At 40.9% G+C, this 45,266-nt stretch carries 37 protein-coding genes and 1 pseudogene (1 of these 38 cut by a window edge); 8 read left to right on the forward strand and 30 right to left on the reverse strand.

What is annotated here, in order from left to right; translation table 11 throughout:
* The 5 genes from BUA17_RS06690 to BUA17_RS06710 all read right to left on the reverse strand — a co-directional run.
* Positions 1-711, reverse strand: partial view of a BglG family transcription antiterminator LicT gene (locus BUA17_RS06690; protein ID WP_064640837.1) — the 5' portion only. 141 nt of this gene lie to the left of the window's left edge; the window shows 711 of its 852 coding nt (coding positions 1-711); the start codon lies at positions 709-711; the stop codon falls past the left edge of the window.
* A gap of 17 nt (positions 712-728) precedes the next feature.
* The gene (locus tag BUA17_RS06695) at positions 729-2,171 is read right to left on the reverse strand and encodes a glycoside hydrolase family 1 protein (protein ID WP_072733001.1); all 1,443 of its coding nucleotides are present in this window, start codon (positions 2,169-2,171) and stop codon (positions 729-731) included.
* 59 nt (positions 2,172-2,230) lie between these two features.
* Positions 2,231-4,189: a beta-glucoside-specific PTS transporter subunit IIABC gene (locus BUA17_RS06700; RefSeq protein WP_064637880.1), complete on the reverse strand. Its 1,959-nt coding sequence runs from the start codon at positions 4,187-4,189 to the stop codon at positions 2,231-2,233.
* Between the two features lie 297 nt (positions 4,190-4,486).
* Positions 4,487-5,095 carry a chloramphenicol phosphotransferase CPT family protein gene (locus BUA17_RS06705; RefSeq protein WP_072733003.1) on the reverse strand — a complete coding sequence of 203 codons (609 nt, stop codon included), beginning with the start codon at positions 5,093-5,095 and terminating at the stop codon, positions 4,487-4,489.
* Positions 5,096-5,571: 476 nt separating this feature from the next.
* Positions 5,572-6,294 (reverse strand): class I SAM-dependent methyltransferase, encoded by a 723-nt coding sequence (locus BUA17_RS06710; RefSeq protein ID WP_161490639.1) that lies wholly within the window; start codon positions 6,292-6,294, stop codon positions 5,572-5,574.
* A gap of 1,074 nt (positions 6,295-7,368) precedes the next feature.
* Between BUA17_RS06710 and BUA17_RS06715 the strand changes: the two genes are divergently transcribed.
* Positions 7,369-8,694, forward strand: coding sequence for a hypothetical protein (locus BUA17_RS06715; RefSeq protein ID WP_072733004.1), 1,326 nt, complete (start codon positions 7,369-7,371; stop codon positions 8,692-8,694).
* Between the two features lie 275 nt (positions 8,695-8,969).
* Here the strand turns inward: BUA17_RS06715 and BUA17_RS06720 are convergent, their stop codons facing one another.
* Positions 8,970-9,935 (reverse strand): DMT family transporter, encoded by a 966-nt coding sequence (locus tag BUA17_RS06720; protein WP_244552084.1) that lies wholly within the window; start codon positions 9,933-9,935, stop codon positions 8,970-8,972.
* Entirely contained in the window at positions 9,928-10,542 is a 615-nt protein-coding gene (locus BUA17_RS06725; RefSeq protein WP_072733005.1) for a non-canonical purine NTP pyrophosphatase, read from the reverse strand. The genes BUA17_RS06720 and BUA17_RS06725 overlap by 8 nt, the downstream gene beginning before the upstream one ends.
* 125 nt (positions 10,543-10,667) lie before the next feature.
* Between BUA17_RS06725 and BUA17_RS06730 the strand changes: the two genes are divergently transcribed.
* Positions 10,668-12,518 (forward strand): ABC transporter substrate-binding protein, encoded by a 1,851-nt coding sequence (locus BUA17_RS06730; protein ID WP_072733006.1) that lies wholly within the window; start codon positions 10,668-10,670, stop codon positions 12,516-12,518.
* 882 nt (positions 12,519-13,400) lie between these two features.
* On the opposite strand, the gene BUA17_RS06735 is transcribed toward BUA17_RS06730, so the two are convergent.
* The 7 genes from BUA17_RS06735 to BUA17_RS06765 all read right to left on the reverse strand — a co-directional run bounded on the left by BUA17_RS06735 (position 13,401) and on the right by BUA17_RS06765 (position 20,706).
* Positions 13,401-14,441 (reverse strand): NADH:flavin oxidoreductase, encoded by a 1,041-nt coding sequence (locus tag BUA17_RS06735; protein ID WP_170867796.1) that lies wholly within the window; start codon positions 14,439-14,441, stop codon positions 13,401-13,403.
* 203 nt (positions 14,442-14,644) lie between these two features.
* The gene (locus tag BUA17_RS06740; protein ID WP_063567466.1) at positions 14,645-15,220 is read right to left on the reverse strand and encodes a TetR/AcrR family transcriptional regulator; all 576 of its coding nucleotides are present in this window, start codon (positions 15,218-15,220) and stop codon (positions 14,645-14,647) included.
* A 96-nt stretch (positions 15,221-15,316) separates the two neighbouring features.
* Positions 15,317-15,880, reverse strand: coding sequence for a GNAT family N-acetyltransferase (locus BUA17_RS06745; protein WP_072733008.1), 564 nt, complete (start codon positions 15,878-15,880; stop codon positions 15,317-15,319).
* A gap of 160 nt (positions 15,881-16,040) precedes the next feature.
* A complete protein-coding gene (locus BUA17_RS06750; protein WP_072733009.1) occupies positions 16,041-18,014 on the reverse strand; it encodes an elongation factor G in 1,974 nt (657 codons plus the stop codon).
* A 216-nt stretch (positions 18,015-18,230) separates the two neighbouring features.
* Positions 18,231-19,313 carry a nucleotidyltransferase domain-containing protein gene (locus BUA17_RS06755; protein ID WP_072733010.1) on the reverse strand — a complete coding sequence of 361 codons (1,083 nt, stop codon included), beginning with the start codon at positions 19,311-19,313 and terminating at the stop codon, positions 18,231-18,233.
* 157 nt (positions 19,314-19,470) lie between these two features.
* Positions 19,471-19,737: a CD3324 family protein gene (locus BUA17_RS06760; RefSeq protein ID WP_064637866.1), complete on the reverse strand. Its 267-nt coding sequence runs from the start codon at positions 19,735-19,737 to the stop codon at positions 19,471-19,473.
* 303 nt (positions 19,738-20,040) lie between these two features.
* Positions 20,041-20,706 carry a GntR family transcriptional regulator gene (locus BUA17_RS06765; protein WP_063567471.1) on the reverse strand — a complete coding sequence of 222 codons (666 nt, stop codon included), beginning with the start codon at positions 20,704-20,706 and terminating at the stop codon, positions 20,041-20,043.
* Positions 20,707-20,885: 179 nt separating this feature from the next.
* Between BUA17_RS06765 and BUA17_RS06770 the strand changes: the two genes are divergently transcribed.
* Complete coding sequence (locus BUA17_RS06770; protein WP_063567472.1) at positions 20,886-21,419, forward strand: YbhB/YbcL family Raf kinase inhibitor-like protein; 534 nt, start codon at positions 20,886-20,888, stop codon at positions 21,417-21,419.
* Positions 21,420-21,870: 451 nt separating this feature from the next.
* Positions 21,871-23,274: an MFS transporter gene (locus tag BUA17_RS06775; protein WP_072733011.1), complete on the forward strand. Its 1,404-nt coding sequence runs from the start codon at positions 21,871-21,873 to the stop codon at positions 23,272-23,274.
* 270 nt (positions 23,275-23,544) lie between these two features.
* Here the strand turns inward: BUA17_RS06775 and BUA17_RS06780 are convergent, their stop codons facing one another.
* Together BUA17_RS06780 and BUA17_RS06785 are read right to left on the reverse strand one after the other, a co-directional pair.
* A complete protein-coding gene (locus tag BUA17_RS06780) occupies positions 23,545-24,519 on the reverse strand; it encodes a phosphotransferase enzyme family protein (protein ID WP_072733012.1) in 975 nt (324 codons plus the stop codon).
* Positions 24,520-24,836: 317 nt separating this feature from the next.
* Complete coding sequence (locus BUA17_RS06785) at positions 24,837-25,418, reverse strand: LOG family protein (protein WP_072733013.1); 582 nt, start codon at positions 25,416-25,418, stop codon at positions 24,837-24,839.
* A 111-nt stretch (positions 25,419-25,529) separates the two neighbouring features.
* On the opposite strand from BUA17_RS06785, the gene BUA17_RS06790 reads away from it, so the two are divergent.
* Positions 25,530-26,453, forward strand: coding sequence for a helix-turn-helix transcriptional regulator (locus BUA17_RS06790; RefSeq protein WP_072733015.1), 924 nt, complete (start codon positions 25,530-25,532; stop codon positions 26,451-26,453).
* 190 nt (positions 26,454-26,643) lie between these two features.
* Here the strand turns inward: BUA17_RS06790 and BUA17_RS06795 are convergent, their stop codons facing one another.
* The 6 genes from BUA17_RS06795 to BUA17_RS06815 form a co-directional block, all read right to left on the reverse strand.
* Entirely contained in the window at positions 26,644-28,575 is a 1,932-nt protein-coding gene (locus BUA17_RS06795) for a fructose-1,6-bisphosphatase (RefSeq protein ID WP_072733017.1), read from the reverse strand.
* A gap of 485 nt (positions 28,576-29,060) precedes the next feature.
* A complete protein-coding gene (locus BUA17_RS06800; RefSeq protein ID WP_072733018.1) occupies positions 29,061-29,798 on the reverse strand; it encodes a hypothetical protein in 738 nt (245 codons plus the stop codon).
* A gap of 371 nt (positions 29,799-30,169) precedes the next feature.
* Complete coding sequence (locus tag BUA17_RS31120; protein WP_162842462.1) at positions 30,170-30,316, reverse strand: hypothetical protein; 147 nt, start codon at positions 30,314-30,316, stop codon at positions 30,170-30,172.
* A 283-nt stretch (positions 30,317-30,599) separates the two neighbouring features.
* Complete coding sequence (locus tag BUA17_RS06805; protein WP_072733019.1) at positions 30,600-31,265, reverse strand: Type 1 glutamine amidotransferase-like domain-containing protein; 666 nt, start codon at positions 31,263-31,265, stop codon at positions 30,600-30,602.
* Between the two features lie 297 nt (positions 31,266-31,562).
* Entirely contained in the window at positions 31,563-31,967 is a 405-nt protein-coding gene (locus tag BUA17_RS06810) for a GNAT family N-acetyltransferase (protein WP_072733020.1), read from the reverse strand.
* A 263-nt stretch (positions 31,968-32,230) separates the two neighbouring features.
* Positions 32,231-33,139, reverse strand: coding sequence for a LysR family transcriptional regulator (locus tag BUA17_RS06815; protein WP_072733022.1), 909 nt, complete (start codon positions 33,137-33,139; stop codon positions 32,231-32,233).
* A 143-nt stretch (positions 33,140-33,282) separates the two neighbouring features.
* Here BUA17_RS06815 and BUA17_RS06820 point away from each other — a divergent pair, with 143 nt between their 5' ends.
* Positions 33,283-34,302, forward strand: coding sequence for an alpha/beta fold hydrolase (locus BUA17_RS06820; protein ID WP_072733023.1), 1,020 nt, complete (start codon positions 33,283-33,285; stop codon positions 34,300-34,302).
* Positions 34,303-34,859: 557 nt separating this feature from the next.
* On the opposite strand, the gene BUA17_RS06825 is transcribed toward BUA17_RS06820, so the two are convergent.
* Genes BUA17_RS06825 through BUA17_RS31435 form a run of 5 tightly spaced genes read right to left on the reverse strand, consistent with a single transcriptional unit; the run spans position 34,860 to position 38,822 of the window.
* Positions 34,860-35,825, reverse strand: a complete 966-nt coding sequence (locus BUA17_RS06825) for a zinc-binding alcohol dehydrogenase family protein (protein ID WP_072733024.1) — start codon at positions 35,823-35,825, stop codon at positions 34,860-34,862.
* Between the two features lie 6 nt (positions 35,826-35,831).
* Complete coding sequence (locus BUA17_RS06830) at positions 35,832-36,458, reverse strand: ABC transporter permease (RefSeq protein WP_064637842.1); 627 nt, start codon at positions 36,456-36,458, stop codon at positions 35,832-35,834.
* Positions 36,455-37,279 carry an ABC transporter ATP-binding protein gene (locus BUA17_RS06835; protein ID WP_244552085.1) on the reverse strand — a complete coding sequence of 275 codons (825 nt, stop codon included), beginning with the start codon at positions 37,277-37,279 and terminating at the stop codon, positions 36,455-36,457. The genes BUA17_RS06830 and BUA17_RS06835 overlap by 4 nt, the downstream gene beginning before the upstream one ends.
* Complete coding sequence (locus tag BUA17_RS31430) at positions 37,239-38,153, reverse strand: glycine betaine ABC transporter substrate-binding protein (protein ID WP_063567486.1); 915 nt, start codon at positions 38,151-38,153, stop codon at positions 37,239-37,241. The genes BUA17_RS06835 and BUA17_RS31430 overlap by 41 nt, the downstream gene beginning before the upstream one ends.
* Before the next feature lie 9 nt (positions 38,154-38,162).
* Positions 38,163-38,822 (reverse strand): ABC transporter permease, encoded by a 660-nt coding sequence (locus BUA17_RS31435; protein WP_139295620.1) that lies wholly within the window; start codon positions 38,820-38,822, stop codon positions 38,163-38,165.
* 128 nt (positions 38,823-38,950) lie between these two features.
* Between BUA17_RS31435 and BUA17_RS06845 the strand changes: the two genes are divergently transcribed.
* A complete protein-coding gene (locus BUA17_RS06845; RefSeq protein ID WP_072733025.1) occupies positions 38,951-39,301 on the forward strand; it encodes a winged helix-turn-helix transcriptional regulator in 351 nt (116 codons plus the stop codon).
* A 311-nt stretch (positions 39,302-39,612) separates the two neighbouring features.
* On the opposite strand, the gene BUA17_RS30575 is transcribed toward BUA17_RS06845, so the two are convergent.
* Both BUA17_RS30575 and BUA17_RS06850 read right to left on the reverse strand, forming a co-directional pair.
* Entirely contained in the window at positions 39,613-39,741 is a 129-nt protein-coding gene (locus BUA17_RS30575; RefSeq protein ID WP_082935059.1) for a sporulation protein YjcZ, read from the reverse strand.
* 577 nt (positions 39,742-40,318) lie between these two features.
* A complete protein-coding gene (locus BUA17_RS06850; protein ID WP_063567489.1) occupies positions 40,319-40,936 on the reverse strand; it encodes a TetR/AcrR family transcriptional regulator in 618 nt (205 codons plus the stop codon).
* A 525-nt stretch (positions 40,937-41,461) separates the two neighbouring features.
* Between BUA17_RS06850 and BUA17_RS06855 the strand changes: the two genes are divergently transcribed.
* Positions 41,462-43,219 carry a CocE/NonD family hydrolase gene (locus BUA17_RS06855; protein ID WP_072733026.1) on the forward strand — a complete coding sequence of 586 codons (1,758 nt, stop codon included), beginning with the start codon at positions 41,462-41,464 and terminating at the stop codon, positions 43,217-43,219.
* A 1,372-nt stretch (positions 43,220-44,591) separates the two neighbouring features.
* Here the strand turns inward: BUA17_RS06855 and BUA17_RS31440 are convergent.
* Positions 44,592-45,266 (reverse strand): annotated as a pseudogene (locus BUA17_RS31440) (hypothetical protein); the annotation flags it as partial.

The raw sequence follows: 45,266 nt of genomic DNA on the forward strand, positions 1-45,266 counted from the left end.
AAGCGGATGCTCCTTCGCCATGTGTTGAAATATAAAATCTTTCGCCGAATTGCCCAGACGCCCTTCTTGTAAACGCTGGATGAAGAATTGCAAATGTGTGACGAGTCTCACATAATGGATGGAATTTTTGTTCAATTGTATATCAAAGGTGTATTGAATCAGGTTAAAAATATCTTTTAACATCTTAACGGATTGCATCGTGCGCTCCATATTCTGCTCATGTGTTTGGGCATTCACGAAATGAAAAGCGATATTCCCTGCTTCTTCTTCCGGCAGTTCAATACCCAGTTCTAGATTCAGCATCTGAACGGATTCAACCCCCAGTTCGAATTCGACAGGATGAAACCTCTGGATCTCCCATAACATGCGATTCTGTAATGCTACCCCTTTTTTCCATCGCTCAATAGCAAACGACAAGTGATCCATAAGCGTAAAGAAGATTTGATCATCAAGAGACAGCTTTTCTTTGGCATTGGAAATCAGTTTGTTTATGACATTCACATGTTTTTCTGGCATGTTTTCGATGGTTCGTACGTAAGCCTGGGCAGACGGATTATTTTGCAGAATGAATCGTTTCTGGATGTGCTCCTCATCGAGTCGCTCGCCGACTTTGCCTTTGAATGCCAAGCCTTTTCCCATGACAATCATTTCTTGTCCCTGTTCATCTTTGGTCAGAAGCAAGCTGTTATTCAATATTTTGATTACTCTCATGCATTCATCACGATCCTTTATTCTTTCGTGACCGCCTGATCCGAGTTTCCGATACATCTGCCATTCTGTTTAATGACCTCCTGATACCACGAGAAGCTTTTCTTCTTCAAGCGCTTCAAGTCTTTCAGATCCTGTTCACCGCGGTTTACATAGATCATGCCGTAACGTTTCCCATAACCTTGATGAGTGCTTACCACGTCAATCACGGACCAAGGGCAATAACCAATCACATCTACCCCATCCGTCAGAGCCAGTCTGATCTGTTCCAGGTGTTTCTCAATAAAATCAATCCGGTACGTATCGTTAATGGTGTAATCTGCCTCCAGTACATCCGGAGCACCTATACCATTTTCCGTAATTAGAATCGGGAGACCATATCGTTCACATACCTTACGCAATGTTAGCCTCAGGCCAACCGGGTCAATGACCCAGCCATATTTTGTTTTTTCGGTATAAGGATTCTCCGCGGCCCGGTATACTCCCTGCTCGCCAAGCATGATTTGCTGATCACCCGCACGAGCTGTAACATCCGACGCATTGCCCGTACTGGCGGCAATGGTTGCCGTCGAATAATAATTGATTGCTACCAGATCGGGGCGGCCAGACCGGATATCATCCATGTCACCCTGCTCAATAACCGGCTCAATGCCACGTTCATGTAAATAACTCCAGAATAATGGGTTATACCGTCCCCATACTGATAAGTCGAGAAAACCCCATCCGCGAATCGTCTCCCAATTATGTGCAGCGATTGCATCTGCTGGTCTGGAGGTTGCCTGGTACATGGAAGTCATGTTCAATGCAGGACCGATCTTGCCTTGCGGGAGCATGTCATGAAATAGTCGCATCGTTCTGCCTTGAGCCACAAACATGTGATGATTTTGCTGATACAGTTCCTTACTGGAAGGCAAACGTCCGCCCTTCGGTGTGCCAATGGCACCCGGATGAAGAATCATCGTATTTTGCTCATTAATGGTCAACCAATATTTCACTTTATGCCCGTAATGCTCAAACAAGATACGCCCGTACTCGACAAAAGCATCGATCGTTTCCCGGTTGTTCCATCCTCCCGTTTTCTCAAGCTCATAAGGTAAGTCGAAATGGTACATGGTCACAATGGGTTCGATACCATGGAGCAGCAATTCGTCAATCAATTGGTGATAGTAATTGAGTCCTTTTTCATTAACAGCTCCTGTGCCTGAAGGCAAGATTCGAGTCCATGCAATCGAAAAACGATATGCTTTGAGGCCCAGCTCTGCAAAAAGCTTCACGTCTTCTCTGAATCGGTGATAGTGGTCGCTCGCTACTGTGAAATCGGCGGTTCCGGCCGGATGATCACACATATCAATGACGGACAGACCTTTGCCATCTTCGTTCCAGGCTCCCTCCACTTGATAAGCAGAGGTAGAGCCTCCCCACAGAAATTCATTGGGGAATGGTTTGATGTGTTGATATAACATCTCAAGCACTCCTTCATTTTAATATTGATCAAGATATATGACGGACCGTATTAAGCTTGTTATGAAAGGTGGATAATAGTCGCTCCAACCTCCACGGGACTCTGCTTCTCCAGCTTAATATCCGGGAAACGATCCGAATTTGCGATAATGATCGGGGTTATAACTTCATATCCTTCCGCCTTGATGGCATCGATATCGAAGCTGATCAACAAGTCACCCCGTTGTACCCGATCCCCCACTTTAATGGAAGAGTCGAAATGTCTCCCCTTCAGGTTGACGGTATCCACTCCAATATGAATGAGTACCTCTTCTCCATCATAACCATTTAATTTGACCGCATGTTTGGAGTCCATGAAAGCCGTAACTTCACCTGTGATTGGTGCATACAGTTCTCCTTTTGCAGGAATAATTGCAGCGCCCTTACCCAGTAATCCCAAAGAGAAGACATCGTCTGGTACACGGTCCAGATGGACTAATTCCCCTTGCATCGGGCTGGCGATCGTAAGTGGGCGTAATTCATTTTGGCTCGGTACATTTGCATTTGTTGTTGCAACAGACTGCGTGCCGGCCGTGTTGTCTTTAACAGGCTGCCCGGAAAGCATCTTGTCATCGTTAACATTGGAATTGCCTTCTTCTTCATCGTCTACTGGATCTTCAAAACCAATGATCCATGTCAGGGCAAAGGTAACGATAAAAGCAATCAGACAAGTCACAATGGCATGAACGATGTTCATCGGATTGCTTCCAATGAAGGCAGGCAACGCGGCAAGCCCAGGAGAAACGAAGGCATAACGCACTAATCCAGTCAGACCAGCGTATATCCCTGCTACGCCACCACCAATCATTGCGGCAATCAAGGGTTTTTTCAGTTTCAGTGTTACACCGTACAAGGATGGTTCCGTGATGCCCAGCACAGCGGTGAAACCGGAAGAAGCAGCGAGCTGTTTCAGTTTTTTGTTTTTGGTTTTTAATGCTACAGCAAGCGTAGCCCCACCTTGAGCAATATTGGACGCAAGCATTCCCGGACCGTTGATCATTTCATATCCATTTTTGGTCAGTTGGCTAGTTGCAATCGGCGTCATCGCCCATGCAGTGCCTGTCACGATCAGGAACGGTTGCAAAGTTCCCATTAACAAAGGAATCAGCCAACTGGCTCTGGCATTAATCGCTTCTGCACCCAGCGCAACCAGATCATTCAGGTACGTTCCGAAAGGCCCGATCGCCACCAATGCAAGAGGTGCTGTAATCAATAGCACAATCATCGGTTTCGTGAAAAATTTGATCATTGAGGGCGATACTCGATCCGCGAAACGTTCAATATAAGACATGAGCCAAACGACAATAATAATTGGCAGCACGGAACCTGCGTAATCGGTTAGTCGAACTGGAACACCGATGAAAAACACATCTTTTCCTTCCGCCATCAGGGCGCTCCATCCCGGGTGTAACAAAACACCGGCAACGGTCATCGCCAGAATTGGACTTGTTTCGAACTTAATGGAAGCTCCATAAGCCAGCAGAATAGGCATGAAATAAAATGCCGCATCCGCAATGGTGTTAAGGATGTAATAGTTTTGGCTTTCTGTAGTTACGAGGCCTGTCAGCACAAGTACGGCTAATATCGCTTTGATCATACCCGCGCCAATAATTGCCGGTATTACCGGAGTAAATGTCGTCGAGATTACGCTTATGAATCTGGAAATCCAGCTCTGTTTCTGCTTTGGTCCGTTATTTTTGCCGGAATCTGATTTGGACTCCGCACTTTGGGTTGCTGAACCCATCTGCTGAGTGATAACTCGGTAGACCTGCTGCACCTCATTGCCCACGACAACCTGGTATTGTCCACCATTGTTCACAACGGTAATGACACCTGGAAGAGCTTTGAGTTTTTCTGTCTCCGCTTTGGAGATATCGTGCAGTTCGAACCGAAGTCGGGTTGCGCAGTGCGTAAGCCGAGCGATATTATCCTTCTTTCCAACCAATTCCGTAATCTCTTGTCCCAACTTGCGATAATCCATACCTTTGCCTCATTTCTGAAATTGGATATAAAAAAGACCAAAACGATATGCCTCCCCCTTCTCACATAAGGAAAATGCAAAATCATTTTGGTCATGCCTGCTTTACCAGTAACAGCCAAACACTGCTAATATTCAATTCATTATTGATGTAAACGTTTACTGGATCATAATATCACACAACAATTTAGTTAGCAATCACTTTATTTCACATTTTTCTTTATACCTATTAACAGGAACGAGAGCCGAATGACCCGAAGCGTGAATATGATGTTAGCTGATGGATACGCCTTCTTTGAACTACTTACTTACACTTTCCCCCTTAATCAACTTCTTAAAAGCAGTGTATTCTTTATTAGATCTTATAAAATTTAATATCTCATTGGCACACTCACTCGATCTCATTATTTCAGTATTAAATTCAAGATCATATTCATTAAAGCAATACACGTTATCGTATTGTGAATTTGCTAAACCAATCTCCCTGTCTCCTCTAAGTTGTTCTCTTCTAGCAAGTTCTTCCTTTGAACATTTAACTTCTACGAATATGACTGAGTGATCTGATAATAATTCAATACAAGTATTGAACCATTTGTCATTACCTATAACAGAATCTACAACTACGTTGTTTCCCATCGCAGAAAATAGTTTTATTGTCGAGTAGTATAATGAAATCAACGGATCTGCAAGAATTTGATTTACTACTTGTCCATCCTCTGCACCATTTGCTTCCATACTCGGATATGTGCTATTAATGAAATCTTTATAACTATGAAATAGTCCATTAATAAAATTATCAAATGATAAATGTTGAAATGGGATATCACTTTGAGTTAATAATTCATTAGATATGCTTGTCTTTCCAGAACTTGAAGTACCATTAAGAAGAACTATAATCCCTGGCTTCAATAGAATCCACCTTTCATCATTTTATTTTTGCGTATCTTTCAGCTAATACTGAACTTCATGAATTATCCATTTTAAAGTATTCGCGAAGTTATTGAACAATCCTGCCCGTTAGTTTAATGAATTGACAGGCAAAATAATGATTAGATATAACCCTAATCAGCAATAGGACTAAGTTCTTGTCCCAAGTCAAGGACAATAACTTGTACCGATAAAACAAAAAAGCCGCTATAATAGCGACTTTAATGGGAATATATTCTTGTCCTTCGACACTTACCCTTTATGTATACAGCTCCAATTACGTGGAAAGTTGCCAGACTATTCCTCATTCCGCGCTAACGGAGAACGTTAGTCAAAACGACAACAGCGGCAGTCTAAGACTTTATTTATCAAGTCTTGGTCCGCCGCTGCTTCTTTTAATTGATCAGTCCAATTCTTTATTTCAACCGAACATTTAGTGTTATCTATATTGTACTGCTCTAGACAGTTTTGGACCCTATCCCATACTGAAAGTACTTAGGGGTGCAATGGACATGCAATTCAATTCCCGCACTAGCAGCAATTTGCTCAATCTCTTTATCGCCAAAGAAATTCTTCACTATAGTAGCATGATCACCATTATTAAGCTTCCGAACCATCGTTTGCCCAGATGTCCCCACTACATGAGACTCACGGGTTCCTGCTACTTCTCGATCATCAATAAAGAACATTTTCCCTCCGGGCTTCAAACAGCGTGATACCATGGTGAAGAAGCTCGCCAGTCTCTCTCTGGGTAAATGAGATATCCAAAAAGTAAAAGCAACTGAATCGTATAACTGATCCGGAGACCAACTGAAAAGATCTGCAATGATCGTTCTTACATTGGGTTCAGATACTACCGGATTATGCGAAAGCATTTCTTCGGAACCGTCTACAAGGGTCAATATAAGGGCTTCTTTTAAGAACAGACTACTCCAAGTGCCAGTCCCCGCCGCAAGTTCAAGAAAGTCACCATGAAAATGTTCAGCTTTAAAAGCATTCTTAATCGTACTGATCTCATCGAACCAGATTTGGTTAGCTTCGTCTCCTTGATTAAATGTGCCTCGACGGTACCACCAGTCATCATACTCTGGAGCTCGTTCTTTATAATATTTCAACTGATCTTGAAGCTGCTGATCTGTCACACTTTCGTACGAAGCACCGTTGGTTTCCTTGCTGTTCATGCAAACATCCTTCCCTTCTCCCATCCGGTCTTAAGTCAATGATTTTTCCATTAACAAAAGTTCTAATAAAATTAAATTTTCACATACTTTCGTTGAATATCTCCTCGCCAGAATTCAGCTTCCTACATAGTAAAACCGTTCAATTGGAAGCAAATCACTTCTGGTTCGCATTTGAGCCGTTCTCAAGTAACGGAAACGAATTATCCAGAACACTCTCTTGCTTCAATTCCCTGCATTAATACTATGTGTAGCATTGTTAATATTATAATCATAGATACAACAATTATATGATACATCAACTTTAAAACTTGAAATTTTTTATTCTAAAATCATTATGTAATTCGCATTCAATATAGATGATCTAACGTTGTTTCTTTAGGGAAGGATTTCGTGGCTACTTGTCGAAGTAATAGAGACAATGATTCAGACAGGCAGGGGAATTTAATGGACTATAAAGCATCCATTCAAGAGATCGAAACCGCACTCCTGTGCTTTTATCTCGCCAGATGATCTACATCATGATACTATTTATATAATTAACTAAACCGAAATGACACAATGTTCTTGTCCTCACCTTGGGACAAGAACTTGATTCCTTAAAACAAAAAAACTGCTATAATAGCGACTTTGAAAGGAATAATGTTTGTGCGCCGCGACAATAACCCTTAAAGACCGCTCACCCGAGTATCGGATGAGCGGTCTTTTTATTTTACTTCTTGTACTGATTGCCGTGTAAATCCCCACTTCTCGGTTTAAGGATCATCGATTGAATTTCTTATTTAGCATTTTCATGTTGATAAGGACATTTGCATTTATTAAAGAACGGTTCTTTTTATTTAAAAGTTAATACTCAATGCTGCTGGATGAACTGCGCTCATCAAAGTTGTATTTGAATGCAACATCGGAAGAAGACTGATCCTTCATCTGCTCAATTGGTTTTCATTTGGTAACTGACAACTTGATCAGAGAACTGGCTAGCGATTTTCATTGGTAATATTTACTTATTAAACTGTGTTCTTTTCTTTGTTAAAGTGGATAAGCATTATCAAGACAAAGATGGGAGTTTTAATAGACATGAACGTTCTCACTAAATCCATCATTGGTCTGCTTTGCGCGACGACACTAGCGGGCACGTATTTCAGTTATACGGAGCATCAGGATAATCGACAATGGGAGCAGCAACAACAGCGCAATACGCAATACTGGTCGCATATGCAATCGATCTACTTGGGCAATTTCGACTATGCGCTTGCGGAGTCCCTTGCGGCACCTACGTTTGCAGATCGGCAAGCAGCACTTCAATCTGCGATTGAAAATGCCAATCTTATATTGCAATTAATAAGGAGTGCATCCGCTACAACGAACATTCAATCTTGGCCAGCGTATGAATCGTTTATCACGAACGGCAGTCGCTACTTGGCCTATCCCGCCAGCGAGAAGAAAATTTCGCTCAACCAGAATCAATTAGAACAAATTCATCGTCTGAGAAAGTTCGCGAGGACCGCCCTACCGTATCTTGATCTGATGAGAGAGAAAGGTGACGGCACCTCTTTATCGGATATAGAACGGATCTCGACCGAAATGGAAGAGGCCTTGTCTCAACTCGACTCGGTGTCCACGTACGGCAATAAAGCCTTTAACGAGTTCCTGTACAATCAGAATCCTTACGCACCTCCGAAGCCAGGAACCGTTTTCGCCGGTGAAACCACTTATAAGGCTACGGAGCTTGCGGCCAAAGCGAAAATCTTCATGGGCGAAGCTTGGAATACAGGAGCAGGTAAGCAAATCGTCAACATGGTCTCAGGCGGGAGCAGCCCCCAATTAGGAGAAGTCATGGATTTCAAGTTATCAGACACCGCTGGAAAACCAACCAGCACCTATATTGCAACACTGAGTAAAAGCGGACACGTGCTCCAAGTGACACGCGACGGCTCGACCTCCGAAGAAGAAGCTGTGGAGCAATCGATGGACTTAAAGCAGGCTATCTCGGTAGCAGACACCTGGATGGCGCGTTGGTCTGACGAACGTCTGACAATAGTAGCAAAAGAAATAAAAAACACCTCAATTCATATCACTTATATTCCGGTTCGGGAGCAAGTTTCCATTCCGCAGATGCAAGTTTTATGGGAGTTTGATCGCCGTACTGGTGCGTTAAAGAGCTTTGATGCGTATAATTATTTTTACAATTACAATAAAACCTTTCCACTTCACCCGAAACTGACAGCGAAGCAAGCCTTTGAGAAGCTCGGACCAAAAGTAAACGTCTCGGGTAAGCCAAAGCTGGAGATCCACAACAGCAAGCTTGTATACGCATTTTCTGTCACTGGAATCGAAGGCGTTTCTCACGTATACATAAACGCCCTCACAGGCGCTTACGAAGACATCGATTACAGCTTATGACCACAACAAAACTAGGCAACCCCACGAACACCTCGCTGCGGGCAGCCTAGATTTTTGCGTGCCGATGTGGGGCCACCACAATTCAACTATTCTATCCGTTAGTTGAATAAAAAGCAGCCGATCACATTGGTCAGCTGCTTTCTTGGTTTTATTAAGCTAACGTTTTCCCGTTGTTTCAGGTGCTAACAAACCTAGTTTATTGAACGGTGTTGATCTTAGGTTGTGTTATGTCTTATTAATTGAAACACTTTTAATAGTTGAGTTAGTACTATCAGTTACTGAGTAAGCCGTTTTAAATGCGAGTATATTTGCACAAATACTATAGCCAACCCTGCCATCAGTAATCCCAGCACCTCAACAAATGATAAATTACGATGTAAGAAGAGAACATCTAATACAGTGACCTCCAATAGCATCAAATTGTTGATCAGACTATTTTCATAGGCTCTTAAGTGCTTTTGACTCCAAGTCCATAAGGAGAATGCAAATGAACCATTTATGATCCCCAGCCAAAGTAGAATACCGATAAGTGGCCAAGAGAAGCTCGGTAACCCTTCAAATAATAGTCCTATTATTAACATACCAAAGGCACCAATCGACATAGGAATGAGAACAAGATCTCCCGGCTTTGCTCTGCCGTTTTTTAGTAAGTGCCTCGTAAAGGCCAAATGGATAGCATATCCAGCACAAGAAGCAAGTATTAATACAATTCCACTAAAATGGCTTTTCCCAAAATCCCAAGGGAAATAGAAAACAACAATTCCAGCAAGTGCAGCCATTATACCTATAAATGATGAGCGACCACGTAACTCTCTAAGCCAAAAAACGTCGAGTATAAGTAAAGCTGCAGTATTACCAACGGAGAGTATCATACTCGTTTGTGTTGGTGTTATAAACATTTGGCCAGCGTACTGTAGTCCCTGTGCCATTAGATATCCGGTTACTCCAAGAATAACCAAATAATAGGGTCGTAATTTGATACGTGCATTTCCCTTTTGAGTATCCGGTTTTGGCATGATCATAGTTCGATTCACCAGAATCAACCGAATTAGCAGCAATGTAATTGCAGAAACAGTGTATCGTAATCCAGCTAATGTAAAAGGTCCAATATTATGCTGAAACGCAAACTTATTTAAGATATAAGAAGTCGACCAGAGCAAAGTGACCAATACGGCTGCACCAATGGCGAGAAAATAACGATCTTTGACTGTACCTACACGACTTGAGTCTTCCTTAGTCAATAGAGACACCTCTTGCTTCGTGAGCAATGAGCCATTCTTTGATACACTCCGTTGCCTTTGCTAAAGCCTGCCGATGATGATCATTAATTTCAATAGTGGGTGATCCTTTTTCAGCAATGGTTAAACCGCTAGACAACTCAAAAATGCGAGAATAACCACTCGCTAGCTCACCACGTGGACTGAACGCAATTCTTCCTTCTAACTTTCCATATGTAACTGAACTACTACCATCCGGGAAACGGATTACAATTACACTCATAAATCGTGCGTTACGAAGTGGAGGGTTATATACATGTTTTAATTTTTTAAGCAATTTTAAACTACGATCATCATCTGTACCTGGAGCCCACCGGGCAGTACGAACACCAGGCTCTCCATCCAAAACACTTACACATAACCCTGAGTCTTCCGCAACTACTATCCTATTCGATGTTAGCTGCACTGCATTGGCCTTCAAAAGCGCGTTTTCTTCAAAAGTTAATCCATTCTCGTCAACTTCGTCCACTTCACCTGAAAATAACGCCCTGGTTTGGATCGGTAATTCCATTAGTCCTTCCTTAAGCCATTTTATTTTCCTCGTGTTCCAAGTGGCTAAGACAATTTCCATAACGTTCTCCTCCTATTTAGCTACACTTATAGTTCGTATGTTATGATTGTAGTTAAAAAAAGGGAAATAAAAAGAGTATAATTTTCAATTGAAAACTTCCCCTTTTTATTGTGGAGGTGAATCTTTTGCAGTTATCGGAACATTTCTTCAATCTCAAGAACTTATTTGGCAAGCTCGAAGCTCAAATTTCACAGAAGACTACATTAGAGGAGCTCGGCACATTGTGGAACTGTACACCACGAAATGTAAAGTGGATCATCCGTCGTTTGTGTGCGGCTGGGTGGATCGCATGGTCCCCAGGTCGCGGACGAGGTAATCGCTCAACGTTGACTATATTAACTTCGGAAGCCGAGGTAGCACTTGCACTTGCCCAGGAAGCAACGAATAAAGGAAGATTTCATGATGGAATAAGATTTCTTGAAGAGCATGACGTAGACGATGCAATACGTGGTCGTTTTGTACAATGGCTGGAAGGACAGTATGGTTACCGAGTAGATAAGAATGAGAATTATCAACTTGATACGCTGCGTCTACCCTTTTACCGTAGTATGCCTGATTTAGATCCGATTTTCACACTTCGGCGCACGGAGTGGCATATGGCTCGCCAACTCTTTGATACGCTTCTTACCGAGGATGACAACAGCGGAGTCCTCCCTCATTTGGCTTATTACTGGGAGACTGACGAAACTGGATGTATATGGACTTTTTACATACGTAAAGGGGTACTTTTTCACGATAATACTGAACTGCATGCTAAGGATATTGTCTATACAATTAAACGTTTAACGTCTACAGATTTTGGACGAACGGAATGGACTGAGCTTCCATTGGATAAAATCCGGGCACAGGGCCCTTACTGTGTTGAGATTAGTCTTAAACGACCTTATCATCTTTTATTACAACTGCTCGCTTCTCCGCGGGCTTCGATCCTCCCCCTTTCTTCCGCAGAACGTTTGCCTAGGGATTTTGCACGTCTACCTATTGGAAGTGGACCGTTCCGAGTGATTGAGAATGATAACTCCCAAATTGTTCTCGAGGCCTTTCCTTCTTATTTCTCGGGACGAGCTCAACTCGACCGGATTGAACTGTGGATCATAGCAGAGACACGTTATCGTCCATTGCCGCTAAAGGAAATAGCAGGAGAAACCCTCCCTTATATTCACCCTTTTCAACTTCACACACGGAACAATCATCCGCCTGATATTAAACAAGTAGAAACGGGATGCACATATATGACATTTCAACTGAACAAGCCGGGACCTTTGGAATCTAACGATTTTCGACATTGGCTTTGTCGTGCGGCCAACCCACACCGCATGAATGTTGGTCTCAATAATCATACCTATTCCCCTGCGTACAGTTTTTTTCCCAATTGGAGCATAATAACCGAACAAATGTTAAAGCGTGAATATATGAATGATGGCCCCAGCTATTTTAATACTGAACCAGATCCTCTTAATGCACCTCCCTTTCATCCAGAGCAACCACTATCAATTCTGACTTATCATATACTGGGTGATTCCTTGGAGCGAAATGCTCGCTGGTTTAGCGAACAATGCGCTGAATATGGAATAAAGATTAACGTGGAGGTTCGAGATTATGAAGATTTTATTCGTCCGGAGATTATCGATGCCGCGGATCTTGTATTAGCTAACGCTGTTGTTGATGATAATTCGGTAATTTCTTTCTTACGTCTTATGTTTGACGATCGTCACGTCATACGTAGGCATCTATCCCCGGAGATTTATGAACATCTCATCATAAGATTGCGCAAGATCGAAAATGAGCTTGAAGCAAACAAACGGATCCGAATGACTCAGGAAACAGAACAATGGCTTAAAGATAAATTGGCTATATCCTTTTTGTACCATCTAGATCAGTTTACTTACTATGACAATCGTTTAATAGGAATGCAAACAAACGCTTATGGTTGGGCAGATTTTTATAGACTTGCGTTACGACCGTCCAAGCACTAATGATTTTTCCATATCCAGGAGTAGTAAACTTGGGAGGTTTTGATTTAGGTACCTTCAATCGTTAATCTGAATAAGTTCCCATCCTCGTTTCGAGACAGGAACTTATTCAGATAAATAAAATGGTGACTTTATATCAAATATCAAACACAGTCCCCTTTCTATACGGACAAGCATATCAACAACCTTCGAGTTATCATCTGATTTAATGATGAAAGACTTAAGCAATTGATTTTCTATCGCAAAGTAAATTTTCTACTAAACTAAAATATCACAAAAAATTTAAGCAAGATCAAGAACACCCTAGAAACTTCCTTTTATTCAACTAACCTACCCGTTAGCTTAATGAAACAGATGAAGAATCTTATTAACATTAATACCATGTTCTTAACCTTTTCAACAATGAACTAGTTCTTTGGCTTTGGTCGAAAAAACCTAGTTCCTTAAATGAAAAAATCGTTATTCAAGCGAAGTCTGATAATCGTATGCTTTTATCTAGTCACATGATCTCCATCGAGTTCTATTTAGATAATAACCTAATCCGAAATGATACATTGTTCTTGTCCTCAGCTTGGGACAAGAACTTGATTTCTTAAAACAAAAAAGCCGCTATAATAGCGACTTTGTATGGAACAATGTTTTTGTCCCGCAACATCTCTGTTTGCCAATTCATTTCTATGGCTTTCATCTTTAATTCCACCGGATAACTCACTCTGAGGTTTTCATTAAAAAACACCTCCAAGATGATCTCCCTATCTTACGACAAGGTTTCATTCTCTTGAAGGTGTTTTATTTGTCTCACGTTATGTGATCAGTCCATCCGCTTCGTTGGTCTGTCACTGCTTTTCTTTATAACATACATATTCCTAATGAATATAATTGCAATTAAGTAAGTACGGTCATCGCCTCTCTTGTAAATGGAAGCAGATCATCGGTACGTCCTTCTTGAATTTTCTTAGCCCATTCAGGGTCGACCAGAAGAGCACGCCCTACAGCAACCAAATCAAACTCATCATTCTGAAGTCGTTGTACCAATCCATCGATACCGACGTTACTTGCACCTTTACCTTCTGTGAACAGACTTGTAAAGTCACCATCAAGACCAATCGAACCAACGGTGATTGTCGGTTTTCCAGTCAGTTTTTTGGTCCATCCAGCAAAATTCAGATCAGAACCTTCGAACTCCGGCTCCCAGAAACGTCGTGTGGAACAGTGGAAGATATCGACTCCAGCTTGAACCAACGGTGCGAGAAGCTGCTCCAGTAATGCCGGTGTTTCAGCCAATTTAGCCTGATAATCATCTGTCTTCCACTGAGATAAACGCAGTACAATCGGGAAGTCCGGTCCAACTACTTCACGGCAAGCCTCAATCACTTCAACTGCAAAACGTGTGCGAGCCATCATATCTCCACCGTAACGATCCGTACGAGAGTTGGTTTTCTCATACAGGAATTGGTCGATCAGATAGCCGTGTGCTCCATGGATTTCAACACCATCGAACCCAACGCGTTTCGCTTCTGAGGCTGCTTTTGCGAATTCCTGAACGATTGTAGCAATCTCAGCTTCCGAATAATCATTAACATGACCCTTGGCTCCCATATGCCAGATCTGTGGAATAATTCGACCGCCAGCTTCATGTACTTCAGATACAACATGTGCCCACCCATTCATTGCAGCTTCCCCATAAAAATGCGGCACATTGGCTTGATTGGATGCATCCGGGTGATTAATTATCGTCCCTTCCGTCACAATAAGCCCCACTGCGTTCTCTGCTCTGCGGCGGTAATAGCCCGCAACATTCGAACCCGGGATACCGTCCGGAGAAAACTGACGCGTCATCGGCGCCATCACGATCCGATTGGATAACTTCAAGTGACCTAACTCTATAGGTTGGAACAATGCTTCTACGGATTGAGAAAAATTCATAATAACCTCCACATATTTAGTTTTATATAGTTGACCTAGGAGATGTTAAACAGCAACCAGCCTGGTTAACAGCTAGACGTTACTTCCAAATGAATCAATACACGATTTTTATCGAAAAGCCCCACCTCCTTCAAGGTTTCGTGGTGTATTAATCCGCCTTAATTTTTTTTGACTTCGCAGTCAAGAATTTCACAAAAAAAAGATCAAGACATGATCATGCCAAATGAAGTACGCAGAACCATCTCGATCTGTTCACGGGATGAACCTGATTTCTCCATAACTCTCACACCCAGGATGGTGTTATTTAGATAAGATGCAAGCTCTATACTCGTATACCGGTTGGAAATTAACTGTTGTTTCTGGCCACTACTTATGATCTTCTCTAATACCAGTTGAATCTCTTCTACCATGAGTTCAGCTTCGCGTGTGACCTGCTCGTCATCTGTTCCGAATTCGAGTGATGCATTCACAATTAGACACCCTTGGCAGTTAGTTTTATCGTCTAAAAGGGAATATCGTAAGGCATCCAGTTTATCACCGGGAGACGAATCCAGGGCTTCAATCTCCTTCAGTTTCGCTATAACCTGTTCACGGTAAAGTGCCAGTGCCTTCAGGAACAACGATCGCTTGTCTTTAAAAACACAGTACAAACTTTGCTTTTTGACTCCTGTGGTACGCGTAAGGTCCTCATAAGAAGTTGCTTTGAAGCCTTGATTCCAGAACACTTCCATAGACTGGTGTAATACACGATCGACATCAAATTCTCTTGGTCTGCTCATGGGATTAATATATCAGTTATTGACCATACAGTCAATAACTGATCATCTTCCATCCTAATCTCTACGGAAATTTCCTGCAGGTCCCTTGAATGCAGTCTAACTCTTCCGGTAAGCAACCTTGTGAAAAGCATTGATATAACGGAATAGTGCTTCACCATCATCAGGCACATGCGTGCTTTTATCCAGCGGAAACATCATTGCCTGATACGGCTCTGGCACCATTCTATATTGATGGACATAGGAGGTCAGGATGAACCCGTTGCGTTGCCAGAACTGAATGCGTTCCTGATGAGCCTCCGTTGTCCCGGACTCCGCCTCGATAATCATACCTTTGATCTCGTGTTCCCTTAACGCCCAGGCTCTGAGCTGCTCTAGCATCCAGGTCCCTATGCCCAACCCGCGCAGCTTCTGATCAACCGCGAGGTAATCGATGATCAGTATGCGGTCCGCAGCCTTCCCCTCCAGTCCAGTAACAGCCATCGCAACCACTTCTCCATGATGCACGCCCGTGTGTAAATAACCAATCCCCCGGTCAAGCATACTGCGCAGAATCGCTTTTGTCTTAGCACCGCTTTGAAAAGCCTCGTGATAGATTCGCTCCATCCGCGCCCACAATGCTTCATCCCACTCCTCTATAGTAGTAAACTCTAATTCCAGCATCTCATTCGCCTCCAGATTTCTATCATAACAATTTCCGCCTCTGCTAATAACACTGTTAAACGTTTGTAGAAGGTACTCTACTGGCTAGTTCTTTTATAAATGAATCAAAGAAAAAGCAGAGTACACCACTTGTACGCTGCTTTTTACTCGCTTTATCAGCTTACACCGAATTCAAGACATGTAAGAGATATTCCTTCCGATTTAATGGATTATGATCGTATCTTGTACATGATGGCACTTCACCATCGAAGGACTGATAGCCATAAAATTCGGATAGCAATACACCTTCACCTTGGGTCCAACCCGGAAGTTGGTTCTTGAATGACTGAATATTCTTAATCGGGATCATGCCATATATCATAAATACCTGGTCATTCTGAATCGGATCCTGATAGGTTGAAGAGGCTTGAGTTAGTTTAAATAAAATCCTACTTAGATAATTAGCAGGAACCTCTAATTCGAACCGATGAATGGGTTCATAAATTTGAGTAGTTGCTTCAGCTAGTGCTCTCATTAGCACAAGAGGCGTTAATTTTCGAAAATCACTAGCTGTACTAACTGCACTTGCATAGGCGGTATCCGTAAGTGTCACGATTAGATCGCGAACTTCCCAACCATATAGTCCTTGCTTAAGCGTCTCATAGACGGTTTCTTCAATTGCCTTATGAAACGATAAAGGTAGGGAGCCAAGCTCTACTTCTAGATGATATTCAATACCGGTTGAACGAGGATTCGGATCAATACGAAAGCCTATAGTACTATAAAATGGGTTTCCCTTGTCTCCCATTCTCTCAACTGCCTCCCCTGTAAAGATAGGCTTTTCAATATAAATAGGCTGTGTCACAAGAAATTCGATATCGATTTGAGCGTCTTTTTTCAGTTGATCCCGAATCACTTCTTTTTGAATTTCACCATAAAGATGAATAGATAGCTCCCTTTGAAGAGAATTCTGTTTGATATGAATAAATGGATCCTGTTCGGCTAATTTTTTCAATGCTCTGAATAAATGAATGGTCTCGTTTTCGTCAGAGGCTTTGATCGTTGTTACTAAACTAGGCGGCGAGAACAGAGTTTCAGTCGTTTCATTGGAAGGAACACCGATATCATCGCCAACCTGACAGTCTGTTAACCCCATAATCTTTACGATATCTCCACTTGCAGCAATTGTTCCATCTGTTGTTTTTCCAGAAAAGAAGTGTTTCAACCCCTTGACCTTGTTGGTAAATTTAATAATTTCTCCTGTTTGATTCATCCGATAATAGGAAAGACTCTCACGTATCTTGATTTCACCAGAGAAAACTCGTACGTAAGCGATCTTTTCGTCGTTTTTTCCACGTTCAATTTTAAAAATTCTCCCTCTTGTAAAAGGAGTATTTTCATGATGAACGGAAGAATGGCAATTCTGTATGGCTGTAATCAAATGGGGAATGCCCTCACCAGTAATTGCCGAACCAAATAGCACCGGATAAAGCTGTGCTTGCTTGAACTGTTCTAGAAACTCCAATTCAAAGTCAACGGGGGCTAAGTCTTTAGCGCTGTAAAGATATCGTTCGAGAAAGCGTTCATTATTATCAGCTAAACGATTTGTTAGGCCCTCCATAAATTTCTGATTGTTTTCCGTGAACAATTCCATATGCGCGGCTGATGTACCGATATTATTAACAAAGCCCATTGCTAAAGCATGGGGTGTCAATTTATCATGGATCTCAGTTAGTAACGATTCGTACCTTGCACCCATACGATCTATTTTATTGATAAAAAAGATTGTAGGGATTTTCAATTTAGCAAGTGTCTTCATCAAAACTCGTGTCTGAGTTTGAATACCTTCGACAGATGAAATGACAAGGATGACTCCATCTAATACTCGTAAAGCCCTCTCAACTTCAGAGATGAACTCGGGGTGACCGGGTGTATCAATCAAATTCACTTTCACATTATTAACCGTAAAGGAAACGACAGCAGATTGAATGGTAATTCCTCGTTGTCGTTCCATTTCCATAGAATCTGTTTGCGTATTTCCTTTATCAACACTGCCGATTTCAGATATGATACCCGTTTCAAAAAGTAATCTTTCAGTTAAACTCGTCTTTCCTGCGTCTACATGCGCAAGAATCCCTATATTTATATTTTTCAAACGTTATCATCCTTTTTATTTTCATATTATTCTCCTTTTGTATAGTCATAGTATTTTTTCGCATACTATTCACGCTCCTTATATGTAATACTCTTATTATACTTTTTATGAATTTTATTACAAACCTTCAACATCAGATTCGTTATCCATCTAGATAAACTCAAAATGAAAAAGACCGTAAAGAAACTAATTCTTCACGGCCCTTTATAAGGTAGGTCAATGATTTAAATAATAGTTATATAGTTGCTCGAAGGTTGTAAAGCGTTTGACTTCTCTGCCCACCTTATCATACTCGTCTAGATATTCATCCATCACTTCAAGGAACTTCTCTTTCATTACTGGTAAATCACTTGCATCAAAGTACTGCATAAGATCAAATTTCTTGATCCCCTTCTCCACAGCCATTTCATCAAGATACCCTTGTGCTCCAAAGGCCGAAAGAAAGACGTAGGAAGCATCATTCGTTGTAACACTGTTCAAGATTTTATTGTAGTAGTTGCACCACAATTCTTCGTATGTTCCCCACAGATTATCAAAGTTAGGAGCAGGTTTAACAATGAAGTTATCGCACATCGTACTATGTAACCTTGTAACGCTATTCAACATATAAAATGATGCTATTCGGATATCTTCAATGGTATGAGCTTCGATGACTGACATGTATAAGGATTCGAGATCATCAGGAACATAGCGAAACGAGCATATCTCTTCCAAATATCGCTTGATTCCTCGTTTGATACACGTGTTATTCATACTGACCAAGGCATTGACTAGATTGTAAAGAACGTCGGCAGATGCATGTCGCACTGAACCGATATCTTCACTCAGCATCGTATCGCTGTATGCTTGCTTAGCCAGATCAATCCATTTTTTTGCTCGATTAAGACACGCTTCTCCTATCGGGCTTGCAAGTGCATCAAGAGCTTTTTGCCTGAAGTCATTCAATTTCTCCAAATCCTCAGGCTTTGCATAGTAGAGTATTTTGAGCTCGGTTAGGCTTGATACGTTGGGACTCTCTAGTGTGGATTGCTCTTGTATTCTTGAATCCCATGGCGTGCAATAGATGTCATATCCAACGTCATCCAAGATGAAGCAATCGGATATTTCCCATCCCCTTTCTGTATTGTTGATAATAATCAAATCAAGATCGCTCTTCTCGTGAAAGTCCCCGGTGCTAAATGAACCCGTAAGCCCAATAATGGCGATATCGTCTAGAAAATCTTTTTTTGCGCGTTCGATAACCATGTTAATTAGCAGTTCATTTTTGTCCAGCAGCTTCTTCTTCATGATTTCGTTCATTCGTTACACCCCTTCGTATAAGCAGGCCGTTCTTCATCCTAAACAACCTTAACTTGAGTCTATCGATGTAGAGGTGCGGTTTCTATGTATAAGTTGATTTAATCCAACTTTGCACAAAACCCGCTAAACCGTCGATACGACCATTTAGCGGGTTTCATTAGTTCTTACTATAAACAATTTTCTTTATGCTTTCGTAGGACAAGAAATACTGAGCCGCCAAATCCTCTATGCTGACTCCATTGCGAAACAAGGATTTGATCTCAGCGTTTCGAGCAGAGACCCTACTTTTGCTTTGTGTTTTCTCGCCCCATTTTAGGTGTGCCTCTTTGGGTTTGGGGATATAAATCAATTCGCCTTGAACGTATTCTTGAATGATACGTAGCAGTTCTTCGGGAAAAACAAACTCGGCATTTGAATATTTCATGAGCCTCACTCCTTATTTAATAAATCAATAAGGTGCAAAGCCAGTTAGTAGAAATTACGATTTGTCGTTGGCAATGTGATTGTCCCTAAGCTCTATGCAAAGCATTGCCATATCCTTTACTGGCTTTGCATAGAGCCATGCATATAAGAACCCTACCCCGATTGTTTTCAATAGCCTCACCTCCATAGAAAATAGTTAGATTAACCAAGAAATCGCTAATGCGAATATTAAGTATCTCCGTCTCTATCCAATTCCCCAGGTACCGATAAGTTTTGATTTAAACTTTTGAATCTTATAAACAACTTATTGGTTGTCGAATAAGACCTCTGCGGTTAGTTGGATGTGTGCTCTAAAGATCTGTGTAGCACGTTCACCATCGCGGCTAAGAACTGCATCTGCTAATGCCTTATGTTCAGCGAGCCCATCGCGGACTTGCTGTTGCGGGGGGGAACAATGTCGATAAAATTCGCTCAAATCCCAAAGGTTACTGCAGATATCCAAGAGAACTGGATTCGGACATGCGGCAATAAGCTCGTAATGAAATTGACGATGAATCTCGGACCATTCTTCGCGGACAACAAGCTTTTCATTCACTTCCTTGTACTCAGCCGTTTGCGATAGCTTGTGATGCACGGCAATTACATTGGATTCCCATGTGAGATCACCATGGGCGATGGATAGGCGTAAAGCTTCGGATTCATTGATTAACCTCGCTTGTATGATGTTGTTCAGTTCTTCTTCCGACGCCGTCTTTACTGAAAATCCGTGGTTAGGATTTTGCTGTACCAGACCCTGAGTCGCCAATCGCGTCAACGCTTCGCGAACAACAGCAACTGAGACTTCGAAACCTTTAGCTAATTCCGCAACTTTTAATGGAGAACCCGGTTCATATTGTCCAGTCAAAATATCGGATTGTAGTTTCTTCCTGACATTCTCGCTTAAGGTGGACGAACCATTCCTTTTGGCCATGAAGCAGCACCTTCCTTCATACACATTATAATTCTACGTAATTGTATGTAGATAGTTTACACCGTTATCAATAAAAAACAAACATTAAATACGATAGTGAATTATAAAAACGATTATTATTTACAGAATCGATTATTTAATGTATTATCGAAAATGAAAATAAAAGGAGGTAATTTACAATGAACAACAATCCATTTTCCAAATTGCCAGAAGTAGCAATCTTTCAATTGGAGAGTAATGACATTATGGAGGGACATCCTCTACCGACCCAGCATTATTCGGAGATGTCAACACTTGAGGGAAGTAAAGATCTCTCGCCCCATTTGAAGTGGTCGGGTGCACCCGACGGGACAAAGAGTTTTGTCGTAACTGCATATGATCCAGACGCACCAACTGGATCGGGGTTGTGGCACTGGGCCGTTATCAACATCCCTGCCAGCGTAACCGAGCTACCTACAGGCGCAGGTGACGAGTATTCCAGCGGTTTGCCGCAAGGCTCCTTGCAACTACCGAATGATTTGAGACTTGAACGCTTTATCGGTGCAGCGCCTCCAGCGGGACACGGTCCGCATCGATATTATTTTGTCGTTCATGCGCTGGACGTCGAAAATATTAGTGTCGCCCCTAATTCCACGCCAGCTCTCCTTGGATTCACCATGCTGAGTCATACGCTGGGGAGAGCAGTTCTCATGGCAACAGGGGAAATCAAGTAAACCAAGATGTTGAAGCATAGGAAAGAATGATATGAAAAATTCCGAGTATCTTATGCGTGTTTACGATTTTTTTTTGCACACAACAGGGTTTGAAAAATAAGTACTCCATGCAATGCGGAGTCAAGTACGGAGGAAGTGGTGAAGCTGAACGATCACCCACATCATCATGTATGCCCCAATTGCCAGCAGCCAATTATAATTTTGAAGCATACCGTCATTTGCGGCTGTGGGAGCAAGATTAAAAACAAAGTGAAATTTAGAATATATCCAGAAAAACTGAAAAGTCCTCATCATTGAGGACTTTTCAGTAAATTAGCGTTGACCATCTCTGCCAGCGAAGTATTTAAAACATTACATTGTCGGTTTATTCAGATGAAACTTTTATCATCAAAGGAATACAGGTTCGTTATTTCATCAATACAGTTTTATCCTATAGAAATGAGGCATTCCAATGCAAACCAATCATAGCGTTCAAAAAAATAAAGGAGAGTTATTACTTGGTTTAATTGTCTTTACACTCATCATATCCGTCATGAATGCAACCATGTTTAATATTGTACTCCCTAATATCAGTAAACAATTTCAAATTTCTTCATCGCAAGCGAGTTGGATCATCACAGGCTATATGATTGTGTACGCAATTGGCTCGGTAACTTACGGTAAATTGACAGACAGATACAGCTTGAAGAATTTATTGACGTTTGGCCTACTACTTTTTGCAATTGGGTCTGTCATCGGCTTAGTGGCTAGTGAATATTGGATGGTCATTGTGGGGCGAATTGTACAGGCAGCTGGTGCATCAGTCATTCCGGCGATTTCTATGATTGTACCCGTTCGTTACTTTACATCTGAAAGGCGCGGTCGTGCATTAGGTACCGTTGCAATCGGATTTTCATTGGGTTTGGCCATTGGTCCGATCATTGCCGGCGTGGTAAGCAGTACATGGAACTGGCGGGTACTATTTGTAATCTCGCTTTTATCATTACTTACTTTGCCGATGTATCGGAAATATTTAGATGATGAAAAAGGAGTTTCCAGAAAAATGGATTATATTGGCGGAATACTTCTGGCCGGTACTGTAGCCATTTTGTTACTGGCTTTAACAAACGGAAGTGTTTGGCTTGCCTTAGGCGGGATTCTTATTTTCATTTTTTTCGTACTACGTATACGCTATACTCCAAACCCATTCATAAACCCGGCCATATTTCGAAACAAACCGTTTTCATTCGGTCTAATTATTACTTTCGTCATGATCGGGATTGGCTTTGCCTTTCCATTCATTACACCTCAGCTACTTTCTTCTGTAAACCACTTGTCACCGGTTTTCATCGGAATAGTTATGCTGCCGTCGTCTTTAATGGCAGCGCTTTTGGGTCGACAAGGCGGTAAATTAGCAGATGATAAGGGAAATCGTTTCCTTGTGTTTACTGCAGCTGCACTTCTTATTATCGGTTTTCTCTCTTTGTCTTCAGTCGTTGGTATGTCGCCAGTATTTATAGCGATCTTTCTTATTTTTGGTGTTCTTGGTCAATCGTTCATGCAAATTGCAATGTCAAACACGGTTTCACATACACTCTCACAAGAGAATATCGGCGTAGGGATGGGCTTATTCTCGATGGTCACTTTTATTGCTACGGCCACATCAACAGCTGTTATCGGCAAGACACTAGACCTGGGCACATCGACCATTCGCTTAAATCCGATACCACAAAACAGTGCAACTTTTGTATATAGCAATATTTTCCTGACACTTGCCATTCTTATCGTTGCCGTAGCTGCATTATATTATCTCCAATTCAGGCGAACAGGTAAAATGGCTAAGGACGAAAAAATGAATAGTGAACCAGTTACTTAGTAACAGTAATATATAATTGCTAGGTCAGATTGGGTTAGCTAACATCAAAAAATTAAATCTAGCCTGCTTAATCAAAAAAATCTGCATGCCAGTTTATTCAAAGTTAATAAGAGACATTCTTCTTGCTGAGAATCTATAACTCTTAGGTTCTATGCTGTTGATTAGATCACACTTATTACGGTTCTCCGCGCTGTCTGTAACGGCAAGTTTAAAGGCCATCCTTTGTGGGATGGCCCTTCCTTTTCTAGCTTTTTTAAAGTATCGTACACGTTAACACAAAAAGTCCATATCAATATAGGGAGTGTTATTTAACAAATTTTCATAGTAGAAGCGTCGGGCTTGCTCATCCCATTCGCTCCAATCAGGAGCGTTAAAATCTCTGCTTCTATAGAACGCGGCTAATACTCTAGCTTGCCTTAAATTAATAAATAATGGGATTTTGTTTAACCAACTTTGACTCACAGTATTTTCCTTACAATAGCCGTTTAAAAAGTTGCAATAGTAACGCTTTGCAATCTCCCTCCTTACATCTCCAGACACAACCCACGGAATAGGAATTTCATAAAGTAATGGTGTAGCAATATCAGAAACAAACCAGCTATATTCCGCATCGTCATAGTCAATAATAATAGCTTTGTCCCCATCATTAAGATAATTTCCAGGGCTGATATCCCCATGAATAAGACCGTACGTATCTTTTTCCTTGGGTAGAGCGCTAACTTCAGTAATTAAACGATCAAAGTTATCGTGTAATTCTAACGGACAGTACTTCTTGAATGAGGCTAATAGGGCATTATCATTCCATTCAAAGCGTGAATGTTGGGACGAATAATGAAGTGAAAACTTATGTATTTTCCCGACCATTTGACCGATATTCTCATAAAACGTATTGCTCTCCTCGGCTATTACTGCATTTCTGCCGGGTGCTTTCTCAAAAGCTGTCACAACAAAGGAATCGTCAATGATATGAATAAGATCCCCCGATAAAGACTGAATGGGCCTCGCTACTTTCATTCCGCGATCAGCCAGGAACATGATAAAATCTAGTTCCGCTCTTGTTAATAATTCATTTCGATGTGTGACATGGGCAATTCTTAAAATAACTTCTCGATCTCCAATTACCCCGGAATAAACGAAATTTTGAAACCCATTTAATTCGAAAATGGAGTCTTCACGTATTCCAAAACATTGCGCGGACTGTCTCAATATATCTTGTGTGTATAGTCGTTTAATCTTTTTATCCATATTAACCTCACCCCTTTACTTTTATGGTAACAAAAGGTGCTGATAGGAAATATACTGAATTTGATTCAGAATCAAACTCTACACAAAAAGCCACATCGGAAAGCTCGAAGTGACTTACAAGTGAATCTATTTTTTAGAATAAATGATTTTCTTAATGCTTTCGTAGGAAAGGCCGATTTTTGTGCAATTTTTCAGGGGGTCGGGACATACCATACAAACAACCGCCGTTGTTTATAGAAAAGACTTTGCATGGAGCAGATTGTGGATTTTCTCACCAGTTGAAACCCTCGATCCCTCACACACATAGCGTCATTTAATCAAGTACGTTTTTCCGTGAGATACGTTCTGACAGGAGGAGCAGTATACATTGAAAATTGATTAAGTATCCCTTCCGGAGTTTGATCTATTAAGACCATATCCCGAACGTTCGGTTGCATGAAACGTTCTCGGTCCATAACATTAAACATGGATACAATGGGATCGAAGTACTGATTAACATTCAATAAACCACAAGGCTTTTGATGCAGGCCAAGCTGGCCCCAAGTAAATATCTCAAAATATTCTTCCAACGTCCCTGGCCCCCCCGGGAGTGAAATAAATCCATCTGCTAATTCAGCCATTTTGGCTTTACGTTCATGCATAGAATCGACCATAATAAGTTCAGTCAAACCTTTATGCGCAATCTCACGAGTCTGTAAAAAATGAGGAAGCACTCCAATTACACGGCCCCCTTTTTCCAACACTGCATCAGCAACTTCTCCCATGAGCCCAGTAATAGCTCCTCCGTAAATCAGAATGATTTCTCGTCTGGCTAGTTCATGACCCAGTTCTATTGCAGCTTCTTTGTAAATTGCAGACTTTCCTTCTTTGGAACCACAGAATACAGCGATTGATTTCATAGATACATTTTCTCCATTTCTTTTGTTAACTGCTTCATACTTTCTATATATTACAGGTGAAACTATGACATCTTTATGTCATAATTAGATTAAAAATTTTGGGGGATCTCCATGAAAATTGAAAGGATTCTATCGATAGTGTTACTTTTGTTAGAACGTAAAAAAGTGAGTTCCTCTGAATTAGCGAAAATGTTTGAGGTCACTCCTCGTACTATCTTTCGAGATATCGAAACTATTACCAAAGCCGGAATTCCAATCACCTCTTCCCCTGGTGTGAATGGGGGCTTCAGTATTATGGAACGTTACAAATTTGAGAAGAAGATCTTTACTCAAGCGGAGATACTAGTTTTAATACTTGGATTAAACAGTATCCATTCGACTGTTTCTAGCGACGAAGTATTGAATGCCATTGCTAAAGTGAAATCTTTGATCTCGGAAGATGAAAATCGACTGGTAGATAAACTAATAGCAATAGATCCTTCACCTTGGTTCGGAAGTACTCATGTCAAACCACCTGAATTGGGGCAAATTCGAACCGCAATTGAAGAGGACCGCTTAATTACATTTGAATATCTAGATCCTTTTGAAGGTATGACTCCTTTGGAACTCACCATTGAGCCTTGCCGATTAGTATTGAAGAATTCAGTGTGGTATATGCAAGGATTTTGTACAGATAAAGGGGGATTCCGAATGTTTAAGGTTTCCCGTATTTCTTCTCTTGTTACTCACCATGATACATTTAGGAAAAGACAAATCGAAGACGAGGTTTTAGATATTACGGAGAAAGAAATCATTCATTTAACTCTGCTTTTTGACCAATCACTTATTCCTTATATGAGCGAGTACTGTGGAGAGAACAACATTCGCTTATATGAAGGTGCTAAGTGGATAGCAAAGTTCCCCTTCATTCCAAATGACCATGGATATACTCATTTACTTAGCTTTGGGGACAAATGCGAATGTATCGATCCTGAACATGTAAGAAGCGAGTTAACCAAACGAATTGAGGGTATTCACAAAATCTATTCCACTTAAAAAAACGCATCGATTTCTTCCATAGGCACCTTTATTACGCCTTTCAATATCCCCTGCCTCGTGTTAAATCGCTCTGTAAAAAAAGAAAGGCTCGCACAGGCAGGGTATTATTACTTCCCTGCCCAATACGAGCGTCTACGTCAAATTGCACTCAAACGGTTGATCCGGGTGTGTACTTTTAGCAATCGTTTCATTTCATGTAGCGATATTCTAGTAGATCCTTCAAATTTGAGATTCTCTGCAGAAGCTTCTCCCCGACATTGGTTTCCCTCACCAGCTTCCGCTCCAGTTCTTTGTCCACTAATCTTTTTACAGATAACACGTCTATTCCGTTACATAACACATCTTCTTTTGAATTAAATTTCTTATGGGCGACGAGCTGCATGCCAAAGGAATTGTACAACAAGGTGTATCCGGCAATGCCCGTTGTGGATTGATAGGCTTTGGAAAAACCGCCGTCAATCACGATCATTTTTCCGTTTGCTTTAACAGGGTTCTCTCCACGAATTTCTTTGACTGGCGTGTGGCCGTTAATGACATGTCCATGGTCCGGATTCAAATCAAACTCCAGCAAGATTTTTCGACAGGTCTCTTCATTTTCACGTAAATGGTAGTAAGGATTCTTTCTCTCCTTATGTGCTTCTTTATCTTGGATAAAATACCGTTCAAAAGTGGTCATTTCTCTCTTTCCAAAGAGCGAGGAACATTCCCCTGTCCAGATGTACCATACCATATCCGTCGCCAGATCTTCTGTCTCTTCCGGGTGCGCATAGGCGTAACGCAAATAATCTTCAAAAACATCAAGCAATTGACGGCCTGCATATGTCTTGTCTTCAATCTGCATTTCTTCCATATTTCCTTCTTCATCCAAAGGAATACAGCCGTGGATTAACAAATTCCCGTTGTATTTTAAATAAAGGCTTCCCTTTTTCATGAGAAAATTCATATGTCTGGCCAGCTTTTCGGAATGCTGAACGGAGAACAGAAGCTTTTCCATCACCTGGCGTTCTTCCTCCAGCAATTGTTCAGGATTCTGCCGATTTACTGTTGCGAAACAGGTGTTTTCCAGCAGGTACGTTTTACCACAGATATTAATTTCATTTTTCTCGTAATCAATCTGCTCCAGCAAAAGTCTTTCAGACATATTAAAGTATGGACGTCTCTTGATAATCGGGATTTCAAGTTTAAACTGGATCATGGCAATGGCTTGGTGAATTTTGGTGATCTGCAGAATTTCCTGCTCCGATACGGTATGGCCAGCCTGTAGCTTCGGTCTGAAGGGCGAATTGTCTTCATAGTATTTCTCCGCCAAGTTTAGCAGTGGGCGTAGATTGATTCCGTATACATCTTCAATAATGTCCAGATTGTCGTATCTGGCGCAGATCCGGATAATATTCGCAAGGCAGACCAGAGAACCCGCGTAGGCACCGATCCAGAGGACATCATGGTTCCCCCACTGAATGTCTACAGAATGGTAGTTGATTAACGTATCCATAATTTTATCGGGGTCCGGCCCCCGGTCATAGATATCTCCAACCACATGAAGATGGTCAACCACCAGGTGCTGGGTTGTATAAGCAAGGCCGATAATGAGCTTGTCCGCCTGGCCCAAGGATATAATTTGCCGATATATTTCCTCATAATAAGGATCCTTATTGTTGGTCGAATCCGTCTTGTATAGAAGCTCTTCTACAATATATACATACTGCTCCGGCAGAGCTTTACGCAATTTCGAGCGCGTATACTTGGAAGAGGCATAAGAAATAAGCTTAAGCATTTGTTCAATCGTTTGTCTATACCACTGGTTCAAAGCCTGTTTATTGCACAGTTCCCCTATAACCAGCTGTATTTTTTCTTCCGGATAATAAACCAACGCCGCAAAATCATTGATTTCTTGATCCGTCCAAACCTCCCGGAATATTTCTTTGATTTTCTCTTTGACGGTACCCGAACCGTTTCTTAGTACATGCTGAAAAGCCTGGAACTCCCCATGCAAATCACTGACAAAATGCTCGGTTCCCTTCGGGAGATTGGAGATCGCTTCAAGATTGATGATCTCTGTTATAATTTTTTCTTCCGTATCATATTTCTGGGCCAATAAATCTAGAAACTGCTCATCCAAAACAGATGTCCCCCTTCAAGGAAGTTATGTGGCATTAATTTTACAGGAAATTTCAAAGGACAACCCTTTTGAACCATAGCTAAAAAGAAAAACATTGGGTTTTTGCTAACTCGTTACCTGTATGGTTAACAATAAATATAAAATTATTTATATGGTGATTATCAGAATTGCCTTCCCACATCATACTCCAGTTTCTCATATATGAACAAATTTCATTAAAGGGATGTATTTTGGAGTTGCTCATTTAAGTCCACTGACTCACGTGTTATCCCGTTGCTTAAAACTTTTGAAAACAGGATTAGGAAGGAAGCGAGAATATGAACAACCATTCGTTAAAGGGATTAGCTCCTTGGCTTGGGACACGAACTTGCACCGATAACATAAAAAAAGCCGCTAAAATAGCGACTTCAATGGGACTATGTTCTTGTCCCCCGACAGCAGTGCAGTCTCCCTGCCCCCCATCGCGTTGCAGATTCCTTAATAATTTATTTTGCTTTCTCTAGATTTATTGAAACCATCCCATCATTATCTTCATCAATTAAAGCAACTTCAGAATCAGATATCCATTTAAGCTCACCTAGATGTCTAGCATATGCAAATTCATCTGGAAATTCTGAAATTACTTTTTCTAACAGTATTTGTGTCCCGTCTCGGTGCATAATAGAAAGATATATATCCATGCTTTCTACATTGTGTTGACAAATAACCTTAGCACTGTAGTTCTTTTTAGGACTCTTGATCACTTTCTTCCAGACCCACTCATTTACATACCCTAACTCTTCAATTTTCAGGGCAATCTCTTTAAATGGTGTAACATCCCAATTTTTATCCAAAACCAGTTTTTCTATTCCATTCATAAGCAGTTGGAGCGTCGTTCTTTTTTTCTCCGTCTCACTTTTTACGCTGAAGTCATCCAAATTAAATTTGATTTGTACTACACAGACTCCTGAATCATTAATAATCCTCTCATCCGAAATATTTTCAACGCAATCCACAAGAACTTTCCAACAATCTTTCGTTTTTTGTTTTCCGAATAAACGTTCAAACATAGCAGTTATACAGCGCGTCTCCAATCTAAATGAACGCCGTTTCGATATCCAATTTAACTCGTAATCCTTTTTTGTAGCATCGTCATATTCACAATTTTCTTCTTTCATTATTGATTCAACATTTTCATCATCAATTATATAAGGTAAATCTAGATCAAATGCTTTTAGATACAATACGCTCATCTCCCTCTATTTTCCCCATGGAGTTCTTGTTGATGTCTACTCATTGTATTGCCTTTTTTCCATAGTCTCATAGCATTCGCTTTTCCCAATCGAGGACTTCCCAGCCTGGTTGGTTTTTACTACTTTTGCTTCGTATTTTATGCTTCCTTTATTTTTATTCCATTTAAAAATCGGTCATACAAAAAAACCGTCGATCTCATTTTTAGATTATCGACAGTTTTTTGGAGCATTTTATGTAATGTTTTTGTCACCCTACAATTTATTTTTCTATTCTTACTCCATCTAGATCTTCATTTTTTTCAATGCATAATGGGAATGAAAAAACCTCAGCTGAGTTAACCAAGCTGAGGTAAATGAATTAACTATTTAATAACTTCAACCTTTTTATCCCCAGCTGACTTCGCTACATCAAACGTTGTTTGACCTTGAAGAGCGACTATTACGCCAGTAGCCAGCATAGAAACGATTAAAGCTGCGCTGAGGGCTTTGGAAATTTTCTTCTTGACCATAACTACACCTCCTCCGATATCTATTATGTAATAAGGACTTCAATAAATAATTACAATATTTCACTTTTTATGTTGGGTAATCCACCTGGTGATTGTATTATAACGTACTGACAATGATTGTAAAAGGATTTTTTCCTTGTATTCAAATAAAATAAAGTATTAGACTCGGGCTATTCAACAGCATCCTCCGAGCATAGAGAGGAGATCTGAGCTGATTCGCTGTAAGCCTTAATTTTATACATAAAAGGAATTAATTCTGTTAGTTCACGGCCACTCACCCTAATTAGAGCGTCTCAACTAATTTCTGAATCTTTGAGTGGGAAATTAAATAAACAGGACCCATTATTTCTATTTTGCCGCCCTTTACACGTATAGCGCTCTCCTGCTCTGCCGCGTAAACATCAATCTCTTCAGACAAGGGTAACAGGTAGCCTTGAACAAACGTGGCGTAGTCGCGTTGAGAATGAGATTCATAGGCAAAATGATCAAAGCCAATACCATCATAAATAGTACTTGTTTCAACTTCATCAGTGTTATTCAAGCTTAACCATTTTGCAGCCATGTTTAACGCACCGGCGCTGGCACCCATTATAACGGCATTGCTGTTCTTAATAACATTCGATAACTCATATTCGGCCAAAAAATCGTTCTGCAAAGCAGGATATCCACCGCACAAAAAAATGACAGAAGCATTTTGAATGAATCGCCGGGCATCTTCCTTCTGCATGCGGTAATCAATGAAATGATATTCATCAAAAATAATATTAGCCTGCTTCAACCATGTCCATTCAGAAACATCATCAAAGTTAATTTGCTCACCTGTATAACCAGACGGATCAGCGCTAATCATAACAAGCGATTTTCTGTCTGTTATATCCTCATGCAACAATTTGACCAGCTTCTCTGGAAAGAAATCATTAAACCAACTGAGATAGTAGTGAGATTTCAAACTTAATTACCTCCATATGTACTATTTACATTCTTCCATTCTTAACGATAAAACATATTATACACGCTAGAAAGACAAACGGTTTTTCAGCCATTTCGTTTACACACCATTGTACACTTTCGCTAAATCTAACACTATATTACCATAACATGGAATTGCATTATGAGAAATATGTTTCCACGTTAACCTGCTGATAGCTTAATGAGACATCATCACTCTAATATAATATTCCCGTTCTCTGATCATTTTGATGCCTTCTTCTTAGTTTTATTGAGCTAACGTTCCCCGTTAGTTCACTCATATCAACTCTGAGATAAACATTGGTGTAGCTCCATCCTCTGTATTAAAACCCAATTTATTATAGAAATCCACTGCATAAGGATAAGAAATTAATACTTTTGTTTTACACCCTTTATATCTATCAAGCATTATATTCATCATTTCCTTACCTATACCTATACTCTGATAACTCGGATTAATAAGCATATAATGAAAATATACCGTTAAAACACCATCTGACAAAGCATTTATTAAACCAACAAGCTTTCCTCCCTCCCAAGCGGTAACAATTGAATGAGACCCTCCGATTGCTTGTAAAAGCTCGTTTGGATACTTGCCAGACTCCCATCCTACCGAAAGAAATAACTCCTGGAGTGCATCCTTAGTGATATCCTCTTTGCTTGAATCGTAATAAATACTCACACCTATAACTTCCTTTCATAAAACTAACTACGGCTCAACATCTGTTTTAAACTCCCATATTTCGATGGTTTTACAACCCGTACGAAGCCATAAAATATTACCGACAAAGCAGTTTCGGATTTATCAAAGTGAATGATCACTTTATTTACCTCAATATACTATTAAAAATATGTAGAGAAAATGGATTAACTGAAGTGGAATTTGGATTTGTTTACATTAAAGAATTCATCAGAATACTTCTTGATGCCTCTTTTATACATAGGCTATATGGTTTTATTCTCATTCTGTAAACGAAAAACATCCCTTGCTGCTTCAATGAAAGATAACATGATTGGTGAAAGCCACTTGTCTTTATGCCACAACATCTGTGTATACACGTGCAAATCCGGAATTTCCCATGGAAGGACAACAAGTTCTCCGCGTTCAATTTCAGCTTCCACGACGATTTCAGGAAGAAAGGCAATACCGATTCCAGAAATCGCACATTTTTTAATGGCTTCAGCACTTTGAAACTCTAAATACGTAATGCTATCAACGCCTTCTTTCTCGAATGACCGGTCAAACATCGTTCGATATGGACAACCCTTCTCATTGGTCAGGAACACTTCTTCATGAAAATCTTCCAATTGCAGCACAGTTCGTTTGGCGAGCGGGTGATCTGGAGCAGCTAACAATCTGAAATGTTCTTCCAGCAGCGGTTCCACGGAAAGTCCACTCGAGCGAATGGGTTCATCCAACATATAAACAATATCCGTGGTTCCCTCAAAAAGCGTTTGCTTGAGCTCTTGATTTGGAACTGAGCGAAAGATCAGACGAACTCCCGGATGTTGCGAACGAAACCGTTGAAAGACAGGCGGAAGCCGATAGGAGCAAATAACCTCATTGGCACTTATCGTTAGGGTGCCACTTAGATTTTCATTGTCATGAACAGCACTACGAGCTTCCTCCAATTTGTCAAGAACGCCTTGGGCGTGTGTTAAAAAGCGTTTACCCGCAGTTGTGAGCGCGAGTTGCTTGCCCAACCGATCAAAGAGGCGAACACCTAGCTCATCTTCCAATGCTTTAATTTGCATCGTGACGTTGGAAGGAACGTAGCTCAGCACTTCTGCTGCCCGCGTGAAATTTAATGTTGTTGCAACCGTACAAAACGTATTCAGTTGACGCAATTCCATCCGATGCTCCCCCTTCATCTTTCAATTATATTGAATACTATCTTGAATTCTATTCACTTTTATTGATGGTATCATGGCTCTATACTGAGCACAAGAGATCACAGTGACATGTGGTTTTTCATTTTGAAGGGAGCGACCATACGATGGACTATGAAATTTTTAATTTGGGTGATGCAATCTTACAATCAGGAGTGACGTTACCAAACGCTTTTCTTGCTTATAAAACGTACGGAAAATTAAATGGACAGAAAGATAATGTTATCGTCTATCCAACGGCTTTTGGGGATCAGCATGTTCAAAATGAATGGCTAATTGGCAGCGGGATGGCATTGGATCCAGAGAAATATTTTATTATCGTTCCAAATTTGCTGGGCAATGGACTATCTTCATCTCCCAGTAACACACCTCATCCATTCGATGGAGCTCATTATCCACAGGTAACCATCTATGACAACGTTAGATTTCAGCAGCAACTGCTGACCGAGAAATTCGGCATTCAAAAGATTGCTCTCGTCGTAGGGTGGTCCATGGGCGGCATTCAGGCATTTCAATGGGGTGCAAGTTATCCAGAGATGGTCGAACGAATTGCACCTTTCGGGGGAATCGCCAAACCTTGGCCTCACACATATGTAGTTCTGGAAGGTGTAAAAGCTTCCCTGCTATCTGCAGTCCGCTTCGACTCAAGTAAACTAAACCAATTGACTTCTACTGACATGCGCGCCGTTGGCCGGGTCTATGCAGGATGGGGACTATCGCATGCGTTTTATAGAGAGGAGCTTTATCGTGAGATGGGATTTGACACATTGGAGGATTTTGTAGCTGGTGTCTGGGAAGAGAGCTTTATGAATATGGATCCGCACAATGTTCTGTCCATGTTATGGACAGGCCAACATGCAGATATTAGTGCCAACCCTTCCTATAACGGAGACTTTGATAAAGCACTTCAGAGCATAAAAGCTCTTGCCTGTATCATGCCGGGGAGCACGGATCTCTTCTGCACAGCGGACGACAATGAATACGAAGCTGAGCGCATACCCAACGCTACCTTTAACCCAATACAATCGAAATGGGGCCATTTTGCCGGTCGTGGAATCAACAGTGCCGATAATCAATTTATTGATGACAATCTGAAGCAATTGTTGTCACATAGCGCAAAAGAATAGATCGTTACCTGTATTGGATGTCTGTCAGGCATAACAAGATCCCTATTCTTTAGCCGGTATATTTCTCTCATGAATTAACAACCTAATCTAACGTATTTGAGGTCACCAGAACCTACTGGTTCGACCTCTTCTTTTTTTTCTGTGTTTTTACTAGCTTTAACGAATTAAATGAAGTCTGAAGTTCTAGTTTTTATCCACATTGAATGATGTTACGTTTTGTAAACAAAGAGACTGTAACATGTCTTAAATCTTGTAAGTCAACCTTACTTTTTTTATCGTTCGCATACTTGAAGTATGTGACAAAATTCAATTAACCTTCCTATGAATAGGAACAAGCTCTTGTCCTCGGACAATTTTTTCTTCAGTTGTCATTTTAGTGGCCACGTTGTTCATTGCATAGTATTGCCATTCCTCCCTAATAGTTGAGGTTCCATCCGTTGCAATAACCACTTGATATCCATAATCCGCACCATCTCTGGGTTCAAATCAATAATTAATAATGCTGTTTTTTTAGGATTGAAATTCATTTTTATTCTTCCTTTTCTTTTAGGCACATCCTATTCATTCGTGATTACAATTTTGCCATTTGCTGAGTTACTCTCCATTAACAGATGAGCCTCTGCTATTGCTTCTAGTTTGAACACTTTAGCAATGGGCGGAATAAGTGCATGGTCCTTTATATGATTAAATAGATCGACCAGCACCGTTTCTTTAATAACTTCACTTGTAAAAGCCGTAAAGAAAACACCTGTTGGTATATCAATCAATGGTTCGAAGGAATCGAGGGTCCATTCATTGCCTAATATGCCTGACATACATAAGATTCCTCGTTCTGAGACCAATTTCAAAGATTCCTTCAAGGTCACCGTCCCGATCAATTCCAACACTTTGTTCACTCCATTTGGAGCAATTTCAACTACTTTATTCGTAAAATGTTCATCATCAAGTAATGCGAGGTCCGCACCCGCCTGCTGAAGATATGTCAGCTTTCCGCTGTCACGAGTGGTCGATATAACGGTGGCTCCTACACTTTTGGCAAGCTGGAGGGCAGCCAGACCAACGGAACTGGTCCCGCCTCGAATGAGAAGCACTTCTCCTTTAGTTAATTGAAGACTTTCAAATAAAGATGCATATGCCGTGTAATACATTTCTGGAATGGCAGCGAGCGTAGTCCACTCCATTCCACCAGGAATGAGATACACCTGCTCTGAAGGAATCAAAACATACTCGGCATAGCTTCCATCAAATTCTCGCCCCAACCCTCCCATCAGAGAAGCGACATGCTGTCCTTTTTGGAAAGTGCTGTCCGATGCGTCCTCGATCTCCCCCACACACTCAATACCAATGATCCGTGGAAATTGAACGGATGGTGAATGCCCCTGCCTTGTATACATTTCCGAGCGGTTAATGCCCAATGCTCTGATCTTGATTAATACCCAGCCTGGTTTAACTTCGGGAATGGGAGCCTCCCGTACTTTTAGTTCTTCAGGTGCACAGGCACCTTCCAGTACAACTGCTTTCATCAAAATTCATCTCCCCGCTCCGATGTAGATTCGTTTTTCCAACTGAATGAATAATGTATTTGTCGCCAAGGCAAGTCCTGCGGACAGGATGCTTCCCCACAGAATTTTATCGATATTCATGGTGCGTAAACCATCATATAAGATCGTTCCTAACCCGCCAGCATTGATGAATGCAGCAATGGTCGCCATGCCAATCGTAGATACGGAGGCAAGTCGCAGTCCTGTAAAAAGGGTTTGAATCGCCAAGGGTACCCGAATCTGAATCAATATTTGCATACGACTCATGCCCAGCCCGGTAGCTGCCTCAATAATAGGTTGTTCCACATGATTCAAACCTGCGATAAAGTGGCGCAGAAGAATGTATTGATTATATAGAATCAGCACGATGATTGCCGTCGTTGTACCCAGTCCCGTCACAGGAATCATGATGGTGAACAAAGCCAGGCTGGGGATGGAATACAAAATGGAAAAAACATAAATGAAAATGCGTGACACCCAGTCGGAAGTCAGGATTACGATGGTTAGAAGCACGGCGACAATAATTGAGATCACCATGGTTATGACAAGTATCTCCACATGCTCGAACAGTGCGCTTCCCCACTTATCTGGATGTTTGATGGCATAATCGATCATTCTAAGGCCTCCCAGAAACGTTCTTGCTCCCTTGAAGATTGAATAAGCGACGCTACGAATTCATCTGCAGGATGATTAACGATTTCTTTAGGCGTGTCAAACTGGCACACTTTCCCTTGATTCATAATTATGACCCGGGTGCCCAACTTGAACGCTTCATTAATGTCATGTGTGACGAACAGGAAGGTTTTATTCGACCCTCCATGAATTTTCAATAATTCATCCTGTAAATGTAGACGGGTAATCGCGTCCAAAGCACCAAAAGGCTCGTCCAGAAGCATGATCGCAGGATTGGTCGCTAAAGCTCGGGCGAGTCCAATTCGCTGTTGTTGCCCTCCCGATAATTGTGAAGGATAGCGATGTTCATACGTCCGAGGGTACAGTCCCACCAGATGCAGTAGTTCGGAGACCCTCTCCTCGATTTTCTCTTTATCCCATTTCAACAGACGAGGTACGGTAGCGATATTTTTCGCGATGGTCATATGTGGGAACAACCCAACCTGCTGAATGACGTAACCGATTCTTCTTCTTAGCATCACGGGATCTATGGATACAATGTCTTCTCCAAACAGCTTAATGTTCCCCTGAGAAGGTTCGTACAAACGGTTTACCATTTTCAAAAGCGTCGTTTTTCCAGATCCAGAGGAGCCCAGTATGGTAATAAACTCCCCTTCTTCAATAGACAAATTGACATGATTCACTGCGTATTCATTGGATTTTGAATATGTTTTGCACACATTATGAAATTTGATGGCTGGTGGCCCCATGTTACCACTACGTTTATTGGATGGATTCATAGAAGGCTTTTGCGACGTCTTCATATTCTTCTTGATCGACATCAACTTTGGCATTAAGTGCCGTGATCGTGTCTGTGTCCAGTGCCGAACTGATCTTATTGATGACTTCAGCAATATCTGGATGTGCAGACAGTACTTCATCACGGATGACAGGAGCCAAGTTATAAGGGGGCCATACTTGTTTGTCATCTTCCAATAGGATGTACTGATCTTTATTTACGAGTTGTCCTTCCGTCGTATATGCAGGTGCAACATCTGCCTCATTATTTTTAAGCACTTCATATTTCAAACTATTGTCGTAGACTTTGGAGGACTTCCAGTTTAGTTTGCCATATACTTTCTCCAATGCTGGAATACCGTCCGCACGCTGATCCACTTCTCCTTGAGAGGCAAATCGAAGCTCGGTTGCATGCTTCTGTAAATCAGTAATCGTCTTAATTCCCCATTGTTCCGAGGCTTCTGCACGTATGACGAGCCCTGCTCCATCATTGGCTTTAGAATAGTCGAGCCAGGTCAAATTGAATTGCTTTTTGTATTCTTCCTTCACTTTGGCATATACTTCATCCGGATCAGTCAACAACTCCAGCTTCAGGATGGCTAACAAACCGGTGCCTGTGTATTCCGGATACATATCAATATCTTGATTCACAATGGAAGAATGGATCACAGATCCCGCAATGTTAGGTACACGCTCTACTTGGTAGCCGGCATCCTCCAAGGCCAAGGCGTAAAGTTCTCCCACAATCAGATTTTCAGTGAAATCTTTGGTGCCGATTCGAATCGATGTCTCTTTATTTTCCGAAGGCTGATTTTTTTGCTCACCACAGGCGCTCAACAGGAGCGATAATACGATGATAAGTGAAGTTATGATATAGATTTTTTTCTTTTTGTTTTTCATGTCGTTTTCCTACCTTTGCAAAAATTGATATCGAAATAACATTCGTTCGGATATATCAAGCAAGACTCCGATTAAGATGGCCAATATCGCCACAGATCCCCCGCCAATTAGAAGCAAATCGATTCGATTAAGTCCTAGACCGGTGAAAATGATCTCACCGAATCCACCAGCTCCGATCTTGGCAGCCAAGGTGGCACTGGCGATAATTTCAATGGCAGCTGTTTTGATTCCTGTCAGAATGAGTGGTGCAGCAAGAGGGAACTTGATCTTCCACATCATTTGACGATCAGACATCCCCGCCCCTTTAGCAGATTCAAGAACAGATAGAGGAATATGATTCAAACCGGAAATGGTATTCATCAATATGGGAGGTACCCCCAATAAGATTAAAGCAACCAATGCTGGCTTCATGCCAGTGCCCATCAACGGAATTAATAGGAGTAAAACAGCCAGGCTAGGCACAACCCGCAGAATCTGAATCAGCGATACAATCCACTTTTCCGAGCGTTTGTATGTGATGGTCAGATATCCCAGTGTAATTCCGATCCATGCAGAACAAAGCAATGCCAGTAAACTGACCTCTATATGCTCTCTCCCCAGAGCGAAGAAAGCACTCCAATTGTCTGAGAAATAGGTTGCCAATTGCATTCCCAAGCTTTCTTGCAACATGTTCCCTCCTTTCATTCAAGTTGCTTTTCCCTCGACAGCTTTATAATATAAGCATTATAATCGTTTTGAAAGTAGGCACCTTTTTATTAGATAGGAACCAAAAAGTAACTATTGGAGGATTAGCTTAAATGTTTACCAAAAAAGAGTTGCCTGAATGCCCTGTAGCAACAACTGTCGGTTTGATAGGTAATAAATGGAAATTACTTATCATGAGAGATCTTCTGAAAGGAACCCAACGGTTCGGTGAGCTTCGCAAAAGTATTCCGGAAATTAGCCAAAAGGTATTGACCGAAAATTTGCGTTCCATGGAAGGAGACGGTATCGTCATTCGTACCGTCTATGCGGAGGTACCGCCCAGAGTCGAATACAGCTTGAGCGATTTAGGTAATACGCTGAGACCCCTCATTAGTGTGATGGAAACATGGGGAATGGATTATAAAAAGCTCAATGAGGATACTTCGACCGATACAGACGAATAGGATTACGGATAGTAGAAAAATGAGCGAATCCATGTTCAGGATGCGCTCGTTTTTTGGTGAGTCCTTTTGTGAAATTGTAAAAGTGTTCATGCTTCCTAACTAAAGGTATAAAAAGCAGGTTTTATAAGCACCTCCGCTGAGGAAAAAAGATTAGATAGATATCTAATCGGTAATGGGAACATGTTCTTACCCATTCCGGCAATCGTTATAATTCATTTCTCCAATTATCCGGGTTAGTTTTTAGCCTTTACTTGGTTCTATGTAAAAATCCGCCAAGGAAATGTAGCGGAAATTTTTTAAAGCTTACTATATTAAACTAAGAATGCTTTAGAAATGATGACTAACAGGATGAAGAGTACCAATATTGCACCTGTGCTACTATAACCTCCACCAAACCCTCCGATACTTCCATTGCCATACTCATATCCAACTTCACTCATATTTCTTCCCCCTCATTTTCGATATATATTAAGCTATTCAGAAATGTTTAATTTGACACGGCTAAAATGAAAGGTTTCTACAAGAGAGTTTAGTTCAATCTCTGTGTTGTTATCTTATTCACGAGATATGTTAGAACAAGAGTATCACCCTTTTTCAATTCGACAAACAAAAACACCGCCAAAGCGAGGTTTTGGAATACCAATGAAGAAAAAAAGGTGTTACTTTAAGATATGCTAATAAAAATAAGATGTGAATAATAATTGTCAATATTTTCCTTCAATTACATCTTCTTATCTTACAAACTCAAGAAAAGTTCCATCAGAGTTTCTATAACCTTTCCAATCCTCTTTCGGCACAAGTTATTTCTCGAAATCTTTATACTGACGGCTCCCGACAATGGGAACGAACGTAATTGCGCAGCTCTGTCAGAACGGCCATTTCGTAATAATGCCGGTTTTTCGTTCCTCCATCATCGTAGACGTGCTTTTGCCAACGGTTTGAAATGAAATTTAGCGGTCATTTAATAAACACAAGGCCGTTTTCGGCGTTCTCTACAATGAATGATTTTGTGCTGAATTATTTTTTTAAACCAGCTGCATAGAATGGACCATTAACTGATATGGTCGTTAGGATACGAGCCATTTCTTGAGGAGTTTCTTTCGTACCACTTTCCAACCATTGCTGAATTACCCCTATTATTGCAGTCCCCATATAAGCAGCTAAATATTGTCCTGGAACAAGAAGATTTTCTTCTTTTACAAATGAGTTTGGATTATTTCCATAGAGTGTTTCCCACATAAATTGTTTCAATCTTGTTTGAAATGTTAAATCCCCGTTTGGACCTAACACAGCTTTCATAAATCCACCATTCAAATTTAAATACTCAAATATTGAAACGGTTAAGGAAAATGGAATTAACTTTTCAGAGTCACTTTCAAGTGCGGCAATAACACTTGGATAGTTTTGTTTTGTAATTCTGGACATATCAAGCATAATTTCTTCCTCACATTTAGTCATTAAATCAAATTTGTCTTGATAGTGAGCATAAAACGTACCTCTATTAATGTTCGCCTTCGTTGTTATGTCTTTAACCGTAATTGCTTTAAAACCTTTTTCATTTATTAGTTCAACTAGTGCTTGTCGAATGGATTCTTTTGTCCGAATGACACGTAAATCAGGGTTAATATTGCGCAAGTAAATTCCTCCTTAATTTTATCCAACACAATCATTAAAGGTGTTCCGTAACCAACACATTTGGCATTTTTAATTATTGAACATAGACTTCTCCAATTTTATAATTCGAAGTGTAATAAACAACAGGTTGTTCGTTTATTATAACTTATCATCTGGGAGGGGATACAGGCAAAATTAAAACGAATATAAAAGCTAAGCAAAATTCGATATAAATAATCGGAGTTTTCATGCAAAGTTGAAACCAACACTTCCCCATGACACTGTATAAGGTTTGAGCAAAATAGTCGTGACTACTTCACTTATGAAAATCAAGAGATAATCATGGAAAAGGATGTTCCCCTCAAAATGAAGGATTATATTATATGTAAATTTGTTACATCTGGACAAGCCTGGTAAATTTCTTCCGTACCCCAAACGAGGTTTTCTAAAATGCGAATAACGTTTTGATGCACGGGGACGATATCAACTAACGAGAGAAGATTTTTAAATCAAAGAATGCAATTCAATTTTAAGGAGGAAGCAACTATGGATAAAGTAAAAGAAATGATGTTATTCAACCCATCATTCGAATATATCGATGATGGAGTAGAGCACGGTATACTGAGCCAATTTAACCCGGGTACAACGGTGCTAAAGAAAGGCTATCAAGTAGATCAACGTTTTATGCCACTGCCGTGTGATGTGATTTTTGAAAAAGATGTACCGGTAAAACTTAGAGATGGTGTTACCATCTACACTGATGTTTTCCGCCCCTCTGGAGCAGAAAAGGTTCCTGTTATTATTTCTTGGAGTCCTTATGGAAAGGCAGCCGGCACAGCCCCAAGATACACAAATCTTTTTGGTATGATTGGTATACCTGATTCAGAACTTTCGGGTCTTCATAAGTTCGAAGGCAGTGACCCCGCTTACTGGTGCAATCATGGTTATGCAGTTTGCAATCCTGATCCGAGAGGAGTTGCTCATTCTGAAGGCGATATATATATGATTGGTACACAAGAGGCTCGTGATTGCTATGATCTTATTGAATGGCTTGCAGAACAGGAATGGTGTAACGGAAAGGTCGCTACAAGCGGTACTTCGTATCTTGCATTTTCACAGTGGTTTATTGCTGCTGAGCAGCCGCCCCACCTTGCAGCAATAAATCCGGAGGAAGGCTTGGGAGATGCTTATCGTGACCTCATTCGTCGCGGTGGTATACTTGATGTAAACTTTGCATCTCGTCTGCAGGTTAACCATGTACATGCCGGTGAAGCTGTTAGGAGAGAAGATGTACATGATGAAGGACTTAAATATCCATTTGCCAACTGTGACTTATGGGAGGATAAAATTGCTAGATTCGAGAATATAACTTGCCCTGCTTATGTTGTAGCAAGTTACAGCAATACATTGCACACACCAGGCACATTTCGTGCTTGGAGAAATATGCCAAAGGAAAACAAATGGCTTCGTATCCATGACAATCAGGAATGGCCGGATTTCTACAAGGAAGAACAGCAGGAAGATCGCCTTAAATTCTTCGACCATTTCCTTAAGGGAATAGATAATGGCTGGGAGAAAACACCTGTGGTGCGGTATGCGCTTCATGATTTTGAAGGCGGTCATTACGAAGGTATAGAAGCTGAAACGTTCCCACCAGAAGGAACGGTATACAAGAAGATGTATCTTAACGGAGTTACTCGTACTCTTTCAGAAACACTTGCCCAAACAGATATACCTGCAATTTATGACAGTGAGGCATCTCCTGCACAGGCATCCTTCCTCTATAAAGCAGAGGAAAAGACAGAACTTGTCGGTTATCCTAAAGCAAAACTTTATGTTGAAGTTGATGGAAGCGATGATATGGATATACTTGTATATCTCTATAAGCTTGATAAATTCGGAAATCACCTTCAGCAGTTTGTAATTCCAAATATGACTGCAAGGATGCATGATCTAACAGACCGCGGCGGAAGTGTTTTAAGATATAAAGGAAGCAATGGTCGTCTTCGTGTATCAATGAGACACCTTAATGAAGAAAAGAGTACAAATGAAGTACCTGCATATACTTTTGATCGTGAAGAAAAACTCCACAAGGGTGAGATTGTAGAGATTGAAATTGAGATGTTCCCAATTGGAATGCTCCTTTATCCGGGAGAGCAACTTCGCTTTATTGTAAGCGCCAAGGATGAAGTCGGTGGCATAATGCCGGGTACACCTGCCGCACCACCGGTAAATCATGGTAAGCATATTATTCACTGCGGCGGACAGTATGATTCGTATTTGCAGCTCCCTTTTAGAAAATAATTTCTAGTCGTCCGTCCTTGAGAAACGCAGTCTGCATGTCCCATTGGGGGTACCTCCAACAAAACGCGAAAAACGTACGATAAATCAAACAAGCTGGAAATTCTGTATGCTAAGGAATTCCGGCTTGTTTTGTGTAAGTGCTGTGAAAGATCAACTTTTAACCTCGTAATGCTTCTTGCTTCCTTTCCCTTCATCATCCCTTCTTCGTACTGTGTATCAGACACTATGCTCCTCAACAGCACTTCTATATAGCTAAACGTGCTGTTGAGCGCCTGTTCTTGTTAAATGAGGGTTATTGGCAGGAATATTGTCACTAACGGACAGGTGGTGCAAAGACTGGAGCCAATCTAGACGGATATACCTTTTCCCCGATACTATAAAACTCACAAAATTTCATTATTAGCAGATTCCACTTATCTGGATCGATATAATTCTCCTCTCCATGGGAAGTTTTTTTATGCGATAAAAACTATAAGAACACTTAACACTCAGCTTAATAGCAGAAAATTTGCACATCAATATGTATTACCTTCATCACACATTTAAACGCGTCTCAAGCATAACGATAATTGGAATATGTCATGAAAAAACATTTTGAGAAGACGAAACAATTATTGGAAAACTCAAATTACACTATAACGCGTTTTGCTGTTATTATTGGACTTTCTAGCGCTGCGCATTTTGCGTCAACCACGAACATCTATAACTACCATAAAGTATCAGGATTGTCTGCGTTAAGCGATTATGTGAATGCAACTGATATGCAAGATTTACCTACGAGGATGATGCAATCCCCTTTTTATAGTACAAGCACTGCTGAACATAAATTCTACAGCTGACAGCTCATTATTCTTCCAGTTGAGATACTCGGCATTCAGGATGCCCCGCTGACCTAGTGTAAGTGTATTCAAATTCATTTGTGGCTGCCCCATGTGATCCATTTATTTCTTGGCTTCAGCAATACCTTCAGCCTGTGCTTGCTTAATACCACTACGTTCCTCTTAGGCAAGCCAGCTAAGTATCTCACAAGATCCATAATAAGCTGCCCGATCCCCCCAACCGTTTAATGGACTTAACAAATTATTTATCCCCCTCACGGATGAAACGCTGTACAACCTCACCTTCTCGAAATTTCATCTGTATGTTGACCAGAGCTCGATTATATGTCATTTATTTTATCCCTAATTGGAAATGTCCTCGTTCAGTGAGTAAAAAATAACAAAACACTTACCATTCAATGATATATTGCGCAATTATTTCTTTTCTTTTTTTCGTTTTTTATCATCAACTGATGTTGGATAGCTAACGTGCAAGAGTCTGGTTTAGTCAGCCTAATGCACGCCTTGTCGCCATCATATAATTGTATAAATGATCAAAAGAAGGCTGAGAACCTTGAAATAGTTACATGACCTGCGCTGTTAGCTATTACTGATGAATTAGCAATGGTAATAGGAAACCCAGATATATTCCTAAATTGAATTGTATCTCCAACAGCAAAGGACTCAACTTGAACTAAAACCAATTGACCACTTGTTGCCGTGGTTACAGCAGCAGCCAGATATGCTGTAGAATTATTTAGCGATAGCCCAATTGTTGCTCCTGGTAATGTAGCAGCTGCAAGATTTAGTACAACACTTATGTTGTACAAACCTGCATTTTGTATTGTGAAAACACTAGTTGCTGCATTATAAGTAAGTGCAGTAAATTGGTTTGGAGTAATATTTAAAATATTTGATCCAGAAGCAATTGTCTGAGGTTGAATATTACCATTAAAGTATGAGTCTACAAACGTAGGAGTTGCGCCTGTTGCGCCTGTTACCCCAGTAGATCCTGTCGCACCAGTGGCGCCAGTAGCGCCTGTTCCCGTTGCACCTGAGACACCGGTTACTCCAGTAGAACCCGTCGCTCCGGTGGCTCCGATTCCCGTTGCGCCTGTCGCACCAGTTACACCTGTAGATCCTGTAGATCCTGTTGCACCAGTCGTTCCTGTTCCTGTGGCACCAGTCACACCGGTCACCCCAGTTGATCCTGTTGCACCAGTAGCTCC

The sequence above is a fragment of the Paenibacillus sp. ov031 genome (genome assembly GCF_900143165.1).
In the GTDB taxonomy this organism is placed as follows: domain Bacteria; phylum Bacillota; class Bacilli; order Paenibacillales; family Paenibacillaceae; genus Paenibacillus; species Paenibacillus marchantiae.

Excerpts from the sequence above, each read along its gene's own strand:
- BUA17_RS06785 (WP_072733013.1), bottom strand. The coding sequence starts at position 25,418 with ATGAAATCAATCGCTGTATTCTGTGGTTCCAAAGAAGGAAAGTCTGCA.
- BUA17_RS06825 (WP_072733024.1), bottom strand. The coding sequence starts at position 35,825 with ATGAAAGCAGTTGTACTGGAAGGTGCCTGTGCACCTGAAGAACTAAAA.
- BUA17_RS06760 (WP_064637866.1), bottom strand. The coding sequence starts at position 19,737 with ATGAAATATTCAAATGCCGAGTTTGTTTTTCCCGAAGAACTGCTACGT.
- BUA17_RS06725 (WP_072733005.1), bottom strand. The coding sequence starts at position 10,542 with ATGGAAATTGTCTTAGCCACTTGGAACACGAGGAAAATAAAATGGCTT.
- BUA17_RS06775 (WP_072733011.1), top strand. The coding sequence starts at position 21,871 with ATGCAAACCAATCATAGCGTTCAAAAAAATAAAGGAGAGTTATTACTT.
- BUA17_RS06780 (WP_072733012.1), bottom strand. The coding sequence starts at position 24,519 with ATGGATAAAAAGATTAAACGACTATACACACAAGATATATTGAGACAG.
- BUA17_RS30575 (WP_082935059.1), bottom strand. The coding sequence starts at position 39,741 with ATGAGTGAAGTTGGATATGAGTATGGCAATGGAAGTATCGGAGGGTTT.
- BUA17_RS31435 (WP_139295620.1), bottom strand. The coding sequence starts at position 38,822 with ATGTTGCAAGAAAGCTTGGGAATGCAATTGGCAACCTATTTCTCAGAC.
- BUA17_RS06740 (WP_063567466.1), bottom strand. The coding sequence starts at position 15,220 with ATGAGCAGACCAAGAGAATTTGATGTCGATCGTGTATTACACCAGTCT.
- BUA17_RS06755 (WP_072733010.1), bottom strand. The coding sequence starts at position 19,313 with ATGAACGAAATCATGAAGAAGAAGCTGCTGGACAAAAATGAACTGCTA.
- BUA17_RS06770 (WP_063567472.1), top strand. The coding sequence starts at position 20,886 with ATGAACAACAATCCATTTTCCAAATTGCCAGAAGTAGCAATCTTTCAA.
- BUA17_RS06715 (WP_072733004.1), top strand. The coding sequence starts at position 7,369 with ATGAACGTTCTCACTAAATCCATCATTGGTCTGCTTTGCGCGACGACA.
- BUA17_RS31430 (WP_063567486.1), bottom strand. The coding sequence starts at position 38,153 with ATGAAAAACAAAAAGAAAAAAATCTATATCATAACTTCACTTATCATC.
- BUA17_RS06855 (WP_072733026.1), top strand. The coding sequence starts at position 41,462 with ATGGATAAAGTAAAAGAAATGATGTTATTCAACCCATCATTCGAATAT.
- BUA17_RS06695 (WP_072733001.1), bottom strand. The coding sequence starts at position 2,171 with ATGTTATATCAACACATCAAACCATTCCCCAATGAATTTCTGTGGGGA.
- BUA17_RS06815 (WP_072733022.1), bottom strand. The coding sequence starts at position 33,139 with ATGGAATTGCGTCAACTGAATACGTTTTGTACGGTTGCAACAACATTA.
- BUA17_RS31120 (WP_162842462.1), bottom strand. The coding sequence starts at position 30,316 with ATGGTCAAGAAGAAAATTTCCAAAGCCCTCAGCGCAGCTTTAATCGTT.
- BUA17_RS06735 (WP_170867796.1), bottom strand. The coding sequence starts at position 14,441 with ATGAATTTTTCTCAATCCGTAGAAGCATTGTTCCAACCTATAGAGTTA.
- BUA17_RS06835 (WP_244552085.1), bottom strand. The coding sequence starts at position 37,279 with ATGAAGACGTCGCAAAAGCCTTCTATGAATCCATCCAATAAACGTAGT.
- BUA17_RS06830 (WP_064637842.1), bottom strand. The coding sequence starts at position 36,458 with ATGATCGATTATGCCATCAAACATCCAGATAAGTGGGGAAGCGCACTG.
- BUA17_RS06790 (WP_072733015.1), top strand. The coding sequence starts at position 25,530 with ATGAAAATTGAAAGGATTCTATCGATAGTGTTACTTTTGTTAGAACGT.
- BUA17_RS06700 (WP_064637880.1), bottom strand. The coding sequence starts at position 4,189 with ATGGATTATCGCAAGTTGGGACAAGAGATTACGGAATTGGTTGGAAAG.
- BUA17_RS06710 (WP_161490639.1), bottom strand. The coding sequence starts at position 6,294 with ATGAACAGCAAGGAAACCAACGGTGCTTCGTACGAAAGTGTGACAGAT.
- BUA17_RS06745 (WP_072733008.1), bottom strand. The coding sequence starts at position 15,880 with ATGCTGGAATTAGAGTTTACTACTATAGAGGAGTGGGATGAAGCATTG.
- BUA17_RS06765 (WP_063567471.1), bottom strand. The coding sequence starts at position 20,706 with ATGGCCAAAAGGAATGGTTCGTCCACCTTAAGCGAGAATGTCAGGAAG.
- BUA17_RS06820 (WP_072733023.1), top strand. The coding sequence starts at position 33,283 with ATGGACTATGAAATTTTTAATTTGGGTGATGCAATCTTACAATCAGGA.
- BUA17_RS06845 (WP_072733025.1), top strand. The coding sequence starts at position 38,951 with ATGTTTACCAAAAAAGAGTTGCCTGAATGCCCTGTAGCAACAACTGTC.